Raw genomic sequence first — 57,671 nt, forward strand, 5'->3', positions numbered from 1 at the left:
ATGCATATCTACTTGTTGGATGATGATTTCTCATCATCGGGTTCGGGTAATGGCGGCAGCTCGCCGCCAAGTTTATTCAATTTTTCGAGATCGTATATCATTCCTTCGCGGGAAAGGCATGCCAGTTCAAACGTGCGGGCAGGCTTGAGACATCCCTTAGGGCAGACCTCCATGCACAGCCCGCAAAACATGCATCGTGATATGTCTATGGTAAACTTCGCAGGCTTGCGATCCTTTGGGTCTGTCTTGTCGACCTCGACGGTTATGATCTGCTCCGGGCACATCCTGGCGCATGCGCCGCATGCGATGCAGTCCGATCGCCCTGTCTCGGGTCTCACCGGCAGAGTCGGCATCCCACGATAAGCCTCTGGAAGCTGAGGTTTCTGCTCAGGATAAAGCTCGGTCACACACGGGCGCAAAACGCTCCAGTTTACTGCAGTGACCTTCAGTCCTTTTATGATACTCACAAACGAGTTTTTTATGTCATTGAGTATGGTAGACATTATTTATGCATCCAGAAAACCACATACGCGCCGGTCAACAGCAGATTAACGAGCCCGGTCGGTATAAGAGCTTTCCATGAAAGGTTCATAAGCTGATCGACACGCACACGAGGCAGGGTCGAGCGAACCCACATAATGAAAACGACCAGCACCCAGCACTTCGCCATAAACCAGAACAGCGATACTGCCGAGAATGCTATTCCCGTAAGCTGACCGCCGAGTATATGAAGTGGAGGCTGATAACCACCCAGGAAGAGCGTCGTTATTATTGCAGCCAGAGTAAAGGACTCGGCGAACTCAGCCAGGAAAAACAGTGCGAACTTCATCCCCGAGTATTCAGTGTTGAAACCGGCGACAAGCTCCGATTCGGCTTCCATAATATCAAATGGCGTGACGTTGATCTCAGCGAACCCTGCTATGACCAGCATCAGAAATGCCAACTGCAGCATCGGGAAACCAGTGAACAGGTTCCAGTGCCAGAACCCGCCTGCCTGGTTTTCGACTATGATGTTAAGGTCAAGTGAACCGTTAACCAGCACAGGCACGACCAGCGCGAGAATAATCGGGACTTCGTATGATATCAACTGTGATGCGCCACGAAATGCGCCCAGCAGAGACCACTTGTTGTTGGATGCCCATCCGCCCACTATAATCCCAATTACGCTGATCGAGGAGATTGCGCTGATATACATCACGCCGACATTGAGACTCTGCGCAGTAAGCCCAGCGCCGAATGGAATGACTACATATACCAGATATGAGGGGATGAACACCAGCGCAGGAGCAATGGTGAAGAGCCACTTGTCTGCGCCTTTTGGAATGATATCTTCCTTTTGAAAGAGTTTCAGAGCATCGGCGACCGTCTGCGCCACGCCCCAGGGACCGGTTCGGTTTGGTCCAAGACGCGATTGAATGCGGGCGATGACCCATCTGAGCTTGAGAACCAGATACAGCACCGCCACGAGCATAAACACAAGCACAACAATAGCAATTGCTATCAGCTTGCCCAGTTCCAGTGCCAGGTCAATGAGGATTTGGTTCATATTGCCCCTACAAGATTAAAGCGCTCCCCATAGAGCGCTTTTCATACGCATATCAACGGGTTAATTATATGAGTGTGGAGACCCAGTGTCAAGGTTCATAGCGAATTCGGTTCATTGCCAGGTAACCTTGCTGCTGCTATAATTGGAATCACGATGCCGACATATGGAATTGAAGAGGAAGTATTTATAACCGAACCCGAGCGTCCCACGTTCGATTCGTTTTACTATCTGGCCAGGCTCCTTGCCAAGGACCCGGGGTTTTACTACACCCATTCAGCCCACAACTTTGCCAGAGGCAAGGACTTAAAGCAGGGATGGGTCAGCGGAGTCGAGATCAGCACTGGCGTCCATAAGGATGTCGAGTCACTCGCTGATGACTTGGCCGAGCGCAGAGCCGAACTGGCATCGGTCACATCCGGTCTTATTGTCCCGATGGGTCACCTTATCAATTACGATGCCTCCACCAACACCTGTGCAATCCACATCCACATCGGCAATGTCGAAGACAAGCGTCGGCTCTATGGCAATCTGATCCACTTTCTACCGGTTCTTCCTCTGTTTACTGCAAATTCTCCAATGGTCAAAGGCAGATATTTCGGCCAGTCGTATAGAATGTTCAAGTCGTTCGCCATCGGACCGATCAAGAGTGATTGGGCGGTGCGGTTTCAAGATGTGATCCTGTCAAAGCGGCTGGGGACTATCGAGCTGAGGGTGTGTGATACATGCTGGGATATGAATCGCATTCGGCTGCTGCTGAGGGCTGTGAGGGCGATAGCAGAGTTGAACGAAACGCTTGATCCCAACGTAGAACAATATAACCGGCTGCGCAGCGAAATCTGCCGCATAGGGATTATAGACGAGACGTCAGGTCTTATCGATGAACTCAAGTCAATTGTCGACTTTCCGGTCGAAGCGCTGATGCACACAGCCTCTGATGATGTGCGCGATCTATATGAAAAAGAGGGGCTGCTGGCAGCATACAGTGCAATGGACGATGGTTACAGAAATGGCGTCTTTGAGCCCAGGCCGGTCGAGAAGCGACAGCAGGCCGACATAATAAAGGGAACGTTTGGTTTTCTGGCGTATTTCGTGCCCAGGCTGCCGTATTACGCCTGGAAAGGTTTTAAAGAGCAGGCATGATTTTTGTTTATATACTTATTGCAATCGCAATATTGTGGATAGCGGCGCTCACTTTTCTGCGCCGGGTGTGGTTTTATCGAGACCCCGTTCGCATGCCCGAAAGCCGCGACGGCGTGATCGTATCTCCAGCCGATGGCCGTGTGGTCTATATCAAGCGAGTCAATGAGAACTCTATATATGCCGAGAAACTGGGTGAGAAGATACCTCTGCCCGAGATCACCGGCTGCGATTATGAGCAAAAAAATGGTTGGGCAATAGGCATATACATGTCCCCGCTCGACGTACACTTCAACTATACTCCTCTGCCCGGCACGGTCGAGAATATACATCGGGTCAGCGCCAAAGTCAATTTGCCCATGCTCGATCTTTGGGAGTATATCAGGGTTGTCTGGCTGAGGAAGATGGTGGACATGTTCGCCCGCCGCTATCATCTTGAAAATGAGCGGAACACTATTTTCGTCGACTGCAACGGCCTCAAGATGGCCGTTGTGCTGATTGCCGATAAGTTCGTGGCAAAGATAAGGTGCTTTGTGGAGCCGGGCGAGAGGTTGGAATATTCCCAAAAACTGGGGTTCATAGAGCGCGGCAGTCAGGTCGATCTGGTAATCTTTTCGGATGATGTCGAGTTCAACGTCGCTGTGGGTGAACAGGTCTATGGCGGCAAGACTGTCATTGCCAGGCTTGTTCATGCCCTTGAGGGTAATAGAGATATAATGGCCGCCGGTTGATTCAAGGGCTGGGGGAATGGTTAGAAAATGAAACGAATGGGATGTTTATTCTTTATATTAGTGCTGCTGATAATCGGCTACGATCAGTGGCGTATCGAGCAGCTCAGAAGCGAAGTTCGCGCCATATCAGCCAGGGTACATATTCAGGATAAGGCAAAGAATGCAGCAAAGCCCGATCTTGTGACGGCTCTTGCCGAAGCTCAGCGTTATGCCACGAATGCAAAAGAACTTATAGCCAAAAAGAAACCTCAGCAGGCTCAAGTGGAACTTGACAAGGCTTTGAAACGTCTTAATTCGGCTAATGATGTTACTAAGGATATTGTCGGAGATGCTGCTGTGTTTCTGGGTAATGCCCGAGACAGGACTGTTCGCACCTTCCAGAAAGCCTGGAACGATATCTCCGAAGAAGCAAAGATCGAGAAGAATAGCAAGCAGGAAGTAAGCGGCGAAAAAACGGGTAACAGGTAACAGCATGAAAGTAGCGGCTGTGGTGCCGGCATATAATGAAAAAGACCGGATATCGGTCGTGCTGGAGGCAATAAAGAGTGCTCAGTCTGTAGACGAGATACTCGTGGTCAGTGACGGCTCGACAGACGGCACATATGAACTGGTCTCATCCGACCCATGTGTGCGTGTGATGCACTTGGATGCGAACCGAGGCAAGGGCGGGGCTATGCGCGCGGGTGCTCTCGGCACTGATGCGGACGTCATACTTTTTCTTGACGCCGATCTGGTCGGTATGGATGGTGAGAAAGTTGATGCCATAATACAGCCTGTCGCCGATGGCCAAACCGATATGGCTATTGGAATATTCAGCGGTGGCAGAGGTGCGACCGACCTTGCACAATTTCTCACTCCATATATCTCAGGCCAGCGTGCAATGCGCCGCGATGTATTTCTGGATATACCCGGCCTCGATGGTGTGCGTTCAGGGGTGGAGACTGCTATCACCAAGTATTTTCATTCACGCAACTTAAAAGTCAGCCGTGTAAGCCTTACCGGCTGCACCCATCATATGAAAGAAGAGAAACTGGGCTTTATAAGAGGTTTCTCCGCACGGATGAAAATGTACTACGACATCGCCAAAATTTTGCTCGACGGCCACGAATTCAGAAAGTAAGCGCACAGCCGTCAGTCACTTCAAACACGCACTCTACGCAGTTTCAAAGAAACCAGAGCCGCCAAAGCTGCTGCCAATGATACGAAAGCAGATGGTTCCGGTGTTGTTGGATTGGACGATGTGACAGGTCCGGAGAACTTGGAAAGTCTTCCCTCTGAGTCCATAACAAATATACTTCCGTCGCTGCCGATTGTCGGAGAAGTGTATATAGTTGCGCCAATGCTTCTGCTCCAATTCAGCGAACCGTCAGTGGGGTCAATGGACACAATATCTCCGCTGTATGTGCCGAAAATTATTGTGCCGTCCGCATCCAGAGTTGGCGAGGAATATATGGCAGCGTTGGTGCGGTAATACCACTTTAGCGTGCCGTCAGGGTTTATAGCGTGCAAGCAGGTGTCCTGTGCACCGACATATATAGTGCCATCAGCTCCGACGGCGGGCGCTGTTGTAATAGTCCTGCCCTGCGTAGGATATGTCCACTTTGTCGAGCCATCCGAATTCAATGCCACCAGTGATCCGCTGGCTGTTCCTACATATATAGTACCATCGGGGCCGACCGCACAGTTATTGCTTGGATTAATCACAGCCGATTTCCAGATGAATATGCCGTTTGAGCTGACGGCATAAATTCTGCCGTCTTGTGACGGCGCATATATCACACTTCCGTCAGCCGACATAGTTAAGGCGCGTGTAATATCCCCGCCCGTGTAGTAGCTCCACTTGATCGCTCCACTAGAATCGACCGCATATATGCGGTTGTTGTCCGAGCCAACATAAAGCGTCCCGTCTTCTCCTATCAACATGGAACCGTTTACTGCTCCTGCAATTTTGCACGGTGATGCCCAGTTCGATGTTCCGTCAGAGTTGAACGCATATATGGAACCGCTGAGTGTTGCAAAGTATATGATTCCATTGCTTGCGACAGCCGCGCTGCCGATGATTGACGAGGAGTATCTGGACGAGCGCCATGCAAGCGATCCGTTGCCCTCCACGGCATAGAAATACCTGTCATATGCGCCAAAATAAGCCGTGCCGTTTGATGCAATAATGGGTGATGCGCTGCATGTGGTCCCAGTCGAGTATTGCCAGTCGAGCCCAGGAGAGTATGTCGCTGTATAGCCGATCTGTCCTGTGCGCAGTGTGTTTCCTCTATATTGTGAGGCTGGCTGCAGGCAATTGCCGCGGACAGCAAAAGCTGATACTGCGGCAATCAAGATTGAGGCTGTGCATAAACAGCCTTTGAGACGAGCATTAAGTATTGGCATATTGATCCCTACCCTTGAATCGTGATGCAATTACAACCACTGCAAAAAACGTGCCACATCGTCATAATTAAGTTATACATTTTCGTTGATTTGCATATAGTAGAGCTATATTATTTATACTCAGCAATACAATATGGTCGAGCTGGTGAATCATAATAGCAGAGGCTGTGACAATATGATGTAGTTTTATGTATGGCAGGTTTGAAACTATGCGGTTGCTGGGTATTTTGCCTGGGCTGGTAAATGCGGCGGGCTGATGGGCCTTTCTGCAAATGCTCAGTAAGCGATGATACGGTTTCCGGTCCGTCCGCAGAGGCCGCGGCGGACAATTATGGAAGCCGGTCAGCGGCGTAAGCCGTGCGCAACCTGTCAAGTAAAAATGAAAGGCTGAGAAGTATGCCTTCTCAGCCGTGGCCTCCAAGAACGGTCATGGGTAGGGATCGCTTTGTCGGCCATGCGCATTGTATATAGGTTTGATCTGCGTGTCAAGCCTCCGATGTGGTCGCAAGGCTGTCAACAGCCCGATGAGGAGGTGGTGTTGTTAGTCGAAGATGGTCAAACAGACGGTCCCTCGTAATGGGTGGGACAACCGCTTTCTGGTCGTAGCGCTGGATGGCGGCGACGAACTGACGTGTTGGTGCCGCTCGCGTTCAGATATCGTCTTAATTGCACTTTAGCGGCGCGAATCAATTTCTGTTTACCTCAAAGGAGGCTATACGATGCGAAGGATTATTTTTCTTGTTCTGGCACTGACATTAGTTTGCTCTGTGCCTTTGTTTGCTGCTCGAGTCACAAGCACGGCGCTGACTCACTACTTCGAGGTGGAGCAGGTATGCCCTGTTCTTGAAGCTGGTGAAACAGATGATGTTTGCCGTGCTTATCTGGGTTATCTGACAATAGCGGATCCATATGCAGGAGACCCGGTCATCAATGCAGCACCCGGCATACTCAGCATTGTTCCAGGTGGAACTGACTGGCCGAACTATATTGCCGCTGCGCAGCAGTCACCGGCAATACCCTATACTATCAAGAATACTACGTTCACCAAGCAGACACCTGAGATCGTGCAGTGCGCCGATGTGTTTCCTGCGCACAAAGTGACTCAGCAGGGCACAGCCAACATCAGGCTGTGGTGGCCGCTCATGTATGAGTGCCCTTCCACTGTTTTCACGCTGAGCATTCTCTATGGAACGCCGGTGGCATGGGATGATGATGGAACCGGTCCGAACCCGGCTGCATGGGTGCATGCCGAGCAGTGGGAATGGCATGTCGATGCCGATCTCGACAGCTTGAGGAGTTTGCTTTACTTGTTCCATGAGCTGCCGTTCGGCAAGGACGAAGTGCCTCTGATTTCTGATGAACTTCTCTTTGAGGCGCTGCTTGTCAAGATCGACGCAGCCCAGGAAGCATACGATGCGGGCGATCTTGCTGAGGCGGCTGCACAGCTTGCCGAGTTCGAGTTGGAAGTTATGGATGCCTGTATTATTGATTCGCCGCTCCTGCCGAACCCGACCGGTCTCGGCACGGGTATCGCCAACAGCGACGAGAACCCTGCTTGCTGCAAGCTCCTGTGTGATGTGGAGTACATTTTGCAGACCACAGGCATAGGCAATCCCAGCAAGGACTAAGGTATCAGATAGCGGTCTGGAGCCGCTTCGGCGGCTCCAAAACAATCAATAATGCAAAACTAATCCACTGAATTGCGGAATTCAGAGCTTATCACCAAGGGGCTCGGAGGAAATCGACAGCGGCTGTTATTGACAGGTCAACGACAGACAGGAGGAACGATTTGAGAACGAATATCTATCTTTTCTGTATATGCGCAATTCTTTCCGTAGGCGCAGCTACCGGTGCAAATGCACCGGCACCTGCAACTGTTCACTATGAGGTCAAGCTTCAATCTTCTGCTTTCGGCAATTGCGGAGTAAGGAAAATGTGGATCAAGGGAAATTACATGCGCTGGGAGGGCAAGAGTCAACGGCTTCCTGTATGCATTATGAAAAATGCCGAGGGAACGTTTCTCATCCATCCCTGGAACAAAATTGCTGCCAAGTACTCCAAGGAATCGTCTCGCAGCAATCCCAAGGCGATTTTTCCCGGTCCCGCAGGTTCAATCAAGGTATTTCTGAAAGCGGTAAAAGCGGAGAAATGCGGCAGAGAGGTCGTGAATGAGAAGGAGTGCACGATTTACTCATACATGGACTCTGTCTCAAGGCGTCAGTGCAGAATCTGGATTGACGACAAATCTACAAAGCCCGTCAAACTCCTCGTTAGGGGCAAGCGGGCTAAGATGGACACGCTCACCGCCATGTATACCAAATATGAAGTCGGCAAAGCCATTGCTGATTCTCAGTTCGAACTTCCGAAGGGGTATGCGATAAGACAGATGCCTGATGAGATGAAAGCTGCATCTGGACTTGCAGCAGCTGAACGCAGAGCAAAAGCTAGAATCGAAAAACAGAAAAAGGAGTCGAGCTAGTCTCGATTCATCTGCATCCCTCCAGGTTTTGTGCCTGGAGGGATAACCTATAATGCCGACGTCGTTTTAATTGGCGTCGGCTAAAGATTGCAAAAAACGAGCTCTATGTAATTCGTGGTAAGTTGCTTGCATAAGGTTATAGGTCTACACCACTGTTACCGCAAGCACTCGTGCAATGTAAATTGCTTAGCTGATGATGAAAGGGGCAATTGACGATGAAAATCCCGGTTTTATTAGTAACGGCATTCTTGCTTGCGTCCGTGTCTCCCGCCATGAAGGCTTCGAAACCACAAAAAGCTGTCGCTGTCAAGAAGACTGCACAAAAGACATCAAAACACTCATCGTTGGTTCTGCTATACACGTCCTGTGCGCGGGGGCAGATCAGGTCCTGCAACTGCACCAAATTCCAGTTCGGAGGTTATGGACGTGAGCTGACGCTGCTCAAGTCTATTCGAAAGAATAATCGCAATGTCATATTGATCGAGGGCGGTGACACAACAGCCGGAGATGATTTCCAGGCCAAGCTCAAGGCATCGGTCACATCCGGCGCACTCAAACTCCTTGGCTATAATGCAATGGTCCCTGGCGAGATGGAACTCGGCAGATCGGGTATAAATTACCTCGACTATTTTGATACCAAGTCAGTGCCTATGCTCTGTGCCAACGTGCCCGATTTGTGCAGCAGTCAGGGCGGCTACATTCCATATAAAATATTCAAGACTGAGGACAATCTCAAAGTTGGAGTTATCGGCGTGCTCGATGACGCCATCACTGGGGAGCTGAGAAGACGCGGCATCAATCAACTAGTGACCGACCCTGTCGCCTCACTCAAAAAACTCGTGCCCAAAATGCGGTTGACGTCGGACTTAATTGTTGCAGTCTATCATGGCTCGTCCGACACTGCGGCCAGACTGGCCAGCGTAAAAGGGGTGGATTTGGTGCTGTGTACTCATTTTGGAGGCCGCGATTTTCTTTTTCCCGACAAGAAGACCAATGAAGTCAACGCACCAGTGGATAAGGTAGGCAGCACTGTCATAATCAAGTGCCAGACAAGCACGAACTGGAGCCTTGGCCGAATCGATATCGGGCTTGCAGGCAAAAAGATCGATAGCGCAACTCATAAGCTGTTTTACCTTGACCGGCGATATGATGAGGATCCGGCTATGGTTAAGATATACGATGATTATAATGAGGATGTGGCTCAGGCAGTGCTTTCACGGGCAAAGAAGATGAAAAGTGATATGGAAGTGATGCTGGTCAATCGTGGTCTGAAAGTAAAAGATATGCGCGAGCGTCTGTATAAGTCACCATTTGCCGGTGATAAAAAGTGTAAAGAATGTCACTCGGATATTCACGATACGTGGTCGAAATCTCTGCATGCCCATGCTATGGCAACTCTCGAGGCCACTAATCAAGGCTTTGATCCTGAGTGTGTAAGCTGCCATGTCACTGGGGCAAATATGCGAAATGGTTTTTCCAACAAGAACGACACGCCGGAGTTGGTGAATGTTCAGTGCGAGGCCTGCCATGGTCCCGGTGTCGAGCACTCGAAGAACCCTGTAGCGGGCTATGGTTCAGTCGGCGAGGAAAGGTGTCGGTCATGTCATACGGACGAACGCACTCCCGATTTCGACTATGAAAAGTCTTGGGCTACTATCAAACACCAACTATAAAAATACTTCCAGGTATCCCCGAAGTGCATACTGGTTCAGGATTTCCGAATCCTGAACCAGAAGTATTACTGTGACAGACTATTTGCTCTTAAAGTATGTATTGCTAAAGAGAGAGGAGCATACAAAGAGCATTCTGGGCAGGTGAAAGAAACTCTTCCACTTGCCGCCTTTGAGCATGTGTGTCGGCTCGCCGTATCTGTTCAAATAGCCGAACCATTCACCGTATTCAGGGTCGGGGAATCTTTCCCATGCCCAGTCATGAATGCGCTTGAACCATTCAGCCGACTCTTCACTTCCGGTCAGTTTGTATGCCATTGCAGTTGCGATCAGCGCCTCGTTATGTACCCACCACAGTTTCATATCCCACTGCAGCTCCAGATGAGGTTTTCCGAGAACGTCCATAAAGTAAAAGATGCCGCCGTGATCGGGGTCCCAGCCCTTTTTAAGCTCTGCGAGAATGATATCTGCTGCGCGCTGCACCAGATCATTTTCACCGGCTCTTGCAGCGATATTCATAATAAACCACATGGCTTCTATCGCATGACCGGGGTTGAGATGACGACCGCGCATTGAATCGAGGTCAAATGATCTGTCATCTCTGACATTCTCGAACATGACCTGAAACTCAGGGTTCCAGAAAAGGTCCATTACCATTCGCACTGTGTTGATGGATTCGGAGCAGGCGTCAATGCCACCGATGCACTCATCAAGCACAGCCATTAGGTTAGCCTTCATCATATAAAAGCCGAGCGCTTTCATCGGCTCGATGCCTTCCATCTCCTTTGTCCACTCGCCTTTGGGTTTTGTCTCACACAACAGATAATTATCAAATGCTCTCAGGGCCTCTTTGCGAGCGTCTTCATCACCGGTTGCGCGATAATATGCAGCCGAACCCATTACAGCAAAACAATCGGAGAAAACCGAATATGCCGCCATGGCGGGTCTGCCGTCGCGGGCAAGAGAAAAGTAGTATCGCCCTTTCTCATCACGTCCATGTTTTGTAAGAAAGTCGTACCCGAGTTTGGCCAGATCGAGCCACTCCTTCCTCGGTTCCAACTTGTTGTACAGCTCGCAAAACATCCACACTTTGCGCCACTGCATCCACATGAACTTCTCAGAGTCATAGACGCTGCCGTCCCTACCGAGACAGTCGAAATAGCCGCCATACTCACGGTCCGGGCAGTTCTTCTCCCAGAAGGGAATGCAATCGCTCACAAGAGCACTGCGGTAGATATCTGCGTAAGAATCTAAAACTGTATTCATCACATATCCTTTTATGGCAGCAGTGAAAGCCCAAGTATATCCATCGCGAACGTGAATGAAATTGGGGCATTTGTCCAGCCGCTGTATATGCTGTTGGCTCCACCTTCGTATTTATCGCCTCCGCCCCAGGCGTGCTTTTTCATATCATACATTCCTCGCCAGCAGCCATTAAGGTGTGGGACAGGGGTGTCATCCTGTATTTTTGCAAGCAGGCGGACTGATCGCTCATAAGCCTCGCGATAGGTTTTATCGCCGGTCAGCTTCCATATTGCGTGCAGGCCGATGGTGCACCAGTTTTGAGTATAGATAGTGTCCACGAGACTCTTGCCGATGGGAGCCTCATCGTATTCGCTTGGAATCGCCCCTTCAGGGGACATAACGGACACAATATAATCCGCGCTCGCTCCGGCTTCTTTCAGGAAACATTCATCACCCAAAGTGGCGGCACAGCATGTGCTGCCGATCAAATAATAGCCGTGCTCACTGCTCGAAAATTCATCTTTCTTGTCCTGAACTTTGTCAATATACTCCAGCGCAGTCGAGCGCAAAGCGGCGTTTTCGGATATTTGCCAGCTGTGAGCAAATGCCATAAGTGCCAGCCCCATAAAATGGGGGGATAGTTTTGAGCCGCTTAACTGCGGCTTGTTGCCGTCAAAGAATGACTGAATACACTCTTGCAGCGACTCGATCGTTTCTACTCCCCTTTCAATAAGAGCATATTTCTCATTGAGCCAGGAATACCTCGTGCCGATCATTATCGATAGCGTTCCATTCCAGGCGTTGTCATCTACATAGTATAACGGCCACCACTGACCCGCTGCCCAGCGCCACATTCCTCGCGGCACGGTCTCATCAGTTTTATTTCGCTGGCCGCTCCTTGCATGAAGATAGTGGATGATGTTGCTTCCAACTGCAGACATCCGCTCGTCCTCGAAGACCTCTGATGCAAGCAGAAACATTAGCGCCGCCTCAAAATTGCAGTCTGGACGGCGGTGTTCAAAGACCAGATATCCATCGCAGGACGTATAGTTCGGAAAATCACGCATCATTTTTTCGAGTGCGGAGTTGTTTTGGGTCAGGGCTATTCTTTCGCCTACTCCCCAACTTCCGTCTGCAGGGTCCATTATTCCGGACTTGTCGAACCATTCCAGATTACGTTTCAATGAGGTTGTTTCGATGTGTTTTATTTCATCCATTGTTTCTAGAGCTCAAAAGTATAATATTTTTAGCAGGGTATCTATAGTATAGCGCTTTGCCTTCGTTATTGAAATGCTGTCGTATAAATTACATCATTTCTGCTGGTGAGAGAAGCGGCTGGAGGTTAACGATGCACAGATGGCAGAGCTTGAATTGACGCAGGATAAGGATGTGTTAGCGTGAATTTGTGGATTTCAAAAAGGATTCTTTAATGAGAGCGGTCTTGAAGAGAGCGCAGAAACTCTTCTTCTTTAGCGGCCAGGTCAGCCTCGCTCAGGCGCTTGACGGGTTGGTCTTCAGTCTCATCCGGGTCTGGTGCCCGAGCGGGACCCTGATGACCGGCGGCATTATCTTTTTCCGAACCTGCTTTTTCAGATGTCTGGCCGGCTTTCTTTTTAGGTCCTTTTGTAGGTTCCAGGTCTTTTTTTGAGACGAGTATTTTATAGCTTATAGTGAGTTTTTTCTGGTCTTCAGAAAGCCTGTTTCGAGCTTCACCCGATAGGCCGTTGAGCCATCTTTTTCTCTCGAACTCCTGAGTGTCAAGATGCCTCTTGCGTGCATCCTCTGTCAGGCTGTCAATATCTATGTCAACGCATACCGTGTCGTCATCATATACTCTGTCCACACTTCCAACAAGTCCAGCGAAATACGCGAAGTACAGGCTGCTCTTTACATCGTCATTTGTGACCTCTCTTGTTTTGACCTGCACCGTATCTCCGACTTTCAACTCCGCCATATGTAATCCTCCCGATTGGCATTTCACTATAACATCATATCACTTCCGAGCCTGAATTTCACCTTTTTGGAATTACAATAGTCACCGTAGTCCCCTTGCATTCTTCGCTGACAATGCTCAGTATCCCACCATGCGCTTCAACCAGTCTGCTCGCAATGCTCAGTCCCAGACCAGAGTGGCAGTCACCGGGTGTCCTGGCCGCATCCGCTCGATAAAACGGTTCGAGCACGCTGCCGATATCCTCACGCCTAATGCCCTTTCCCGTATCCTTGATGACGATTTTGATCTGCTCGCCGTCCTCCAGAGTCATATCCACACGCGACCCCTCACCGGCATAACTGATCGCGTTGTCTATAATATTGTCGAGCACCTGCGTAATTCTATCGGGGTCGATCTCTGCGATAATTGGATTCCCCTCAGTCAGTGGCTGAATAATAACTCCGGCTTGGACAGCTTCCGGATTATGTGAGTGGATAACAGATGCAGCGAGTTCTCTTATTTCCACTTCACGAACGTTGAGTGGGAACTCATCAAGATCAATTTTGGCCAATTCCATCAGATCCCTTACCAAACGAAGAAGGCGTTCCGACGTGTCCTCCAGAGCAGATATAGCTCTTTCCTTACGTTCGGGATCATCTGCGACTCCGTCTGAAAGAGCACCTGCCATAGTGCGCATAGTGGTTACCGGACTACGAAATTCGTGCGCTATATCGGCAAGAAACTGTCTTCTGCGTTCGGCATCTTTTTCAAGACGATTGATCTGATCAGAAACCTGCCTGGCCATATCGTTCATTGATTCGGCAACCTCAGAAAACTCACTTTTGCCACTGACCGATATTCGGTAATTGAAATCACCGGATTGAAATGCTTCGGCGCCTTTCGTCAATTGTGAGAGCGGCCGGGTAAACCTGCGCCCAAGCCAGGCTCCTGCAAGGACTGCCAGTCCGAGAGCTACTCCAAGTCTAATAAAAGACCACTTCAGATCAAATGGTATGAATGAGTCTCTTGGAGGTTTTCTGATGGGCTCTCGTTCAGTTGGTGGTTTGAAATTGTCCATAATTTTCGGATTTGGTGGAAGATGGCGTTCATGCCTGGGAGGAAAAGGGGTGCGTCCACTCAAGAATTCCATCCATCCAAATTTAGGTTCCGGCATAGGCCTTGGATAGAGTTCAGGATGCTTTACCATCTCCTGCTGAAATGAGCGGATGTTGAGATAGTTGGAATAGTTAGTGATTCCTGCGCTGATGACCCAGCTCAATACAATGGTCAACAATATTGCCATAGTCAGGCTGACGCGGACATTAACTCTAGGGACGATACGCATATCCGACTCCCCTCACTGTCGCAATAGGAAAATCTACGCATCCTGCGCCTATGAGTTTTTCGCGCAGTCTGTATACCAAATTATCGACCAGACGCAGTTCGCCGTAAAAGTCATTTCCCCATATTACTTCCACCAGATGCTCGCGTGAGAGCACGATCTGCGGGCTGCCCATAAGTGAGGCAAGCAAATTGAATTCCATTGCAGTAAGCTCGACTGCAACCTCATCCACGCTGACGCGGTGCTCGGCAACGCAAAGCTCCAGGTTGTTCCAACGGTATGAAGCATCCGGTGGCTTACTGCGGCCTTTTCTGCGCAGCAGTGCCTCAACTCTTGCAAGTAATTCGGATGTGTGGAAAGGCTTGGTTACGTAGTCGTCGGCACCGTTCTTAAGTGCTCGGACCTTGTCTATCTCGCCGTCTTTGGCTGAGAGCATCATTATCATAGCATCCGAAGAGCGGCGTATAATCTCGCATACTTTGACCCCATCCATCTTCGGCATCATGATGTCCAGAATTACAAGGTCGGGACCTCTATCGTTAAATAGTTCAACAGCCGCTTGGCCGTCCGTTGCCGATATAACTTCATATCCCTCGGCTTCCAGATACCAGCGAAGGCCTTCCATCAGATCGGCATCATCATCAACGATCTCAATAAGCATGATTTCCTCGTCATTTTCTGACTATAACCACTTCGATTCTAGCATGCGCAGGGTCATTCGGCAAACGGCATGATCAAGCGATTTTTAGAGTGATGCAACTTAAATCTAACTGTGATGCAGTTGTGATGAATTTGCGGAACTGGCGGCAGGCGCATATGCGTCATAGCAACTGAAAGCGACCGTCGAAATGACGGGCTTTCTGCAGTCATTAAAGCAGTCAGATTGATTCTGAACTTTTCATCAGGAATCGTGGCATGAACACTCTCGTGACTGCTTTGCAGCGTTGTTGTGTTCGCCACGAAGGGAACGAAAATGCTCCGCATTTTCGAAGGAGGAGTCCGAAATGAAGACCAAAGTTTTGATTGGATTAGTGCTGGCGATGATTTTGTGTATGACACCGGTTTGGTGTCAACAGGGCGGTCCCAGACAGGGCGGGGTGGGAATGTCCAGCGTAGTGATGACAGTGATGCCGCCGCAGGCCAACATGATCGATCGGCTGGCAGAGCAGCTCGATCTCACCGAAGATCAGGTGAGCAGCCTGAAGACGGTCTTGACTGAGGGCAATACGACCGTTCAGTCGCTTCAAAAGACGTCCAGTTCGGCGGCGCAGGCTCTTCGCAAAGCCTTATTTGCGTCAACATATGATGCCGATGCAGTGGCTGATGCCGCAGCAAAGGCGGAGAAGGCGGAAGCGGCTGTTGTGACCGCAAGCATAAATGTGTGGGTACAGATAAGAGAGGTTTTGACTGCCGATCAGATCACTGCTCTCCAGTCGGCTACCACATTTTCCGGCGGTCCTGGTGGTCCCGGTGGACAGGGCAGACCTGGTGGACCTCCACCCGATGGGTCGTCCACATCCGGCGGCCAATTCTGATGTGCAGCGTCCTGGCAAGCATAAAATAGGCGCTGCCATTAAGCCCCCGCCACTCTCTCCCGCGGGGGCTTTTTGCATAATTATCTCCGATTTTAAAAAGCAAATTTATCACAAAGCCGGGTTTATAATATGTCGTATGTTCCGAACTGCTTCCATCCGGTATTCAGATTGTTGATATCATCTGCATACAGATAAACCCCGCAAGTTGTGCCGCGCAGCGCATTTTTGATTGCTATTCGCCACTGCACTGTAATATTATATTTTGTTTTCAGCACTCTTGTATCTCCCAAGTAAACGATTACCTGTCTGTTCTGCAGGGTCGAGCTTGAACCGGGTAGATATCCACCCAACCATGCAGTATCGGTATCGTTTCTGAGGTAGATCCTTCCAGTTTTCTGATCATAACGCAGATATATCCCATTGGCTCCACTCATACTGGTATTGATGAGCATTATGCAGTTGCGCAAATACTGATAGCCTCGACCATGGCCGTATTCACTGGATATCGTATATTTCGTCAAATAGCTGAGGAATGTGCCGCTCGTCGGCGACAGACCGACCAGAGACGGCCCCCAAGGAGCGATATTGTAGACAGCCGTAGCGATATCGCTGTCCAGACACCCGGCTCCTGCAGCCATTGCCTTAAGTATGGTTGTGACATTGACTTGTATAGGATCAGTGTACACCGGGCTTGAACTTGTTGGATCAGAACCGTCAGTAGTATAGTAAATTGTTGCGCCTGGAACTGAGCAGTTAATTGATACACATATCGAAGTATATGTCCCTGCAGGCGGATCAAATGTCGGAGTCGGCATCTGCCAGGTGAATGATGTATCGGCTTCTGCGCTGTCGTCATATGCATCGGAGTAAGCTATTGCCTTCACCTGCACCCCGAATATAGAAAACGGACCAGTATATTCAGTGCCGTTAGTCCGAGTTGGCGTGCTGTCGTCGGTGGTGTAGCGTATGGTCACTCCGGGTGTGGCGTCTGTGATAGTGACTGTCACATAGTCGTTAAACGAGCCGGTATTGGGAGTTATCACCGGTGTTTCGGCCACATACACTTCATCCGCTCCGATGTCGACTGCAGCGCCATTAATCCTGTCCTGACCATCCATGTCAGGCCAATCAGGCGGCACATCAGCATCTGTTCCGGCATTGATAAGCGTCGACGTTGCAAGCAGGTGATAATCTTCGCCAAGATAGTCCCTGAACAAGGGATCGACATTCAGGTCCGATGGGTGCGACACCAATACACTATAATCATAGTCTGTGTTGCCGTATACATCGTTTGTGTGAAGAACTGGAGCAGCATTGGTACTGTAAATCCCCGATGAGCAGAAAGCAATTATGTTGTTTGCAATCGTTGGTGAGGAACTATCGCTGTATATTCCTCCACCATCTATGCCTTCACCTGTTTCATTGTCAACGATGGTATTGTTCACAATGAGTGTAGTGCAGCCATCTTCCATTAATATGCCGGCACCTTCAGCACCGGAAGTATTCATCGCGATCACATTGTTGCTTATGGTAGAAGGACAGGCTGCGATATATATAGCTCCTGCCCAGTATGCGCTATTGTATGCGATATAGTTGTTTGTAACTGTTGCGGCTCCTCCGCTGGCCGAGCAGATTCCGCCTCCAACGTAAGCGCTGTTGCCGACAATGCTGTTATAGGCAATAAGCGGGGCAGCATTCGGTCCGATATAAATTCCTCCGCCCCATTCGCCATTGTTGCCTGCAATGTAGTTGTGTGTAATTGTCGGCGAACCCCAGCAGAGGATTCCGGCACCGTGATAGTTGCCATAAACATCGTATTCGCCTATTCCGTTAGTGACCACAAAGCCGTCGAGTACGGCGCTCTCAGTCAATCCGTAAGTAGCCAATACAGTCTCTCGCTGCATATTACCGTCGAGTATGGAGAAGTATTGGTTATAATCTCTCTGGTCTCTGGAGGTCTCGTTTCCACAGAAACCGCCATACAGGGCAACTTCCTGCTTCAGCGCAAGAGGTTGGACCACATATGTCCCTTCAGCTACCCATACTTCATCACCGATACGTGCCGACGCAATTCCCGTAATAACTGAACGGTAGGCAGTCCTCCAGGTTTTCCCATCCTGTCTTCCTCTCGAATCCCATTTGACATAAACCACGGCGGCCATTGTCTGAAGTGAAAGCATCAAAAACAGCATTACGATCAAAAATGTGGTGCGCAGTTTTCCAAGATACATCGCGTTCTTTCCTCCTTATACGGTGATCGGCGATCTCCACGTCGAAAACGCTATTACCCCAATGCGCAAAATACGAAATGTTATTGCCTGATTGCCGTATAAATGTGGCGGTGTGGCATAGTGTGCGACGTTTGCAAGTCTGCTTAAAGAAGTAGTTGAGGAGGATTAAGAATTATTTGTTCGTCTTGGCTTTTGCCCCAGCAATCCCAGGTTTAGTCATCTCGACTGTTGAAAGGATCTTATCGAGCTGCTCTTTGGTGAATATACCCTTTTCCAGCGCGACCTGCCGGATAGTTTTGCCCATCTTTTCAGCTTCAAGTGCAAGTTCGGATGCAGCCTCATAACCTATGTGCGGGCTTAATGCAGTGAGAATTGCGAAACTGCCTTCAACCAGAGCGCAGCAGCGCTCGGAGTCAACCTCTATCCCACTGACACACTTATCAGCCAGCAACAGCGATGACCTTTGGAGCAATTGGAGCGATTGGAAGAGATTGTGCGAAAGCATCGGCAGGAATGCGTTGAGTTCAAGTTGCCCGCTCATAGCCGCGATTGCGATCGCATGGTCATTCGCCATTATCTGGAACGCAGCCTGGCTCACAGCCTCAGTTGCGACCGGGTTCACCTTACCCGGCATTATAGAGCTTCCAGCCTGCAAGGCCGGCAGTTTTATTTCGCCAATTCCGGCTTTGGGACCGGAACTGAGTATTCGCAGGTCTGAAGCTATCTTTGCGAGGTTTACCGCAGCCGCCTTGATGAGCCCGGATACCTCCACAAACACGTCAGTATTTTGAGTTACATCTATCATATTTTCAGCGCGCGCAAGCGGGACACCCGTGATCTCGCGGAGTATATCGACCACGATGTATACATATTTTTGATCGGCATTGAGTCCAGTGCCCACAGCGGTCCCGCCGAGATTGACCTGTCTCAGACGCTCCTCGACTTTATACAGTCTCCACCAGTCACGCTGAACAGCCTGTGCCCAGGCTGCGAATTCCTGCCCAAGAGTGATCGGCACAGCGTCCTGCATCTCTGTCCGGCCAGTTTTGAGCACTGATGCGAACGCATTCTCTTTCTCTTGAAGAGCACGCTGCAATTGAGATGCTGCTTTGCTTACCGGGATCAGCAGGCGTATGGCGGCGAGCTTGACGGCTGTCGGGAAGACATCATTTGTAGATTGAGCCAGGTTCACATGATCGAGCGGATGAACGATGCTGTAATCGCCCTTTATGCCGCCGAGGATTTCAATCGCACGGTTGGCGATTACCTCGTTGGCATTCATATTGGCCGATGTCCCCGCACCCCCCTGGAAAACATCAGTAATAAACTGATCGTGAAGATGACCTGATGCTATTTCGTCACATGCCCCGGTTATTGCCTCGGCTATGCGCTTGTTTATGTGGCCGGTGCGCATGTTAGCCAGAGCGCAGGCTTTCTTTACCTCGGCCAGCGCGCGAATAAGCTCCGGGTGAAGTTCGATGCCCGAGAGGTCGAAATTTTTGTGGGCACGAAGCGTATGGATCCCATAATACGCATCCGCCGGCACTTCCATCATGCCCAGCAGGTCATGCTCGATTCTTGTTTTCATATCGACATTATATCACGATGTAAAGCGGCAGGCTTATATTGCAGGTAAGCTATACCAACTACTCGGCAAATTATCTGCCGCGGCTGCAGGCTCCTTGATATTCTTAACAAGGACGACTGTTGTTCCGCGCGGACTGGTTTTTAGGAGTATGTGATCTGAGGTTTCAAGCATAATCGAATAGCCAAGGCCCAGGGACGGTTTGGTTGAGAACCCCCTAAGAAGTGTTGCACGGGGGATGATTAGGGATTCGATCCCAGGTCCTTTGTCGGCCACCGCCACCCATGCCGAATCGTCCTTGACTCCCGCATAAACTCGGCCATTGTTGCCATGCTTTATGGCATTAGTGATGGCTTCTCCAACGGCAATAACGAATGCAGCCAATCTCTCTTCTTCCATATCCTGCCGTGCAAGGAATTCCTTAACCATGTGTCTTGCTCTGCTTGCGTCAGAAGTATCGGATACATCGGTAGTGGTTATTGCGTTCAATAGATATGGTCTTATGTGAGTTGAATCGCAGATATCCAGCTTTCCTTGCGTAACACTCAGAATGGTTTCGCGATAAAAATGCCGTTTTTGGGTTTCGAATCCTCTTTCGAGCTGCCTGCGATTATATTCCTCTTCCCTGCGCTGCCTTTCGACTTGATGACGTTGCAAAAGTTTCCACATTCCATCCATCAAAAGAGTCAGTTGACGAATATCCGATTCATCATAGGCTTCATCTTTGTTGCCGACTCCTGCGACTGCGACTATTTTTTCACCATCGAAGACAGGCACGTTCATATGGCTTTTAACTGTAATATGACCTTCAGGCAGTCCTTTTTTGTATGGATTGGGAGCCGAGTAGTCGTTCGTGATGATGGCTTTCCGCTGCCTTATTGCCTCACCCCATAGCCCGGTGTGCTCTACCGGGTATACGGTAGGCTTATCCGGGATATTGCACTGCTCGCGTGCTGATTGCGACCAGGCAAACATATTCAGCACTGTCTCGTCTTCGTTTGCAAAAGCCAGATAGCCGATTTTGCTTTTTGTCAGGTTGATTGCTTCCTGGAGTGCGAAATCACATATTTCCTGCAGGGTTGCATCTGTCATTTGGCTGAGTTCGAGCAGGGTCTGAAGTCGAGCCTCGTTCAGGCGCAGCGTTTCTTCATCTCGCCTGCGTTGTGTGATATCCAGTTCCGTGCCAATTATTGCTGGTTTCCCTTGATAGAGTGTGTAAGAACCGTGGACTTCTATGTCTATTAGTGTGCCGTCTTTACGCATTCCTTTAACCATATAGCGCACGCTTTTTATCTCGCCGGATATTCTTCTTGTGATATAATCACTGACCACATCGCGATCCTCAGGGGCTACAAGGTCCTGCGCGTTCATCCCGATGAGTTCGTGTTGCGTAAAACCATGGATCTCGGCAAAACGAGGGTTTGCATATACAAATTTGCTGTCCTGAATAAGATATACACCAACCAAAGATTCCTCGATCAAAGTCCTGTATTTGGTTTCAGCTTCTTGAAGGGCTTCTCTGTTATGGACTTGTCCGGTTACGTCTGTAATAGTCAGCATTACTTCTTTTATGTTTCCTGTTTTCGGGTCTCTGATCGGAACGGCATCTTCCATAAGCCAACGCCGTGGACCATGTTTGCTGGAGTATATTCCGAATATCACATTATGCTGAGGAATTCCTGTTTGCAATACCAATGCTGAGGGAAATTCGTCAGACGGCAGAGGTGAACCGTCTGCTTTTACAGTCCGCCATATGATGTCATCAGATCTGCGTCCGATCATCTCCTCGCAGGTGAGACCAAAAATTTCACATGCGGCATTGTTGACGTAAGTAATCCTGCCGCTGGGGTCTTTTACCATTATTCCCGCGGAGATTGCCTGATACCGTGCGATCAGATTATCATACGATTGGTCGCTTGAACTATTAGGCTTACAATACTCATCTGCCTGATCGTTCATCATGCCCTCCACCAGCCATACTGACATTCTCTGGTAGTATACCGCTATGAAGGGAAGATTTATCCATGGCTATATTATGGCTCGGTTTGATCGCCAATCATCTCGGGAGAGATGCCACAGATTGCTGCTGCACTCCAATAGTAGCCGACTTACTCATCAGATAACCGCGCAAGATGTCTCTCGTGCTCAAGTCAGTCTTGGTGATTTGTGCGCCTGAAAGCGCTGGGGATACAAAGGCATAATAGTCTTCGCTTGCGACGGTATAGATTGATGCAGCGTCCAATTTCTTATCGCCGACATAGAGCTGACCATCGCGCATCTCAGTCCCGACTACAGCAGCATTCGGCTGCAACATGAGTTTACTTATCTGAGCACCCTTTGCCTTTACAACCACGACTTTGTTATTCCAAGGGACCATTTTTCGTAAATCCAGTTCAGTGACTGGTCCAGCATTCAGGCCGCTTTCGACACCGTCGTATGGCCGGAAACCTATGTCCGACTTTGTTGCATCTCGCAGCCTTTCGGCAATCCATGCCGGTGCATTTGATAAAGTGATATCCTTATCAAGTGTATCGAGTTCGACCATATACGGCTTTGTGTAGTTGTCGATTATGGTCTCAACGTCTTGAGCAGGCAGAATTGATGAGTCTATATCGATTATTTGATCTTTATAACTCATTACCAGGTAGCGCCCATTGTTTGCCTTGTGCAGATATAGGTCCAGCTTCCCAAGGGCTTTTCCCCATTCTCCATCCTGGCAGACTATTGTCCCACCTATCCAGCAGGCTGCCGGGCCTGTGTCATCATTTCTTACCAGAGTAGGTTTATCCAGCCATGTGTGCGAATCGCCTCCAATTATGACGTCTATTCCGGGCACAGAGCTTGCCAGCGCAAGATCAGAATTATAACCGATATGGGTCAACGCTATAATGAAGTCGCATTTGTCGGATAACTCGGCAACCATTTTTTTTGCTGTGACTATTGGGTCGTTAAGCTGTAGATCCACAGCCTGCGCATAGCTGGCGACCCTTGGAGCAGTGAGACCAAACACACCTATTCTTATCCCTTCCACTTCAAAGATATGATAAGGCGTCACCAGCGTGGTGCCTGTCGATTTCTCAATCACGTTTGCTGATATTATGTTAAACCTGGCCTGCTTGATTCGATCACGCAGTATTTCAAGCCCGAGAGGACTGGGGTTGTTGAGATAGCTGTCTCCCTTAAACTCATTGTTGCCGAGGGTCATTATGTCATACGGCACAGCGTTCATAACATCAAAATCAGGCTTGCCTTCAAGGTCCTGCAATGGACCGCGAGTAAACACATCTCCCGCATCCATTACAATAACCGGATTTGTGGTTTTGCATTTAATTTCTCTGATCAGCGTTGCTCTTCGTGCAGCTCCGCCAACGTTGGTTTCAGCTTTTCCGAGGCAGTTGTAGTCAAACGGGAAGAGGTGGCCGTGTATATCGTTTGTGTATAGCACAGTCAGTGCAAGGTAATTGGGCTGGTCTGCATGCAGTGCAGGCAGTTGGACAAAAAGTGAGACAACAACAAAAAGCAGAGTGAGAATTCGAGCGCGTTTTTGCAGATTGAGCATATGCCACCTCGGTTTGTAATCTGCGGAATTATATCACATTTAGTGTCGTTTTAGGGAGGATAGGGTAACCAAATTATGTCGGGCGAATCCGTCCCGTCAAGATTAATGTTGGGCGAGGGTAAAGGCAATGGAGTATTATCCTGACTTTCCCGAAGAGGAACAAGGCGGCCTGGTCAGACTGAGCCGTGTTACATATCAATTGGCAGACGGCCAGCCCGACGCAATGGGTTGGCGAGTATTGGATGCCGATGGCGTGGAGTTCGGCACTGTGTCGGATCTTCTTGCCGATGTCGGCACTGGCCAGATCATATTTGCCGCGGTGACCAGCCATGCATCGGGTAAGACTGCTCTGATCCCTGTCGAGGGAATGTATTTGGACCTGACGGCAGGGGCTGTGGTCGTGCCGGTAAGCCAGTCTGCGGTGAGCGAATGCCCGGAGTTTACGGACGAAGTTGTGGATGTGATGCCTTTTGTGGAGTATTGGCTGCGCAGAATAGCTGCATAATTTGCGACACAAACAGGTCGGCAGCGAACCAGAAAGTGCCGGAACAGGGGCGAGTTCCGGCACTTTTATTATTCATTTTCAACTCTCAGGCGTTCCGCTTCACGATATTCCTCAACCGCTTTTTCCATCCGTCCCAGACGTTGTAGAATTTCTCCAAGTTCATCGTGCGCGTCAGCATCATTCGGATTCATGCGAAGTCCTTCGCGATAGGCTTGGTCGGCAAGCTCCAGCTTCTCGAGTCTGGAATAGCAGTATCCCAGATTGAAGTAGACAGTATCTTCCTCCGGGTTAATTTTCAGTGCTTTTTTATAAAGCGCAATTGCTTCTTCATACTTCTCTTGATCGCGAACTACATTTGCGAGGTTGTAATAAGGCCACCAGTTCTCAGGCTTGATACGTGCCGCCTCGCGATATTCGGCTGCTGCCTCATCGAGCTTGCGCAGTTTTTCATATGCCCAGGCAAGTCTATAATGAGCGCCATAATCATTGGGGTTAAGGCGAATAGCTTCTTTGAATACCTGTGCGCATTCTTCATGACGGTCAGTGTCTTCGAGCACCAAACCAAGCTGATAATACATATCCGGGTCTTGAGGTTCAAGGCGAATTGCCTCGCGTGATTCGGCTTCTGCTTCGCCAAGTCTGTTCAATTCTTGCAGTGTTTGTGCTAAGAAGTAGTGTGAATCGGCGCATTCTGCATTGAGGCTGATAGAATGAAGATATGCTTCTATTGCCTCTTCTTTTTTTTCGCAATGTTCGAGTGAAAAACCGAGGCTGTTCCAAAGCATATACTCATCTTCTTCAGGCTTGAGGCGAATTGCCTCACGATAAGCCGAAACAGCCTCTTTATGCCGACCGAGTTCATCGAGCGCGTCGCCCAACCTCCAGTGAGTATCAGAGTTCTCAGGCGCAAGAGAGAGAGCTTTGTTATAGGCTTCAACAGCTTGTTCATATTGTCTAGACTCCATAAACGCATAACCCAGCCAGTCCCAATTATCTGCATCATCCGGGTCAAGTCGGACAGCTTCCTGAAATTCCTTCTCCGCATCATCCAGGCGTTCCAGTTTCGAGTAAATATGCCCAAGATTATAATGTGCATCCGCATATTCCTGATCAATACGCAGAGCTTTTTTAAGCGCGTCAATTGCCTCATCATATCTTTCAAGGTCATCAAGGGTATAACCAAGCTGGAGCCAATAATCCGGTTTTTCCGGATTGAGCTGAATTGCCTTTCGCGATTCAGATTCTGCTTCGTCAAGGCGTTTTATCTTTAGAAACAGATATGCAAGGTTAAAATGAACGCTCGCATAGTCCGGTTTGATCTTCAAAGCTTCATGATATGCCTGAATTGCTTCATCGTATTTCTCAGCATCTTCTAGGGCGATTCCAAGATCATTCCATAACGTTTCACCATTATTGGCACCAAGACGAATGGCTTCTTTATAGGCAGCAACAGCTTCTTCGTGCCGACACTGCCATTCTAAAACGTATCCGAGACCCTGGTGCAGACGCGCATTGCCGGGGTCAATAGACAGTGCCTTTCGATATATAGCTTCAGCTTCCTCATCTCTGTCTGCCAGGTACAGTGCATAACCGAGGCTGTCCAATATCTGGACGTCATCGGGTCTTAATGCTACAGCGGCTTGAAGCTCGCCTATCACATTGTCAAGGTTGCCGTTTTCATTAAGTTGTCTGTCCAACTCATCGTGGCTGATATTCTTCATCGTCTTGTTTTCCTGCTTAGTAGTCTATTCAATATAGACTGCCGTGCAGCAAATACTCAGCGTATGGCCCCAAATTTTCTCAATCTCAAGGCATTGCTGACCACAGACAGCGAACTCGCAGCCATAGCGACAGACGCTATCATCGGGTTGAGCATAACGCCGAGGGCTGGGTAGAGCACACCAGCCGCTATAGGTATGCCGAGAGTGTTATAAATAAACGCGAAGAACAGGTTCTGCTTGATATTCGACATCGTAGCTCGTGAGAGTTCTATCGCTGTTGCAACACCGTTCAGATCACCGCTGATAAGCGTAATATCGGAGGACTCTATCGCGATATCAGTCCCGCTGCCAATTGCAATACCGAGGTCGGCCTGAGCCAGAGCGGGCGAGTCGTTTATCCCATCTCCGACCATCGCGACAGTTCCTCCCCGCTGCTGAATAGTCTTTACTGCCGCTGCTTTATCGCCAGGCAAGACTTCAGCCATCACATCATCTATGCCGACCTCCGATGCGACAGCATTCGCTGTCTGCCGGTTATCTCCGGTAATCATCACTACCTTCAGCCCCAGCCGCTTCAATCGCACGATAGCCGATTTTGATTCAGGCTTCACTGTATCGGCCACTGCAATCAGGCCAGAGCACACTCCGTCTATGGCAACATATATAACCGTTTTGCCAAGTGAACTAAGTTCATCAGCCGATTTATCCAGCATTGAAGTGTCAATATGGTTCTCATTCATCAGCTTTCCAGTGCCAATCAGTATATTCTTTGAGTCTATAATCGCGCTGATACCTCCTCCTGGGAAGGCCTCGAATCGGGTGGGAGAAGATGTCTGCAAATTCTCTGATTGAGCACATTTGACGATCGCTCCGGCAGTAGGGTGCTCACTGCCCTTCTCGGCTGATGCGGCAATCGCCAGCAGTTGATCCCGATTAAAGTCTCCAAATGCAGCGACATCTGTAAGTGACGGCTCTCCGCGTGTGATTGTGCCGGTTTTGTCAAGAACGACGGTTGTGAGCTTTCTCGCCGTTTCGAGAGCCTGGGCACTGCGAATGAGTATTCCATTCTCTGCACCCTTGCCTGTCCCGACAGCCACAGCCGTAGGCGTAGCCAGCCCAAGTGCGCATGGGCATGCGATGATCAACACGGACACAAACGATATCAATGCAAATGTAATCGATGGCGCGGGTCCGAATATAAACCAGACAACAAACGCCGCAATCGCAATGCAGATGACAACAGGAACAAATATCCCCGCCACAATATCGGCGAGTTTTTGTATTGGAGCCTTGGTCGCCTGAGCCTGCCGCACCATTTTGACTATCTGCGCCAGCATTGTCTCTTTACCGATCTTTGTCGCCTCGAATGTGAAGCTGCCGGTCTTGTTGATTGTAGCGCCGATAACTTCGTCGCCTCTCTGTTTATCGACAGGCACGCTTTCGCCTGTAATCATAGACTCATCAATTGTAGACGAGCCGTCGGTTATCACACCATCCACTGGTATCTTCTCGCCGGGGCGCACGATTATCTTTTCGCCCACACGCACATCTTCAATGGGTATGTCGATCTCGTCACCGTCACGTATGACCCGCGCAGTCTTTGCCTGCAGACTCATGAGTTTTCGGATTGCATCTGATGTATGGCTTCGTGCACGTGCTTCAAGGAATTTGCCTGTGAGGATCAGGGTTATGATGACCGCCACAGTCTCGTAATACACATGTGGTTGGACACCATATTTGACAAAAAGACCCGGTGCAAATGCTGCAAATGTGCTGTATATGTATGCCGCGAAAGTGCCGACTGCTATAAGCACGTTCATATCGCTTGCACGGTTGACTATCGCGCCGACAGCGCTCTTGTATATCCTCCCTCCTGCGTAAAATAGCACAATGGATGTAAGGACGAACTGGACATATACCAAAATCGCCGGGGGCATGACAATCTTCATGCCGAAGAATACAGGCAGCACCATAGATATTATAAGGACAGGTGTGGCAAGCGCAGTCGACACGATAAGCCTGGCGCGCGCATCTTTGACCTCAGTCTCCATATCCGGCGTGTGCTGCTCTGTCATTCCCTGTTCTTCGGCAACAGGTGTGGCAGTATACCCGAGTTTATCGACTCTAGAGGAAATATCATCTGTTGTGAGCACACGCGGGTCATATGTGACTGTCGCCTTCGCTGATTCAAAATTGGTGCTCACTTCAGAGACACCTTCAGTGCGCGAGAGCACCTTCTGAATTGAGAGCATACAGCTCGGGCAGTGTATGCCTGTGATGGCGAAGTCAGACTCGACACTCTCCTGCATCTCTTCATCAGGCTGCACTGGTCCTTTCTTGCTTCCGAAGAAGAACCAGAGCACAAATATTATGAGCGCCGCTCCTGCGGTAAGCGCGGCATAATCGGCTGCAGACATAGTTAGTCACCTCTGCCGTTATCATACCCACAAATGATGCGTCGGGCAAGGGATTCCATCCGAAAAATTGATGGAATATAGAGACCGCATCAAATGTACTTATGGAGCGGTCTCTCATTTTCTATTGGATGTGCCGACCCCACACTATATCGTCGGGTTCGTCTTTGTTTGGGTTTTCTTTGGATAGACCACCATCATCTTTGAGGTTTCGACCTATGCTGTAGAGCATAAATGTATTGCCCATGCGCTTATATACGAAATTCTTCCCGCTGAATGGGTCCGTTGCGAATGTCTTGTGAAGCTGTGTCAGGCTTTCGGGGTATGACCCGAATTCGCTTCGGTAGGTTTCGAGAGCAAGCGCAGTTTTTGCTATTCCAATTCGCGCGTCTGCTGTGTCTCTGACCGCTACAACACCGGTACACATAGGAAAGAAGATTCGGGTTAACAAAGCATAACGTGGAAGCCTATTGATAATATCGAGACTATGATACTTGCCGACACCTATTCTATACGGCTGTTCGATAAGTTCCATTTGTTTTTTCCACATATCGAGGCACACTATCTGGTCCTTGTATGATAGCGGTCGCCATAGATAAACAACGATTGCAATCCCCGCTTTTTTCAGTCCGCTTTTTCTATACATATTCTCATTAAGGTAAATCATATCCCAGAATCTTGCTGTGTCATATCTCATCATGTCAAACGTTGTGTTTGTTATTGCGCTCTCACCATTCAGTGCATTGGTGAAAGACGGATCAAGCTCGATTCGGCTCAATTCGCGTGTAATCCGCAAAGCCTGCTCGACTGTGAATGTGTGGGTCTTTGTTATTTCGGCAAGCCCGTCTGTTGCTATTTGCAAGCAAGCATATGAAACGAGTGCGCCTATCGTTATCGGCTCATCTTTAGTGGCTTGAGAGACTCGCAGTGCAAGAATGATATCTCTGGTTGCTGCATTCATATCGCCCTTTATCGCATCGACCTGCGCTTTCGCAACGCACATTCTCGTGAAATTTCGGATGTTCCCAAGCTGTGGGAATAATGCGCCCGCGCCCTGTTCCCATTTTATGGTAGTGAATCTACATTCAGGTTTTGAAGCAGCTTCTATTAGAATAGAAAGGAGACCTGCCCTGCGACTCAGCGCATCTTCCACTGCGGGCAGCATTTTCTGACGTTCAACTGAGCCAGGCATAGACTTTGTAAAATCATCGAACAAACCACAGTCATGGCTCCAATCGTCATGGGACCTGTAATAGTCGCCATTGTTACCCACCAACCTCATTGCTTTTTCGTATAAAAGGCCGCCGTTCTTGCTTGTCGGCAGATTTTTGGGCGCAAGTTCGGCTGAATAAACAGGTATTCCTGATGCTCTCAACTCATCCAGGCGCCTGGCAAGCTGCCGTCCCCAAACAATCATCAGGATCGTATGGACAATCATGACAGCGATTATTAGTACACCCACCACTTTGCAGGTCTTGATAAAAGCACTGCCAAGCCGCCTGGTAAGCCGTTTATTAGTCACTAAGTCGGCAATTCTTTTACCTAACGCGCGGAATGTCGGAAACTGATCTTTCATAAGTCTGCCTCGCTTTTTTGTTCACCCTCATTTACATAGACGCTGGAATGCGCAATGTTTTTGTGTAGAGGTGTTGGGGCAAATGCCGTTGAATGCTCTATTATGAGCAGTATGATTCTTATCCCGTCAGGCCCGTTTGTCATGGGTCTGAGCAAGCACGAGGTCAAGAGAATATGCAGGCGATTTGATATACAGCCGGCGACTCTTGCGGATACAATGCCTCAGAGGATGATTGAACTGCCCGACTTTTATATGGACAAATACCCTGTTACAAATGCCGAATTCTATGCTTATGTAATAGAGGCGAACGCCGGGTGGATATATAACATAGACAACCCTGTGCCAAAGGACTCTGAGAGCCTTCCGGCAGTGAATGTGACATATGATATGGCCGAGAGCTATGCCGCATGGGCAGGAAAACGTCTGCCGACTGAGCAGGAATGGGAAAAAGCCGCGCGAGGCAAGCCCGCAATGCTCTTTCCCTGGGGAGGAGTGTGGGAATCTGACCGTTTATCATGCAGTGTCTTCAGTCAAGGCAGCTTAAGTTCTGTAGGTCTACACCCGATGGGTTCCAGCCCATACGGGGTAATGGATATGGCTGGCAACGTCTGGGAGTGGACATCTACGAGCATGGATAAGGCAATGGTGATAAAAGGTGGATCATTCAGGCAGAGCAGACCGTATCAATTCATGTGTTCATTCAAAGAGTTTGAAGCCGGAAACAGTGCACGGGATGATATAGGGTTCAGGTGTGTAATGGACATGCCCTTCTCACCCGACACCTAACACCCACCACCTGCTATGGTGCTATAATGTGATCGAGGAGTTGATCGACATGAAATGCCCGAAATGTGATGCCCAATTGCCCGAGGGAGCGAAGTTCTGCCCGAATTGCGGAGCAGGCAAATCCGTAGAAACACCGGCACCGGAGGCGAAGCGTAAGCGCTCACCGCTGGTCTACGTAATAGCTGGATTGGCAGCAATCGCTCTTATAGCGCTCGTGTTCGCTGTGCTGGCAAGCAGAGGAAACGTGACGAATGCCCCGTCAGGATCAGCCTCGCCTGGCAATGTCACCAACGCCCCTGCCGGTGCGCCCAACGGCGGCAATGTGTTAAATGCTCCTCCCGGCGCTCCTCCGACCGGACAGCAGACCCCAGGTGCAATTGCAAAGCCCAAACCGCCGCAGGAGGTTGTCGATTACCTTGCGTATGTCAAAAAGGTAGAGGATCATCGGCAGATGCTGCTGAAGGACACAACTACAGCGCTCAGCATGGCTGCTGCGGGAGGCGCGGCTTCCGGGCTTCTAAACTTGATCGATATGGCTGGCGACCCTGATGGTGAAAAGGCTCGTGATCCTCTTGCCGACACGAAAAAGGAGCTGAATCGCCAGTATAAAAACTGGATCAGTACCCTTCAATACCTCGACAAAAGAGCCGCTCCGCCTGAGTGCAGGGAGTTTTCGGGCACATATCGCGACGTGATCTTCAAAGAGACAAGAGCCATAGGCGAGATAGCGGTCAATTTCAATGCTGTAAATGTTATGAACCCTCAGGACATGTCCAAGCTGTTGGCATCTCTCGAAAAGATGAAGGGTGATCCAACCATTCAGGGCAATATCGATAAAGCAGCCGACACAGCGGATACTTCTCTCGACAAACTTGTCGCCAACTACGATATGCAAAAACCGTTCTCTGTGCCCCGCGAGTCCAAAACCAGCGGAAGCATCATGGGATTTTAGATTGAGTATTTTAGATTTAGTATTTGGTTGTGGGGTGAGGGCATGACTTTTGATGAGATAGTCCAAAAGCTGGGTCTTGAAGCGCACCCCATGGAAGGCGGATATTTTCGTGAAACATATCGCAGCAGCCTGATCATACCTTCTCATGCCTTGCCCGATGAATATGGTCATGATAAATCTGTGTGCACAGCCATCTACTTCCTTATCGGTCCGAACCATTACTCGGCAATGCACCGGGTGAAAACCGACGAAATCTTCCACTTCTACTCGGGCGACCCCGTGGAGATGCTCCAACTCCATACTGACGGCACACACTCGATCATCACTATAGGCAGCGACATTATGACTGGTGAGTCTCCGCAGGTGGTAGTCCCAGCAGGAACATGGCAGGGCAGCCGACTAAAACCCGGCGGCAAGTATGCACTTATGGGCACAACAGTCGCCCCAGCCTTCGACTATGATGACTATGAGCATGGCAGCCGCGAAGCTCTTATTGCAGAGTACCCTGAGTGCGAGGAGATGATTAAGAAGCTGACAAAAGAATAAAAAAAGCCGGCTCCCAAAAGGAAGCCGGCTCTCTTACTCTCTGTTATCTGCTCTCAGCTAAACAATCGCCTTCACAGCAGCCACAATATCCGCCACAGTCGGCACACATGCGTCTTCAAGAGGCGCGCTCATCGGGATCGGGCAGTCTTTGCCGCTGAGCATGATCGGCTGAGCGTCAAGATAGTCGAACCCTGTGTAACCGTCGTCAAACTTGTATTCAATTGTCTGGCGAACGATTTCACCTGCAACACCACATCTCGGGTAGCCCTCTGAGACAGTAATCAGTTTGCCTGTCTTGCGAACGGACTTGGCTATACACTCAGCATCCAGCGGATTGAGTGTGCGCGGGTCGATGACCTCGACGTTTATTCCCTCTGCTGCAAGTTTCTCTGCTGCATCCAAAGCAAAGTGGAGCATTCGGCAGTAGGCGACGATTGTTGCGTCGGTCCCCTCGCGCTTGATGTCGGCAACACCCAGTGGGATGATGTAGTCATCATCCGGCACAGGTCCCATAACACTTGAATACATTACCTTGTGCTCGATAAACAGGACAGGATTATCATCACGTATGGCGGCCTTAAGCAGACCCTTGGCGTCATACGGTGTCGACGGCATCACAACATAGATACCTGGGATGTTCATGAACATCGCCTCAAGGTTTTCTGAGTGGTGAGCCGCAATCGATCTGCCCACACCGCCCTCTGTCCTTACGACAGCCGGGACCTTGGTTTTGCCGCCGAACATATAGCGGTTGTAACCCAGGTTATGGATAAGCTGATCGGAAGAGATTGTCAGGAAGTCGATATACATGATCTCGGCGATAGGGCGCAGACCGCGCATGGCAGCGCCGCCTGCCGCTCCGACTATGGCCGCTTCGCTGATAGCGGTATCGATCACTCGCTTAGGACCGAACTGATCATAAAGGCCGCGGGTCGCAGCATATGCGCCGCCATAGAGTCCGACGTCTTCGCCCATAATGATGACTCGCTCGTCACGCTCCATCTCTTCGCGCTGAGCATCCACCAATGCCTGACCGTAGTTCTTGATCGGCATTCCGAACTTGCCTTCAAGCGTCTTTACATCACTGGCTTTGATCTTGGGAAGAGTGGCATTAGCAGTCTTGCGCACCTCTGCTTCAATCTCTTTTATCTTCGGCAGGTAATTATTTTCTGCCTTAATCTCGGCAGCAAGCTCCTGCGGGTTCTTTGGCACATAAATATCGTTGTAAAGCTCGCTCACGTCTGGATACGGACTGTCGATACCGAACTTGGTAGCGTCTTCGATAGTCTTAACGGCTTTCTTCTCGGCTTCATCAAGTTCAGCTTCCGTGGCAATACCTGCGTCAAGCAGTTTCTTGCGCAATACTGTCAGTGGGTCGCGCTCTTTCCACTCGGCTTCTTCTTCGCGAGTTCGATATGCTCTCTGATCGCTGGAAGAGTGGCCATACCAGCGGTATGTTTTGCACTCGACCAAGGTCGGGCCATCGCCTTTTCGCGCTCTATCGACAGCTTCCTTTACGGCTTTTTTGACTGCAAGGACATCCATTCCATCGCAGATCGTGCTCGGCATACCGTATGCCGACGCTCTGTCTGCAATATCTCTAATCTTAGAGGCCTGACCAGCGCATGCCACTGTCCTGTCATGGAAAGGCACGCTCATACCATAGAGGTTATTCTCACATATGTATACGACCGGCAATCCGCAAAGCATCGCGGAACCCATATTAAGGGCTTCGTGGAACGAACCTGTGTTGGTTGCGCCGTCTCCAAAGTAGCAGAGAACGACTGCACCGGTTCCCTTCAGTTCTTCTGCAAGAGCGGCTCCGGTGGCGATTGGGATATTTCCGCCGACTATACCGGTCGACCCTAGGTTACCCTTCTCGACATCGGCGATGTGCATTGACCCACCGCGACCTTTACAATATCCGGTGGATTTGCCCATAAGCTCGGCCATCATCTTGTTCCAATGTTCCTGGCGGGCTTTTTCGTCTTTGGCGTGTTTGTTACCTATCGCGCCGCAGTGACCGTGTCCTCTGTGTGTACTGGCGATAACGTCTCGATCTTCGATAACGGCGACCGAACCGACCGCTACAGCTTCCTGCCCTGCATACAGGTGGGACGCTCCTTTGATCGTTCCTTCTCTAAGGAGGCGATATAGGGTGTCCTCGAAATTGCGGATCTCATACATCTGTCGCAGATAATCAAGCAGTACATCTTTGGACTCAGACGGCAAGTTTGAGGCTTTCTTTGGTGAGGATGTTTTTGGCATTTCGCAGTAGCTCCTTCAAAAAAGTAACGCGGCTTATGCCCGCGTCACATAAAGTACGTATGGGTTCATACTCGAGTGTTTTTACACCAACTAGTATTCTACAGCTCATGTCCAGAATAAGTCAATGTACATCAATGTACCATCCAAAGGCAACTCGACATCTTGATAACTAAAATGCATTGTGGTAAAATACAAATGTGGAGAGGTGGCTGAGTGGTCGAAAGCGATCGCCTGCTAAGTGATTGCGGGGGGAAACCTCCGCCCCGGGTTCGAATCCCGGCCTCTCCGCCATTTTTTGTGCGTGAAATTGAGGAAATTTAAGGAACTGCAAACCAACTAACCCTCGATCACCTTGATCAAACAGCTTTCTACAGCCTGAAAAGAACTAATTGTCATTCACTCACCATCTGCAATGAAAGCAAGACCTAGAGAAAAATTCATTATACTAGACTATTATATTATATGAGTGTTGATAATTCTTGTGTTTGGTGATATAGTGCAAGCAGTCGAGCAATATAATATTGCTAAAAAGGTTGTGATTGAAATGTGTAGATCATTATGTATGTTGTTTGCGTGTGTTGCTATTTGTGTCTCATGCTCTATTTCATGTCACGCCGGAGCTATATCTACAGGAGATGGTGGGTGGGAGTGGCAGAACCCAATAACCGGCTCGTCTAATTTCATGTCAGTCTTTTTTTTAGATAAGGACACTGGCTGGGTAGGTGGAAGTGGCACACTCCTTAGCACAAACACGGCGGGCAGATACTGGTTGCCCACACAGCCCGAATTTACAACGCCGAGTACCGACAAGTCTCTACATTCCGTTTGTTTTACTAGCCCGACTGTTGGTTGGGGGGTAACCGGGGAACGGTCATCAACCTTTTTTACTTTGCTTGTTAACACACAAGATGGGGGCAAAACATGGTCATATGTGTGGCTTGGACAAACAATGTGTGTCTCCAAGGTGATATTCATAGATGAAAATCATGGTTGGGTTGCTGGATACTATAACGGGGAAGGGGCTATCTCTAGAACAACCGATGGGGGCAAAACATGGACGCCTGCAAACGTTGAAAACTGTCAACCAGTTGCGGATATGTGCTTCGTAGATTCTCAAACCGGATGGGCTGTAGGTGCATACGACAGTAATCACAACGACTTCATCATAAAAACTACAGACGGTGGCCAAACATGGACCCGCTTGAGTCCCAATACTTATGATAGCCTAGTTTCTGTCCATTTTATCGATCACAGCACAGGATGGACAGTTGGTCATAATTCGTATACAGGATACGACATCATTCTTAGAACTACCGACGGCGGGCTTACCTGGTCAAGCCAGAACATTTGGGATTATCAAAGCAGATTTTTGACATCTGCATATTTTGTTGGAAATACTGGTTGGATAATTGGCAGTGAACGCGGATGCACATATAAAACCATGGATGGAGGCTTGACGTGGACACGCCAAAGCTTAGCAACCTATATGATCCCAAACTCTATCTTTGCTATTGACAGTAATACAGCATGGATTACATCTAGTCAGTTTATTTTCTACACTGAAGATGGTGGGGCGAACTGGAAATCAATAGGTAATCAAAATAGCGTGGACATATATGATGCGAGTCTAGTCGACAAGTCAACTCTTGTTGCGGTAGGTACTGCATACGCTGACGAAGACCACAACGCGATAATCAAGACAACAGACGGTGGCATTAATTGGACACCTCAAGCAAGCTTATATACAGTCAGACTCAAGGGTGTATCTTTTATTGATCCTAATTGGGGATGGGCTTTGGGATATGACGGCAACACTTACAAAACCGTAATATACAGGACAACCAACGGAGGTACAACCTGGACTTCCACGACTTTTGCAGATTTATCTAATGCAGGGCCGCTTTGCTTCCTGGATAAAGTGAATGGTTGCATGGGTACTGCAAACGGTCTATTGTGTTGGACTTCAACAGGAGGCAACTCTTGGACCACAATTACTTCGTCAGGCTCCACGAGCATTGCTAAAATGCAGTTCACAAGTTCTGCGGAAGGCTATGCAATCGGCAGTGTCTGGACCGCAAATTCAACGGAAGGAAGAAAGGATACCGGCACCATATGGCATACAACAGACATGGGTCATACATGGCAGATGAATAAAATTGCTGGACTGAATGCACTAACCTCTATTTTCTTTCTCAACCCTTCCACCGGATGGCTCGCAGACTATCAAGGTACTGTGCTAAAGACTACAGATGGCGGTGTGACCTGGGCGAGCCAGCCAGTGAGCATAGGGGAATCTTCCAGATCAATCTCCTTTTCTGATGCGAATGCTGGATGGGCAGTATGTGGATCAGAGGGAGTTACTGCCTTAACTGCCGTCTATAAAACGACGGACGGTGGTGTAAATTGGAGCCTAAAGGATGTTGGCACAAAGAGAGCGTTAACCTGCGTAAAATTCGCAGATACCGATACGGGCTGGATATTCGGACAAAGCGGCACAATTCTCCATACTTCAACGGCGGGGATGCCTGGTTGCATATGGGCAAAACTGCGCCCCGACGGAACACCTGCGAACTTTGGACATGTATACATAATCGCAAAAATGCCGGACTATATCTACGTAGAGCATCCAGACCACTGTGCTGGTATTCGTGTTAATACCACGGACTCGAGCCTTTGCGTTGGTGACCTTGTTTACATTCATGGCATACTTACTACAACAAATGGCAAGAAAGCTATCGACGCTGATTCAGTTGAAGTGTTATATCACGGCTACTCCCAGAAACCAACATCCGCGATATCTGATGTAAAAAAACAGCAGAGCACAACGCAAGTGCATTGCAGCAACGTCGTGGTAACAGCGATATTTGCTAATTGCATATATGTCGAGCAAGAAAATCGCCTGTCAGGCATTCGTGTAAACACAAGCGACTTATCTTTTAATGTTGGAGATCTGGTCGCAGTTGATGGTGCTCTCAACACAGTAGATGGCGAACGTATAATTGAGGCTGAGTCAATTGATCTTATATGCCCTGCCGGAACGTAATTAGTAAATATGGCCTTGAACTTGTATTAGAGATATGTGTTTGAATATACTGTATCCAGACCGAGATATGCAATTTACTTGGCGTAAATTGCTAAGTGTAATCTTAAGCACAGTTGATTGAATATGGGGCCAATAATAGTTACGAATCAAGATGGTCAGCAGTTCGCATATAATGCCATTCAGGCAAAAAAACAGAAGCTTAAAGACGGATGTCAAAGCTTAATGGGTGGATTGCGAAGGTATATGATGGCCTTACGCTAATTACGGCGCGATTATATATGTTTTGCAAACCGAGAGTATGGAACACTTGCCGGAAGTGCAAACATTCCATACTAATAATTACAATTATCGCTACGCGGATTTTGCCAGTCACAGTGACTGGATATGTTCCATAGCCGACTGTAGCCAGCGTAACCATTCCCTGGTACATTGCGGCCGGGATGCTCTTGAAACTATCCGGCCGCACATCGTATTCAATTTCATACATCTTGGTTCTCTTATCGATATCGGGATGGGCCATACTCAACCTGATTCTAGCTATTACTTTTGTTTTTTGAGGAATTGCAACCATTAGCCCTCTACCGGACTCTAGCTCGCCGAACGCTCTATTGACTTTGCTATTTTTGCCCACGAATCACGTAAAGTAGCTGTTCGATTAAAGATGAGTTTTTGAGCAGTCGAGTCGATATCGACGCAGAAGTAACCTTGTCTCTCGAACTGGTAACGAGTGCCAGGTTTAGCTCCGACTACACTCGGTTCTATATAGCAAGTGGCAACTTCGAGCGAATTTGGGTTTAGGTTGGAAAACCAGTCCTGACCCTCTTCGACATCATCCGGGTCTGGTTTGCTGAAAAGGTGATCGTAGAGTCGGACCTCTGCCGATATGGCCTTGCTTGCCGCAACCCAATGCAACGTTGCTTTTACCTTGCGACCATCCGGCGCATCTCCACCGCGTGTCGCAGGATCGTATGTGCAATGCAACTCCACTATCTCGCCGTTTGCATCTTTTATCACATCATTACATTTGATAAAGTAGGCGTTGCGCAGCCGGACCTCGCGGCCGGGAGCCAGGCGGAAATATTTAGGCGGAGGCACTTCTCGGAAGTCCTCGCGTTCGATATAAAGCTCCTTTGCAAACGGAACTTTGCGCGTTCCGGTGCTGGGGTCTTCTGGGTTATTGATGATGTCCAACTCTTCGGTCTGTCCCTCAGGGTAATTTGTGATGACAACCTTCAGCGGGTCCATAACAGCCATTACTCGCTGCGAGCGCTTGTTGAGGTCATCGCGCACACAGTCTTCCAGCACTGCAACATCGACCACGCTGTCTGTTTTTGCCACACCTATTCTGCGGCAGAACTCATGAATAGCTTCAGGCGTGTAGCCTCTTCTGCGTAGGCCGGCCAGTGTTGGGAGCCTGGGATCATCATAGCCGCTGACATAACCGCCGCTCACAAGCTCGATGAATCGTCGCTTACTCATAACGGTATGGGTCAAGTTGAGCCGTGCGAATTCGATCTGGCGTGGATGATAGATGCCTAGCTGATCCAGGAACCAATCATACAATGGTCGATGTATCTCATATTCCAGCGAGCAGAGCGAGTGAGTTACTCCCTCGATAGAGTCTTCCAAGCCGTGAGCCCAGTCATACATTGGATAGATACACCACTTGTCACCCTGGCGATGATGCTCTGCATGGCGTATGCGATACATTATCGGGTCACGCAGGTTTAGATTGGGCGAAGACATATCTATTTTGGCACGCAGAGTCCTTGTCCCATCTGGAAACTCGCCTGCGCGCATCCTCTGAAACAGGTCCAGATTTTCTTCCACACTGCGGTTACGGTAAGGGCTTTCCTTACCCGGTTCGGTAGGTGCACCGCGCATGTCGATGACTTCCTCAGGTGACAGGTCACAAACATATGCCTTCCCCTTTTTTATGAGATCGATAGCCCACTCATACATCTGCTCGAAATAATCTGATCCGAAGAACAACCGATCATCCCAGTCGGCTCCGAGCCAGCGGACGTCTTCTATTATTGCATCGACAAACTCCTGCTCTTCTTTGGTGGGGTTAGTGTCGTCAAAGCGCAGGTTAAACTTACCGCCGAACTCCTGGGCGACGCCATAATCTATCCATATAGCCTTGGCATGGCCGATATGCAGATAGGCGTTGGGTTCGGGAGGAAACCGCGTATGGACATGGTCGAATCGACCTTCGCGCAGATCTTCTTTGATGGCTTCACGAATGAAGTCTGTGGATTCACCGCGGTCTTCACCAGCAGGGTCGGCATTTTGTTTGTTTGTCTCATTCATAATTCATGCATCTCTTTTCGCAAGGTTTGACGATTAATTTTGACACATTGAGCACGCAAGGTCAAGGCAGGTTTCAAGTGGGCGAATAAGCGGAACAATAACTCCGTCAATGGCGTAATATCAATTTATACCGTCGAACGACCAGAATATAAAATATGATATACTCAATATGGAACAGTCTGTCGGGAGGCCGGCAATTTGAACGATAACAAACCAATAATTGAAGCGCAGGCTCTAAAAGACAAGTTGAACCGCGCTCTACGGCGGCTTGCGGGTCTAAAGGAGAAAAGCAAGCTGTTGGAAATGCAGTATGAGGACGCAAAGTCACGCGAGAAGAACTCCAATGAGCTTGTTATGGAACTGCTCGAGCGCCAGCGTGAACTCAATGTAATGCTCAATCGTGCGAACATCATGCTCAACCGGACTCAGGAGGCCATGGCCTTAACGTCAATGGAGTTCAATGAGATCGCCAAAGCGCTGCCTGAACCTAAGAAGGCAGAGTGGTCCGAGCGAGTGGCCAAGGTAAATGAACTCTTCAAGAAGACCGGCATTCAAGATGCTGAAGTTCTTGGTTTAGACTCAGCAGACCCCACAAAGTTCGGCGCGGATGAGATAAAGAAAGAGTCCCAGCAGGCCTTTGGCCGCAAAGAATCGTTCTGGACCAGAGAAGTGCACACAGAGCCTCCGCAAGTCGAAGCAGAAGTTGTCGATGAGCATGAACCGAATGTGACTGCAGCAAAGTCTGATACGGACAGTGCAGTTCCCGATGAAGACTCATTGAATAAGGTTGCGGAGGATTATGCTGAGCCCGACGAATCACCCAAGAAGAGTTGGTGGCAAAAGGCCTTCGCCAAATCCGGCACAGATGATTGACCTATGACCTCTGGAGGCGCCGAAATGGCACGCAAACCTGCAGTGGCAGGCATGTTCTATGAAGCTGATGAGCAGGACCTGATCCGAAGTATTGAAAAGTGTTTTGTAAGCAGGTTTGGGCCGGGCAAAATTCCTGAAGTGACGGACAAAAGGATCGGCCGTCTGCTTGGGCTTGTCTGTCCGCATGCGGGATATATTTATTCCGGCCAGGCAGCCGCACATGCTTATTTTGAGCTTGCGAAAGATGGTCTGCCGGATATAGCTATTATTTTGGGACCAAACCACCATGGTTTGGGCGCTGTGGCTGCTGTTGGGACTCAGGCCGAATGGATAACACCTCTTGGATCAATGCAAGTAGACCTCGAAGTCGCCGGCCAGATCACACGTCTTGCAGAGTTTGCAACATCCGATGACTCAGCACACGTACGTGAGCACTCTGTTGAGGTGCAGCTTCCTTTTTTGCAATATATAAGCCGTGGTCACAAGAATATCCGCATTGTCCCGATCACTCTTGCCTACCTAAACAAACCCGATGCTCTGCTTTTGACACAGGACCTGGGGAATGCAATAGCTCAATCGATTAAAGGAAAGAGCGCAGTTATTATTGCAAGTTCCGACTTAACACACTATGAGTCACGTGACAGCGCACGAGCAAAAGATACTCTGGCAATAGACCATGTCCTGAATTTGGACCCCGAAGGACTTATTGAGACCGTATATGACAGGTCCATCACGATGTGCGGCGTCCTGCCGACAGCCGTGATGCTGCATGCGTGCAAGGTGCTTGGAGCGACTGGGGCGCGAAAGCTGGCTTACTACAGCTCGGGTGACATTACAGGCGAGGTGGACCAAGTCGTGGGTTATGGAGCTTTGAGCGTAGAAGCGTAACTTGGAGTTAGCAGCCAAACGTTGATGGTATTCACTCATGAAGAGTGAATTGCTGCAATGCGATTTAATTGACACCTACTACTCCTTTTGATAGACTGACAATATCATACGGGCGAGTGGCGGAATGGCAGACGCAGCGGACTTAAAATCCTCCGGGGCAACCCATGTGGGTTCGACTCCCACCTCGCCCACCACGCTTAAAACAGCCTTCTTGGATAGTATAGGGAGGCTCTTTCTGTGCCTTGACATTATTCGGGGTTGAATAATGTCAAACAACACCCTCGCTTTTGGGCATAATTGTATTTGGTAAGGAGGATGGCGGTCCCAAGAGGGATCGTTGTTACCCACCAATTTACAGCGACACTAAACAAGAAACGCGGGCATGGGTATAGAGCGGCGTAGGTGGTTTATTCGGTAATTCCTCCGCACACCTCATCTGACTAGATAACTCATAAGATCGTAAATACACTTACCAAGTCCCGTCAAGAAAGAGAATCCAAGTTTGCATTACAAGCACCCTCCTTGTTGAGAATCAATGTTTATCTACACCCGCAAATTTCGGCGCTTGAAACAAGATGTTCTAGATAGTTTTGAACCATTACAGGTATTCGCTAATGGACAAACTGATGCTGCTTATTAAGCAGCATCAGTGACACAGCAAAAGTCCTATACTATCAATATGGACTCGCATTGAAGAATATCCGCCCAGCGCGTGGCGGGATGATTATGTAGGTGTTTGTTTGTCCGGGTCCGTAAGGAGTGCCAGTAACTTCCTCATACACAACTGTGCTGGGATTGTATTGTACAGACGAAGTAGCATCACCATTTGCGACCACTATTCCATTGCTGTAGGTCCGAGTTCGAAGCAGTGGCTTGCTAGAATCAGGGACCGACCAAAAGTGCCCCGATACTGGTGGTGTAGTCTCAGTTGCATCACCTAGCATATTTGTTACAGAGAGATCAATTGATGCCGGAAGGTAATTTGTCTGCAATGCGATTTGCAATGTAGTGTTGGCACTCTGAGCAAGCAAGTAAGAGCATAAGACATAATGACCCCAACAATTCAGGTCATTTACAAGATCTGAGAGATCCCGGATAGGATCATCAATTCTATCATAACCATCGGCAAGCATGTGCATGTGCTTGGTAGGTAATTGGGGCCGATCATTGTTCCAGCGTGCTACAGTTTCCATATCTACTAGGCACTTATCCCAGTAACTATTCATATATTGATTTCTCTGACTCCAATACTGGAAAAAGCCGGCTTCGTGGTAGTAATGGTCAGGTGTATTGCTCCCACTTGTGTTATTGTTCTCATAGACTGAAGAAGGATAATCACCGTGTGGCTCCCAGAGTGGATTAAAGTATATCAATCCCTGCTCCTTATACTTATCGACTGGAATGGGTGCATCGCTTTCATAGCCCTCTTCAAGGTTCACCCTGCCCATATTCTGAACAGCCGTATAACCTGCTTGGCGCAGTGTAGGTATCACGTTGTGAAGAAATGCCTGGTAGTATGAAGGTGGCAACCCGGGATATCCGCCGTCCGCCTGCCGCGTGATCATAGTGTCAATGAAAACACCGTCGAACTTGAATCGCTCCAGATGGTCGCGCACGTTCGTTGCCCATTCAGACGCATATCCGTCTGCGTCCCCGTTGGCAACATAGTAGGCACCAAAATCGTCTGTGGCATACCCACTGCCCTCTGGAAATAACCAAGTCGTATAATTATTGTCGAGAACGTACTGAAATCCAATTGGACAGTTGGAGTACCATGCATCGATTCCGCCGACTCTATGGTCATATACCCCTCCACCTGCCTCGTAACAATAGCATTGGACGCCAGGGTTGCATGCTTTAATTTGGAGAGCCTGAGTATACTGCGATTCACCAAGCATAATAGCGTCGTAATTAGACGCGAGTTCGTAATTGTTGTAGCTTGATTGATAGAACATCAAGTGGCGATTGATGTTCCTATTTTTTGGCGCTGGAATAAGGCACTTCTCGTAGCCCTGCCCGTTGGACCTATTGAATACATATACATAAGCATCGTCCACATAGATGCCTGGTACAGAGGTTCCGATATCCCCTTGAGTCCGAATTTCAACATATATGTTGACCCAGGTGGCCCCGGACGGGACTTGCGGGTAAACAGGGCTGCCCTGGTTCGTGTCATATAATTCCACTGCGCTGAAATTGATATCCGGACTCACAACCTTTTGCATGCTTCCACCGGTGCTGTAGTCGACACCGATACTGTAGGTGACACAAACACCTGAGAAGTTTGCCATTTTTAGCATGGCGCCAAATGCAAAATAGTCGCCTGTGTGCAAAGCATGAGGTTTGTCGTTGTTAATGGGAACCGTGAGTCGAATTCGTCCCCAGTTAGTTCCTGACTGAAGATTCTTGAGAGCAAAGTACTGGCAGTTAGTTCCATTGACCCCTACGCCGTCCGCAATATTGTATATCGCAGTGTCCACACCTGAGTCGGGGCAGACGTCGTAGCTAGTGTGCCTGGTCCAGCATGGCGCGACCGCGTCATAACTATCGTTCTTTGCCTTGGTGCCATATGAATGGTCCGACCATTGCCACGTGGTATCAGCGCTGAATTCGAAGTCTCCCCAGCCACGAATAAGGTCCATATTAACCCATCCGTTGCCTGCGATGGCGTATGCGTCATTTGACGTAATGCCGTCACTGACACCAACATCGCTCCAAACGCCAGCTCCATTCTTTGCCTTAACATAAAAGTAGTACGTCCAGCCATCCCGAAGCGATAGGTTGGACAGCGATAGAGATGTGTTGGTTCCTGTAGAAGTCCACGCGATCAAGTAGCCACAGCCAGGATCCAAAGCACTCGTCCCAACAGCATACTTATACTCTGTTATTCCAGACTGGGAATCATTGGAAGCCCACTCTGCGGCCAATGATGTCAAAGAACTCTGGCAAGCCCCGCCATCCGTCACGACAGGCGTGCTGGGCGCTGTGGCGTCGACAATAATTCCATCGCTGACTCCGGCTGTTCCCGTCAAACCCTGACCGTTTTCAGCCTTGACAGATATATAATACGCGCTACCTGTAGATAGAGACAGATCGGTCGCGGTAATCTCGATCGTGCTCCCGGAAACCTCTGTCCAATCTCGGGTGTCAGTGCCACCTGAAGTCGTGCCTATCGCATACCAATAACTGGCTATGCCGGACTCGGCGTCGGTTGCTGCTGTCCAGGTGAAATGTAGTTCGCTGTCAGATGTAGTATAATCCCCATCATCCGTCACAACCGGTGTACTAGGATTTGTAGTGTCGGCATACTCGTCGGCACCGATATCGACTTTGTCACCACCGAATACTGTGTCCACCAGTCTCATCTCGCCATCAATATCAACCCAACCTGAATCGACCTCATCATCTTCGCCTGCATCTATGCAGGGTGAAGTCGACTGAAGATGAAAATTGCCACTTGATGAGTTTACAAACAATGGATTCACATTGATGTCTGTGGAATGAGTTGGGTAACCAATGTAGTTGCCATAGCCATGACCGTAAACACAGTTGTGAGAAAGCACTGATGTCCCAACCATGTCATATATTCCACTGCCGAGATTGTTAGCTATGATGTTGTTGGACAAATATGGAGACCCTGAACACTCAATTGTTCTGTATTCATCCACACCATTAGAGAATATTGTGTTGTTCGTTAAGCTGGGATCACCTTGACTGGAAGCGCAATATATGACAGTCGTGCCATATTCTTCTCTATAGTCGCCGTAGTTATTATAGACCAGATTATTGGCGAAGAGAACAGGCCCAACACACGTGATGATCCTGCTGTCATTGCAGTTGTCGCACCCAGTTACCACATTGTGAGAAAACGTTACGTCACCGGTCAGGTCAATGTCCGATAGACCCGTAAACTGAAAGCCGTCAATCGTGATATCATAACTGGATGCTGTTGCACTGACAGATCCACTAGATATAACTGTAAGGTTCGTAACCCAGTCCCTGTCATCAATACTGGTTTCAGTGCCATCAAAACCACCGTATATACGCACACCATCTGGAATCGAAGTGGAGATCGAATAGCTTGTTCCTGCTGCCACCCATATCTCATAGCCGCTTGAAGCAGCATCAAGTGCCGCATTAACTGTCTCTTTGGCTGTACCCCAGCTTAAACCGTCGTCCTCGTCGTCACCGTCAGTCTTGACATGAATAATTGCGAACTCATAGGCACCAATATCAACTGTGTCATTACTGGATACATATGGGTCATCGACTTTCCTATCACCACCATCCATATCGACCCAACCTGTATCGACCTCATCGTCCTCACCTGCGTCTATACACGGAGAGTTTGAACAGAGATGATAGTCCAAATTAACAGCATCAACAAAGAAAGGATCGGAAGAGATGTTGCCGTTGATTCCTGTCTGGTCGGACAACCCAATGTAATTGGTGCCACTAGGATTGTAAACATCATTGTTTGTGCACGTTAGGGTAGAACTGTCACCACAAATACCATAAGAGTTGTATACAATTATATTGTTCGAAAGCTCTACACTTACAACATTCCAACAATAGAACGCCGCAGACCAGTAAGGACAGGTGTTGTATGCGATCGTATTATTAACTATCTTGGGAGAGCACGTCTCACAGAAAATCCCTCCGCCCCAATCGTCAGAAGAGTTGTTGACAATTGCATTACACGCTACAGTCGCTGTGCAGCCAGTATATGCACAGCGCACACCGGCCCCTTTTCCACCAATGTTGCCTGATATCCAGTTGTAAGCTAATAAGCCACCAGAGGATTCTAGCACTACACCGCCATCGTTGTTGCCAGTGATAGAGTTCCATATTACTGTTGGACCATATGAAAGCGTATATATACCACTACCGCCAATACTGTCTTTGACAGTGTTGTTGGTAACTAGAATGGAAGCAAAAACGAATATTCCTCCACCGAATGTAGCATCATTTCCGATAAAGGTATTGTTTGAGACCACAGTTGACGAAGCCGATTGAAAAATGCTCAGCCCACCACCTCTGTGACCAACGTTATCGAGAAATGTGTTGTTTATGATTGTCATGGAAGAATTATATCTACATATCATCCCTCCTGCTTCATTTTCAGTCTCATTGTATCCGTTCTGAACTGTGAATCCGTCGAACCGGCTGGTATAACCACTGGGCACGACGATGACTGTCCCGCTATTATTGCCGTCAAGCACAGTGTTATAATCATCATCGTCAGGGTCTTCACGGGGGAAAGTGGGTCTCTGATTAACACTCGTCTCACTTCCGGCAAAACCGCCGTAAAGCTCGACACCATTCTTAAGTGTGATAGCCTCCTGATAGAACCCGTTCTTGACCCATACCTGATCACCACTCGATGCAGCCGTAATAGCTGCTTGCACAGTAGCTTTGGCCAATGCCCAGCTTGTGCCAGCATTATTGTCGTTTCCGCTGGAAGCTGAAACATAATAAGTCGTTGCCCAAACGGGCTGTGCCAAAAACACCAAAACACATATTGCCATTACTACCAAAACGCGAGACTTGCCTTCCATGAATTGCCTCCCTAGTAGTTAACCATGACAGTAATGCATATACTGGCGCGTTATTCTCAGCTGCATAACCACCTCCATTTGTGCGCAGCAAGCATCATTATACATAGTCTTATTGAAAACTAGCTCATGAATAAGAGATTGTCAACGATATAACGATTAATTGTTTAACTGTTGGGGGACATAATGTGCGCAAGACGTGATTGACATTTTGACAATTACGGGGAGTCAGTTTATACAAAGACACCTCAGTAATTCACCCAGATGCACTTCACCCTTTTCTGCTTCTCTCCCATCCCTCCTCGCCCACCAGGGCAATTCCAGTTTTTTGCAATAGACAATCAGCTAAGCAACTTACATGTCTCGGTCTTGATTCCGTATATTATCTAGCCCGAGTTATGCGCTTTTCGCATAATCAGGGTCTCCGAGAGCATTATTCACGATCTTCGTGAATAATGTGGGCTAGTAGAGTGAGTGCATCCACCTCCAGTAATGCAGAAATTCCACTAAATAAAGACTACGTTTCACGTCTGGTTTTTCATTGTTTGACCACGTAGGCGCCGATTGCGTATAATACTTTGGGTTTTAAGCGGCGCTAATGCTGCATTAAAGACACCGGAAAGGCACACTATACAGTGCGTAAAACACGATCCACCGCGTCGCGCAGGCGGACAACCAAACGATCCACCACCAGAAAAACGGCCAGGAGAAGAAGCAACCCCATAGTAGTATTCGAGGTATTCGGGTTTGCTTTGATAGCGCTCGGCATCGCCATGCTCATAGCCCTGTGCACACCAAATTCCAGTGGGATCTTCGGGCGATATATAACCGCCACTTTGCGTGTCACAGTCGGCATCGGCGCATATCTCATACCGTTTCTGCTTGCGCTTTTGGGAGCAATGCTCATAGCGGGTCCGCTTGATCTCATACCAAGAAATATAAGCATCGGCAGCATCATGGGATTCTTGGTGATCGTAGTTTGGTCATCACTTAATGCAGCCATAGCAAGGGACACTCAAGCGCTGGGCGGCGGATACCTGGGCGATGTTTTGGCCTTTGTGCTGCGTAAGTTCACGGGAGACTTAATCAGCTATATAGTGCTGGTCTTTGGTGCTTTGGCGGCGGCGATGTTCATTGTAGATATTCCACTCGCCAACCTGCTCGAAAAGCTGCAGAATGCATATTTGGACTATAAAGAAGCCGCAGCCGAGCGAGCAGCCGCCAAAAAGCCTGTAAAGGTAAACGGCAAGGATGCCGAGATTGTTACCGAGAGCCGGAAGAGAACACTTGCCGGTATTTTCGGCAAGGGCAGTGATGCTGCAGCTCCAGATGCAGCGGTTTCTGAACCTGAGCATGTTCCGGTCAAGATCAATGGCTCACTGTTCAATCAGGAACGTTCTACCAAAAATGGCAGTTCACACAAGCCCGCGCCTGCGCAAGTGCCTGATCAGGTCGAATATGGTGAGTTTCAACTGCCTCCGACCACTCTATTGGTAGAGCCGCCACCTCCTCCACCAAGGGTCGAAAGTGAGCTTAAAGCGAACATAGAGATTATTGAGCGTACACTCGAGGAGTTCAAGGTGCAGGCAAATGTTGTCGAGATCGCATGCGGGCCGACTGTCGCCCGATACGAAATTCGCCTTGCGCCTGGTATAAAAGTAAACAAGATTGTTGGTCTTGCTGATAACCTGGCTATGCAGCTTGCGGCAATCGACGTGCGTGTCGAGGCTCCTATTCCGGGCAAAGCCGCCATAGGCGTCGAGGTCCCGAACAAGAATAGGGGCATGGTCGTGCTCCGAGACATTGTCGAGAGCAAGGTATTCCGAGATGCTCCGGGCAAACTTACTTTTGCTCTGGGTAAAGATGTCGCAGGTCATGCGAGGGTAGCCGACCTGACCAGGATGCCGCATATGCTCATCGGCGGTGCGACCAATGCCGGCAAGAGTGTTGGCTTGAGCACAATGATTGCGAGCCTGCTCTTCAGAGCCACGCCTGACGAGCTGAAGTTTGTCCTTATAGACCCGAAGCGGGTTGAACTGAGTCTCTTTGACGGCATTCCTCACCTTGCCTGCCCGGTCGTAAAGGATGTGAAACAGGCAGCCGGAATATTCAGGGCAGTGGTGCAGGAGATGGAGCGGCGTTATGAGCTTTTCTCCCGAAACGGATCTCGCAATATCGAGTCATACAACGAGAAGATGAGTGCGGAAGAGCGCTTGCCGTTCATGATCGTAGTAGTCGATGAACTTGCCGATCTGATGATGCAGGCCGCGGCGGAGGTAGAGGGTTCGATCACACGAATCGCACAGCTCGCCCGCGCTACTGGTATCCACCTGGTGATCGCGACACAGCGCCCCTCGGTTGACGTCATTACGGGCATCATCAAGGCAAATATTTCGTCAAGGGTTGCATTTGCAGTATCGAGTCATCATGACAGCCGCACGATCCTGGATCAAAAGGGCGCAGAGAGACTGATCGGGCGCGGCGACATGCTGTTTTTGCCGATAGATGCATCCAAGCCGACCAGAATCCAGGGCTGTTTTGTCTCGGACAAGGAGATCAATACTCTCTGCAAGTTCCTCAAGGATCAGCGCAAACCGAATTACACGCTGCAGCCTGCCATGGGGCCGTCGGGCACAGGTGGCAGCGGAGGCGGTGAGGATGACTCGTTCAGCGATGAGTTCTTTGAGCCGTCCGTGAGGTTCATAGTCAACACGGGCTATTGCTCGACATCCATGCTCCAGCGCAAGTTCAAGATTGGTTATACGCGTGCGGCAAGGATAGTCGATGTGATGGAGCAGCAGGGTATAGTCGGCCCTCTCGATGGAGCCAAACCGCGCCAGGTGCTTATCACCAAGGCTGATCTCGAATCTATTCTTGGTGGACCGATAGGCATGCGCAGTGATGACATATCTGAAGGCGACGAGTATGACGAGGATGTGCCTTCTGCAGAGATAATTGAGCCGGACGAGGAAGAAGACTGAGGAAGTAATTGGCAAAAGTAAGCTTAGTAAGCCTTGGCTGCCCGAAGAATCTGGTAGATTCCGAAGGTGCGCTTGGAGAGATAGCCCAGGCAGGGCATGAGATAATAATAGATCAGGGTCGCGCGGATGTAATATTGGTCAACACCTGCGGCTTTATCGAAAGTGCTCGCGAGGAGTCTGTTGAGGCTATCCTCGAAGCGCTGGAGTATAAAGACTCAGGCACATGCAAAGCGGTAATAGTAATAGGATGTCTTTCGCAGAGATATGCTTCGGAGCTTGCCGCCCAGATGCCTGAAGTCGATGCGTTTCTTGGGGTCGGCCATGCGGGAAAGATTGCCCAGGCAATAGAGAGTGTGCTTGCCGGTAAGAAACTAGTCGATGAGTCCAAGCCGCCGAGCCAGTGGTGTGAGCACACACCGAGGGTGCAGTCGACTCCGCTGTGGACGGCCTATCTCAAGGTCTCGGACGGCTGCGACAACCGCTGCGCTTACTGCGCGATCCCGGATATCCGGGGTAGTTTTCGCAGCAGGCCGAAGCAGTATATAATAGAAGAAGCGAACAGACTTGCCGATAGCGGTGTAAAGGAAGTTGTGCTCGTCGGTCAGGATTTAACGCAGTATGGCGCCGATATTGGCAAACCAAATTCTTTGCCCGGCTTGCTTGAGAAGCTGAATGACGTGGACGGTCTGCACTGGGTGCGCCTGTTATATTGCTATCCGAGTAAGGTGACGCCTGAGCTGATCGAGACGATTGCATCGTGCGAGAAGGTAGTCAAATATATGGACATGCCTCTCCAGCACGGTGATGATGGAATTCTAAGGGCGATGAACCGCAGGGGCAGCGTCGGGCAGTATTTGCAGGTGATTGATAAATTACGGGAAAGGATTCCCGAGATGGCTCTGCGCAGCACGTTCATAGCCGGTTTTCCCGGCGAGACAGACGAGGCCTTCGAGAGCCTGGTGGAGTTCGTCAAGAGGATTAGGTTCGACAGGGTGGGGGTCTTCGCATATTCGCGTGAAGAGGGCACTCCCGCCTATTCGATGAAGCCGAGGGTCAGCCGAAAAACGGCAGCAGCCCGGGTCAAGCAGTTGATGGAACTGCAGCAGGACATATCGTTTGAGAAGAACCATGCGTTAATCGGCAAGAAGCTGGAAGTTTTGGTCGAGGGGGTGACGGATGAGGGTGCCTTCGGGCGCAGCTACCGTGATGCGCCTGAGATCGACGGCTTGGTGTATATTCGCGGCGGTTCAGCACAGCCGGGCGAGTTTGTAGACGTTGAGATAACCGAAGCAAGTGAATACGACCTTGTAGGGTCGATGAAGTTGTGACATACATAATACGGAGGAAATGATAGTGAACGAATCAGCAACCACGCTGAATAAAGCGGATATTGCGCGTGAGAACGCCAGGCGTTTTCTTGCGGACAAGGCATACGCCAGTCTGCTCGGCAAGAGCCAGGCGTCCAAGCTCAGGCAGGTTATGAAAGGGGTCGAGGTCGAAGGCGTGACCATGCGCCTTATGCGTGACGTAATGGCTCAAAGCAGCCGGTTCGAGACGGTCGACCGGCGCTGGGCTGCTGCCTCGCGTTACGGCGACGTGCATAGACCCTTCGAGCGGGTACTGATGGAGATAGTGCAGTCCGCCGGAGTGCCTGTCTCCCTGAAGGTCTTGGCCCAGGAGCTTGCTCAGGTCTACAGCCGACCTGCTGAGTATTATGAACAGGCTCTTCCAAGAATACTTGCGGACAAGGATAAGTTTTTCGCGGCAGGTGACGGCAAATACGGCTTGGCGTCATGGCTGTTGAATGTGACGTCTGACGAAGAGGACGATGTAGTTTTTGACAGTTTCCTCTCCGTGGATCAAGTAGAGCACTATACCGGGCTTTGCCCTGCGGCGAAATGGGATATCGATAAGGTCGCAGACACTGCCGCTGCGCTTGCCAAGGACTGCAAGGAGCCGATTCCATTCAAGATAATGGCGCTTTTTGCATGGCGTGAGCTTGGTGAGGATTTTGACCCGGTAGACTTCTATTGCGCGGTGCTGGCGGATGATCGGGTGCTGGTCTTTTCGGATCAGAAAATATACCCAGCATCGGCTGAGAAGGGCTTTATAAAGACTCTGGTCGAGATAGCCGGTGAGCTGGCCGAACTACCTATGGAGGCCGAAGAGGAAGAAGCCGAGGGTCCGATTACGGTCACCGATACTGACAAAGAAGAAATCATCTCGATGATTATCAATAAGGGAAGCGCTTCAGCCGAGGAACTGCTTGACGCTGTCCTTGAAATTGGTTCGGAAGAAGCCGGATTTGCTGGAGCCTTGGAGAGTCTCAAAGAAGCTCTGAAAGATGAAGAGCGTGTTATGTGGCTTGGCGGCACGCGCTGGGGCAAAGTCGAGGTCTTTCCTGATGAGGTCAAAGAAATCCCGGCCTCACTAGTCGTGCCTGCTTCGGTACCGTTTGAGACTCCCGAAGGCGATGTCTATGACCAGATGCTGGAAGAGGATGGCTTTGACGGCAACCTGAAATCGGCTATCTACGATCCTCTGGTGGAGGACGTCACTGATGAGGACCCAGCTCGCACTATGTATCAACCCAACGGCGACAGTCAGCGGTGCGTGCTCAAATATCATCACAAGATTGCAGGGGCATTCCCGCTCTGCCAGATCAACCCGGACTTCTTCGGCACTGAACCCGAGATCATTCCAATCGTGCTGATCGACGAGGCTAAGCGTAAGACCTGCTATATAAACAACACGACCCGCCTGATCTATGGTCTCAAGGATTTCTATAAAGAGATCACTGAGGTCTCCGGTGCTGTGTTTACTATCGAGAAGACATCCAAGCCGGGCGAATACCGGCTCATACGCCAGGATGAGACGGACGCAATGCTGGGCATAGACACCAACCGCTCACTGGAACTGCTCGATCTGAAGGCCAGGTTCGAGAGCACCGACATGCCCATCTATGATGTGATCGTCGAGATACTCGGCAAGCAGGGAATGGACTTTGCTCGCCTGGTCAACGAGGTCAACATAGTGAAACGATGCTCCAGGCTACTGGTGGCGTCGATTCTGAGTTCGTATCATGCATTTCATACCAGAGGTAAGTCTGACCAGTGGCTCTACGACGAGAAAAAGTCCAGTCAAGGCTTCAACAAGACAAAGAAGAAATACATCAAAAAGGACTAAATGGTCGAGTTGACTTGAGAATAACCGGGTCGGGACGGGCAGTTCCGACCCGATTTTGCATGTGTCGAAGCAGACTTAGCATGCCGGGAAGGCGAGACTCCTGCCGAGCCAAAATTTCCAGATGACTGATTCTTCCCACATACTTTGCCATCTTGACCGTCCTTGCCGTATATGCTAAACTTCACCTTGGTCTATAGCCTCAGGAGGTATGAAGTGTCAGTGCAGCAAGAAGCGCGCGTTACATTGGAAGATAAGATTCACCGGACGATGACTTGGTGGCGGGTGCCGCTTATGACCATAGCGTTCGCTGGTATTCTCGGATTTATTTACAACATGCAGGCGTTCTGGTATGGCGCGGCAGTAGCAATTTTTGGCGAACTCATTCAGATGTGGGCGACCTCGCACCTGCACAAAGATACCAAGTTTACTATATCCGGTCCCTATTCGCATGTCAGAAACCCCATGTATTTCGGCAGGTTTTTTGTAGGGTTGGGGATATTTATTATGACCTGGAATCCTTACATGGTTATTGGGTTCATAGTATTGTATGGCATATACGGCAATCTCAGGGTCAGACGCGAAGAGCGCAGACTTCAGGAGATATTTGCGCCACACTATCAGCACTATTGCAGTGAAGTCCACAGATGGATTCCAAGGTTCAAGCCCTATTCAAAATCCGAATCCAGGCGTGCAAAGTGGTCGCAGGTATGCGCAAACCATGAGCAGATAGTAGCTCTGGGGATAATCGTAGTTTTAGCTTTGATATATTTGCGCATAGACAAGTTAGCATATATTCATTGGCATATCTGATCGCAATATTCAATCAGGTTTGGTTGATCTTGTAGTTAGGTATATGTGATGTATGTCCCTATCTGGAAACGATGACATCTTCACCACATTGATAAGCGACCTCGACGAGTGTGAACTGTCGGTCGTATGCCTGTGCGGTGAGTTGGATGCTTCCTCGGTGCCGGGTTTCATATCTGATGTGCAGTCGCTTATCAACCGGCGGCGAAATGTAATAATGGATGTTCACCTGCTGGAATATACGGACTCCACGGGCATCGCCGCGATACTCTCCACCAAAACCGCTCTTGATGCACTCGGGCGCAGGTTGCTGCTTGTGGGCTGTCATGGTCTGCTAACGAAGGTTCTCCACATCACACGCATCGAGACCGAGCTTTGCTGCTATGAGTCAATGGAGGACGCCGTCAATTCGATAAAACGAAGCCCGCCTCATCTGAAGCGGGCCACCAAGAGAAGGTGAAAAGATGAACTAGGTTTGTGCCGTCATGTATTATAGGCAGATTTAGCCGCCGTCATTATATCCCTCAAAAAATATTTTCTCTCCGGGTCGATTTTACTCGTAAAATGCCAAAACAACCCAAAGTCGCTCTGCTTGCGCCCAAAATTGTCCCTGCTATAATGAGATCATACACTGCTGTAATCCGCCAGTAATGCCGCTGAGCAGTTTTTAACAGGACTATTGAAATGCGTTACATCAAGCCCACAAGCACATCTATTTTCTTAGCGCTCAGTCTGTTTATCTCCGGCTCATTTGCAGGAGCGCAGTTGCCGAGCGCACACTCAATCGATGGACTCGTTCGTCTCAAACAGCTTACGAACTATTGTGGTCCGGCCTGCCTGACAGCTGTGCTGCGCTATTATGGGGTCGATACCACTCAGGAAACAGTCGGCAAGGAGACATATGATCCGGCGACAAGAGCAACCAACGGGGCCGACATGCTTCTGTATGCGCGTTCACGAGGGTTTTCCGCATACTCCTGGAACACGAGCATAGATGATGTCAAGACCAAGATAGCTGCAGGTGCTCCAGTAATAGTGCTTCAGCAAAACAGCCGGACTGATACCTCTGGTCATTACCGTGTGTTGACGGGTTATGATGACGCCCGCTCAAAATTCAAAGTGATCGATCCATACTATGACAACATCACTGAGCTGAGTTATTCGGAATGCGAGACTCTCTGGAAGAGTAAGGGGCATTGGGCGCTGGTGATTGTGCCTGCCGATAAAGACAAGTTTGCGGACGAACTGGGAGCACAGAACCCGGTCGTGCATATGGACATGGCATACGCGCTCTATACGCGCAAAAACTACGATGAGGCTCTCAAGGAAGCGCAGGCGGCGCTAAAACTGCAGCCTCAGAACTCGTATACTCTGAATATTCTCGACAAGATAGAGCATGCAATGGGTGCAGGAACCAAAGGGTAAGACAGGGAACATAAAACCAGGCAGGCTCGTAATGGCTGTTGGAAGGTGAATGATGGTCAGATTGGCTTCGTCTGGAGTATTGCTTATATTAGTTGTCCTGGCTTCGTGCGGAGTATTTGCTGAGTCTTTTGACCCTGCGGCTTTGGACGAGGCTTTCAAAGGCGCTCAGCAAATCGATCTGGCAACCAGCCAAGTCCCATCAGTGGTCAAACTGCGCGATGTCGTTAAGATCCCGCCTCCCACACAGTCAGTGCTTGTCAAGACATTCAAGCGCGACTCAATTCCTCCTGTCCTCACGCAAGCTTTCGTCAATCCAAATGTGTCAGGGGTCACCATAGCAGGCAGGTATGTTGCAATCATCCAGACGAATCTAACCAAGGAATATAACGACGTGCTCAGCCACGAGCTTGTGCATGCATATATCAGCCTGGCCTGCCCAAAGCCGCTTCCGTTCTGGTTTCAGGAAGGCGCGGCAGTTCACTTTTCCACAGACAAGACGCGAAAATTCTATGGTCAGCCATCAAAGGATCAGACAGGCGTTATGATCGGAAAGACCGTGGAGCTTAACGAGACATATAAACAAAAGCTGCAGAGTTTCCATTTTATGATCGAGAAGGCGGGCGACAAGAAATTCAACAAGTGGTTTCGCGAGGCTGTAATGACAGGCACGGTGGATCCGCGGCCATTGATCGGCCTTGGCGATTCGCCGTCCGCACAACCAAGTCCTAACAAACATCTGCCGATATGGCTGATCGCTGCGATAGCTGGGATTGTCATCATTGTGATAGCCATCGGCATATACGCCGCCCGCCGCGATGATGGGTATATCGGGTAAAACGTATCCCCAACCTCTAACGCCCAACATACTATTCACTGTAGTCAGGTCAGACTTTCCAATTTTGGGTATATATCGCAAACGAAGTTCATAATGAGTATTCGTAGCGACAGAATTCAGTGAATGGGCAAAGATGAGACCCGCATACGGTGAAGGCCATGCTGCAATCCGCCAAAGCATTCAGGAGAATGCGACATTTAGTTCGTCACAAGTAACAATGAATGCCCTTTCGGCCGTGATTGCAAGCTATGGTCTGCTGCTGGATAACTCTGCCGTGGTAATCGGTGCCATGATAGTGGCGTTGCTCCTCGGACCGCTGATGGGAGTGGCATTGGCGCTTGTAGACGCCGATAATAAACTATTGGCTAAAGCACTTCTGGCTACAACGGGCGGAACTGCAATAGTCCTCATAGTTTCGGTAATCATAGGCAGTATTCATCAGGATATACCGTTGGGATGTGCTGCGATGTGCCGAACCGAGCCTAACATTATGGACCTTTTGATTGCGCTTGCCGGAGGGGCTGCTGGAGCCTACGCCACTTTATCTCCACGTATTAGTGCAAGTCTAGTGGGTGTTGCCGTTTCAACTTCTCTTGTGCCGCCCTTGAGTGCCAGTGGAATTCTGCTTGCCCGTGGTGACATTCAGCATGCCCAGGGTGCATTCCTTCTCTTTTTTGCAAATATGGTTGCCGTTCAGGTATCATCGTCTGTCGTGCTATGGCTGCATGGCTATCACAAGATCACAGGGCCAATGAGAAACAGTCCACGAGTATTTCTTTTTCTAAATGGACCAAGTCTGATTCTACTGATAGCGCTTATTATAATCCTGGTCGTGAACTTCCAAAAGTCACTAACCTCACGGCGGTTCGAGATAGACGTGCGAAATACGCTTGTCAAGCAACTTCAGTCGCATCGTGGGAGCTATCTTGCAGAACTCAGAATCGATCAGGAGAAGTGCCGGACCGTAGTGACAGCGGTTGTTCGTACGCCGTTTTCAATTGAACCGTCGCAGATTGCAAATATGCAGTCTAAACTTCCACCTGCATCACCGCCAGTTGAACTGCATATTCGTTCGATTATTACCAAGGAAGCAACCAGCAGTGGCTGGCTGCACGAGTCGCGGATGCCTATAGAGGTCAACAGGAAAGCACCGTGTGATTGATTTCAATATAACGCCAATCCGGTTAATCCCTATCCCATGCACTGTAGAGGCGTAAAAGCCGGGGAATCGTACAACACTATTAATGTTATAACGATTACAAGGGGGAACATGGGTGATGAAGTATGCATTTCCTGTTCTCACATTGATAATCATACCGGCTCTGGCCGGTGTGGTCATGGCAGAGGATTGCAATCTGGGCAATCTGGGTTACAACTCTTATGACGGTGCCCTTTCAGGCGGGGGGCAGACACAGCGATTTGGTTCGGGAGTGGGATATCCGGCAGAGATTGGAGCCGATTATTTCCACCGATACATTCCGTCCGATCAGTGGGGTATGTATGGCTACGGCACAGGCCACTTGGGCAAGGGCTACGGTCCATACATATATCCCGATCTCAAGAACGGTCCACCTCCCGGTATGTTTGACCCTCTTCCGAGTGAATACGACAATGCTCCT

General features: G+C 49.4%; 43 protein-coding genes and 2 tRNA genes (2 of these 45 cut by a window edge). 26 read left to right on the forward strand and 19 right to left on the reverse strand.

Annotated elements, in window-relative coordinates; all coding sequences use genetic code 11:
* The 3 genes in view from LLG46_06735 to nuoH are tightly spaced (at most 2 nt apart) and all read right to left on the reverse strand, a layout consistent with a single transcriptional unit that may run on beyond the window.
* Window positions 1–6 carry the start of an NADH-quinone oxidoreductase subunit J gene (locus LLG46_06735; protein MCE5322995.1) on the reverse strand. 531 nt of this gene lie to the left of the window's left edge, so 6 of the gene's 537 nt are visible here — the first part of the coding sequence; its start codon is at window positions 4–6; its stop codon lies beyond the left edge, outside the window.
* Window positions 7–8: 2 nt separating this feature from the next.
* Window positions 9–503, reverse strand: coding sequence for an NADH-quinone oxidoreductase subunit I (locus LLG46_06740; GenBank protein MCE5322996.1), 495 nt, complete (start codon window positions 501–503; stop codon window positions 9–11).
* Window positions 503–1,546, reverse strand: coding sequence for an NADH-quinone oxidoreductase subunit NuoH (nuoH, locus tag LLG46_06745; GenBank protein MCE5322997.1), 1,044 nt, complete (start codon window positions 1,544–1,546; stop codon window positions 503–505). The genes LLG46_06740 and nuoH overlap by 1 nt, the downstream gene beginning before the upstream one ends.
* A gap of 153 nt (window positions 1,547–1,699) precedes the next feature.
* Between nuoH and LLG46_06750 the strand changes: the two genes are divergently transcribed.
* Genes LLG46_06750 through LLG46_06765 form a run of 4 tightly spaced genes read left to right on the forward strand, consistent with a single transcriptional unit; the run spans window position 1,700 to window position 4,534 of the window.
* Entirely contained in the window at window positions 1,700–2,686 is a 987-nt protein-coding gene (locus tag LLG46_06750) for a hypothetical protein (protein MCE5322998.1), read from the forward strand.
* Window positions 2,683–3,414 carry a phosphatidylserine decarboxylase gene (locus LLG46_06755; protein MCE5322999.1) on the forward strand — a complete coding sequence of 244 codons (732 nt, stop codon included), beginning with the start codon at window positions 2,683–2,685 and terminating at the stop codon, window positions 3,412–3,414. The genes LLG46_06750 and LLG46_06755 overlap by 4 nt, the downstream gene beginning before the upstream one ends.
* A gap of 27 nt (window positions 3,415–3,441) precedes the next feature.
* A complete protein-coding gene (locus LLG46_06760) occupies window positions 3,442–3,882 on the forward strand; it encodes a hypothetical protein (GenBank protein MCE5323000.1) in 441 nt (146 codons plus the stop codon).
* Between the two features lie 4 nt (window positions 3,883–3,886).
* Window positions 3,887–4,534, forward strand: coding sequence for a glycosyltransferase family 2 protein (locus LLG46_06765; protein MCE5323001.1), 648 nt, complete (start codon window positions 3,887–3,889; stop codon window positions 4,532–4,534).
* Between the two features lie 20 nt (window positions 4,535–4,554).
* Here LLG46_06765 and LLG46_06770 read toward each other — a convergent pair whose 3' ends face one another.
* Window positions 4,555–5,799, reverse strand: coding sequence for a PQQ-binding-like beta-propeller repeat protein (locus LLG46_06770; GenBank protein MCE5323002.1), 1,245 nt, complete (start codon window positions 5,797–5,799; stop codon window positions 4,555–4,557).
* Between the two features lie 719 nt (window positions 5,800–6,518).
* On the opposite strand from LLG46_06770, the gene LLG46_06775 reads away from it, so the two are divergent.
* The 3 genes from LLG46_06775 (at window position 6,519) to LLG46_06785 (ending at window position 9,951) form a co-directional block, all read left to right on the forward strand.
* A complete protein-coding gene (locus LLG46_06775) occupies window positions 6,519–7,427 on the forward strand; it encodes a hypothetical protein (protein ID MCE5323003.1) in 909 nt (302 codons plus the stop codon).
* Window positions 7,428–7,588: 161 nt separating this feature from the next.
* A complete protein-coding gene (locus tag LLG46_06780; protein MCE5323004.1) occupies window positions 7,589–8,278 on the forward strand; it encodes a hypothetical protein in 690 nt (229 codons plus the stop codon).
* Window positions 8,279–8,493: 215 nt separating this feature from the next.
* Window positions 8,494–9,951, forward strand: a complete 1,458-nt coding sequence (locus tag LLG46_06785; GenBank protein ID MCE5323005.1) for a hypothetical protein — start codon at window positions 8,494–8,496, stop codon at window positions 9,949–9,951.
* 78 nt (window positions 9,952–10,029) lie between these two features.
* Here the strand turns inward: LLG46_06785 and LLG46_06790 are convergent, their stop codons facing one another.
* The 5 genes from LLG46_06790 to LLG46_06810 form a co-directional block, all read right to left on the reverse strand.
* Entirely contained in the window at window positions 10,030–11,214 is a 1,185-nt protein-coding gene (locus LLG46_06790) for an AGE family epimerase/isomerase (protein ID MCE5323006.1), read from the reverse strand.
* 11 nt (window positions 11,215–11,225) lie between these two features.
* Window positions 11,226–12,410: a hypothetical protein gene (locus LLG46_06795; GenBank protein ID MCE5323007.1), complete on the reverse strand. Its 1,185-nt coding sequence runs from the start codon at window positions 12,408–12,410 to the stop codon at window positions 11,226–11,228.
* Between the two features lie 209 nt (window positions 12,411–12,619).
* Window positions 12,620–13,147 carry a hypothetical protein gene (locus tag LLG46_06800; protein MCE5323008.1) on the reverse strand — a complete coding sequence of 176 codons (528 nt, stop codon included), beginning with the start codon at window positions 13,145–13,147 and terminating at the stop codon, window positions 12,620–12,622.
* Between the two features lie 58 nt (window positions 13,148–13,205).
* Window positions 13,206–14,471, reverse strand: a complete 1,266-nt coding sequence (locus tag LLG46_06805) for a HAMP domain-containing histidine kinase (protein MCE5323009.1) — start codon at window positions 14,469–14,471, stop codon at window positions 13,206–13,208.
* Window positions 14,455–15,129: a response regulator transcription factor gene (locus LLG46_06810; protein ID MCE5323010.1), complete on the reverse strand. Its 675-nt coding sequence runs from the start codon at window positions 15,127–15,129 to the stop codon at window positions 14,455–14,457. The genes LLG46_06805 and LLG46_06810 overlap by 17 nt, the downstream gene beginning before the upstream one ends.
* A 343-nt stretch (window positions 15,130–15,472) precedes the next feature.
* On the opposite strand from LLG46_06810, the gene LLG46_06815 reads away from it, so the two are divergent.
* Entirely contained in the window at window positions 15,473–16,003 is a 531-nt protein-coding gene (locus LLG46_06815; protein ID MCE5323011.1) for a periplasmic heavy metal sensor, read from the forward strand.
* 122 nt (window positions 16,004–16,125) lie between these two features.
* Here the strand turns inward: LLG46_06815 and LLG46_06820 are convergent, their stop codons facing one another.
* The 4 genes from LLG46_06820 to LLG46_06835 all read right to left on the reverse strand — a co-directional run bounded on the left by LLG46_06820 (window position 16,126) and on the right by LLG46_06835 (window position 23,378).
* The gene (locus LLG46_06820; GenBank protein ID MCE5323012.1) at window positions 16,126–18,234 is read right to left on the reverse strand and encodes a chitobiase/beta-hexosaminidase C-terminal domain-containing protein; all 2,109 of its coding nucleotides are present in this window, start codon (window positions 18,232–18,234) and stop codon (window positions 16,126–16,128) included.
* Between the two features lie 172 nt (window positions 18,235–18,406).
* Window positions 18,407–19,822, reverse strand: coding sequence for an aspartate ammonia-lyase (locus tag LLG46_06825; protein ID MCE5323013.1), 1,416 nt, complete (start codon window positions 19,820–19,822; stop codon window positions 18,407–18,409).
* Window positions 19,823–19,855: 33 nt separating this feature from the next.
* Window positions 19,856–21,781: a PAS domain S-box protein gene (locus tag LLG46_06830; protein MCE5323014.1), complete on the reverse strand. Its 1,926-nt coding sequence runs from the start codon at window positions 21,779–21,781 to the stop codon at window positions 19,856–19,858.
* Window positions 21,782–21,875: 94 nt separating this feature from the next.
* Entirely contained in the window at window positions 21,876–23,378 is a 1,503-nt protein-coding gene (locus tag LLG46_06835) for a bifunctional metallophosphatase/5'-nucleotidase (protein MCE5323015.1), read from the reverse strand.
* A gap of 127 nt (window positions 23,379–23,505) precedes the next feature.
* On the opposite strand from LLG46_06835, the gene LLG46_06840 reads away from it, so the two are divergent.
* Window positions 23,506–23,883: a PRC-barrel domain-containing protein gene (locus LLG46_06840; GenBank protein MCE5323016.1), complete on the forward strand. Its 378-nt coding sequence runs from the start codon at window positions 23,506–23,508 to the stop codon at window positions 23,881–23,883.
* A 68-nt stretch (window positions 23,884–23,951) separates the two neighbouring features.
* Here LLG46_06840 and LLG46_06845 read toward each other — a convergent pair whose 3' ends face one another.
* The 3 genes from LLG46_06845 to LLG46_06855 all read right to left on the reverse strand — a co-directional run bounded on the left by LLG46_06845 (window position 23,952) and on the right by LLG46_06855 (window position 29,594).
* Window positions 23,952–25,604 (reverse strand): tetratricopeptide repeat protein, encoded by a 1,653-nt coding sequence (locus tag LLG46_06845; protein MCE5323017.1) that lies wholly within the window; start codon window positions 25,602–25,604, stop codon window positions 23,952–23,954.
* Between the two features lie 56 nt (window positions 25,605–25,660).
* Complete coding sequence (locus tag LLG46_06850; protein ID MCE5323018.1) at window positions 25,661–28,021, reverse strand: heavy metal translocating P-type ATPase; 2,361 nt, start codon at window positions 28,019–28,021, stop codon at window positions 25,661–25,663.
* A gap of 121 nt (window positions 28,022–28,142) precedes the next feature.
* On the reverse strand, window positions 28,143–29,594 hold the full coding sequence (locus LLG46_06855; GenBank protein ID MCE5323019.1) for a hypothetical protein: 1,452 nt from the start codon (window positions 29,592–29,594) through the stop codon (window positions 28,143–28,145).
* A 102-nt stretch (window positions 29,595–29,696) separates the two neighbouring features.
* Here LLG46_06855 and LLG46_06860 point away from each other — a divergent pair, with 102 nt between their 5' ends.
* From LLG46_06860 to LLG46_06870, 3 genes are read left to right on the forward strand one after another with little or no spacing between them, the layout of a single operon-like run.
* Window positions 29,697–30,380: a formylglycine-generating enzyme family protein gene (locus tag LLG46_06860; protein ID MCE5323020.1), complete on the forward strand. Its 684-nt coding sequence runs from the start codon at window positions 29,697–29,699 to the stop codon at window positions 30,378–30,380.
* Between the two features lie 49 nt (window positions 30,381–30,429).
* Entirely contained in the window at window positions 30,430–31,332 is a 903-nt protein-coding gene (locus tag LLG46_06865) for a zinc ribbon domain-containing protein (GenBank protein ID MCE5323021.1), read from the forward strand.
* A 42-nt stretch (window positions 31,333–31,374) separates the two neighbouring features.
* Entirely contained in the window at window positions 31,375–31,878 is a 504-nt protein-coding gene (locus LLG46_06870) for a cupin domain-containing protein (protein ID MCE5323022.1), read from the forward strand.
* Between the two features lie 57 nt (window positions 31,879–31,935).
* Here LLG46_06870 and LLG46_06875 read toward each other — a convergent pair whose 3' ends face one another.
* Window positions 31,936–34,146, reverse strand: coding sequence for a dehydrogenase E1 component subunit alpha/beta (locus LLG46_06875; protein ID MCE5323023.1), 2,211 nt, complete (start codon window positions 34,144–34,146; stop codon window positions 31,936–31,938).
* A gap of 199 nt (window positions 34,147–34,345) precedes the next feature.
* Between LLG46_06875 and LLG46_06880 the strand changes: the two genes are divergently transcribed.
* Both LLG46_06880 and LLG46_06885 read left to right on the forward strand, forming a co-directional pair.
* Window positions 34,346–34,437: transfer RNA gene (locus LLG46_06880), tRNA-Ser, on the forward strand.
* A 178-nt stretch (window positions 34,438–34,615) separates the two neighbouring features.
* Entirely contained in the window at window positions 34,616–37,189 is a 2,574-nt protein-coding gene (locus tag LLG46_06885) for a YCF48-related protein (protein ID MCE5323024.1), read from the forward strand.
* A gap of 588 nt (window positions 37,190–37,777) precedes the next feature.
* Here the strand turns inward: LLG46_06885 and LLG46_06890 are convergent.
* Window positions 37,778–39,502 carry a glutamine--tRNA ligase/YqeY domain fusion protein gene (locus tag LLG46_06890; GenBank protein MCE5323025.1) on the reverse strand — a complete coding sequence of 575 codons (1,725 nt, stop codon included), beginning with the start codon at window positions 39,500–39,502 and terminating at the stop codon, window positions 37,778–37,780.
* A 198-nt stretch (window positions 39,503–39,700) separates the two neighbouring features.
* On the opposite strand from LLG46_06890, the gene LLG46_06895 reads away from it, so the two are divergent.
* The 3 genes from LLG46_06895 (at window position 39,701) to LLG46_06905 (ending at window position 41,457) form a co-directional block, all read left to right on the forward strand.
* Complete coding sequence (locus LLG46_06895; protein ID MCE5323026.1) at window positions 39,701–40,375, forward strand: hypothetical protein; 675 nt, start codon at window positions 39,701–39,703, stop codon at window positions 40,373–40,375.
* 24 nt (window positions 40,376–40,399) lie between these two features.
* Window positions 40,400–41,263, forward strand: coding sequence for an AmmeMemoRadiSam system protein B (amrB, locus tag LLG46_06900; protein MCE5323027.1), 864 nt, complete (start codon window positions 40,400–40,402; stop codon window positions 41,261–41,263).
* Between the two features lie 110 nt (window positions 41,264–41,373).
* Window positions 41,374–41,457 (forward strand) — tRNA-Leu (locus LLG46_06905).
* A gap of 480 nt (window positions 41,458–41,937) precedes the next feature.
* On the opposite strand, the gene LLG46_06910 is transcribed toward LLG46_06905, so the two are convergent.
* Entirely contained in the window at window positions 41,938–46,821 is a 4,884-nt protein-coding gene (locus LLG46_06910; protein ID MCE5323028.1) for a hypothetical protein, read from the reverse strand.
* Window positions 46,822–47,453: 632 nt separating this feature from the next.
* On the opposite strand from LLG46_06910, the gene LLG46_06915 reads away from it, so the two are divergent.
* The 9 genes from LLG46_06915 to LLG46_06955 all read left to right on the forward strand — a co-directional run.
* Entirely contained in the window at window positions 47,454–49,799 is a 2,346-nt protein-coding gene (locus LLG46_06915) for a DNA translocase FtsK (protein ID MCE5323029.1), read from the forward strand.
* A gap of 8 nt (window positions 49,800–49,807) precedes the next feature.
* Window positions 49,808–51,127, forward strand: a complete 1,320-nt coding sequence (gene rimO / locus LLG46_06920; protein ID MCE5323030.1) for a 30S ribosomal protein S12 methylthiotransferase RimO — start codon at window positions 49,808–49,810, stop codon at window positions 51,125–51,127.
* Window positions 51,128–51,152: 25 nt separating this feature from the next.
* Window positions 51,153–52,985 carry a hypothetical protein gene (locus tag LLG46_06925; GenBank protein MCE5323031.1) on the forward strand — a complete coding sequence of 611 codons (1,833 nt, stop codon included), beginning with the start codon at window positions 51,153–51,155 and terminating at the stop codon, window positions 52,983–52,985.
* A 213-nt stretch (window positions 52,986–53,198) separates the two neighbouring features.
* Complete coding sequence (locus LLG46_06930; protein ID MCE5323032.1) at window positions 53,199–53,795, forward strand: isoprenylcysteine carboxylmethyltransferase family protein; 597 nt, start codon at window positions 53,199–53,201, stop codon at window positions 53,793–53,795.
* A 52-nt stretch (window positions 53,796–53,847) separates the two neighbouring features.
* Complete coding sequence (locus LLG46_06935) at window positions 53,848–54,252, forward strand: STAS domain-containing protein (protein MCE5323033.1); 405 nt, start codon at window positions 53,848–53,850, stop codon at window positions 54,250–54,252.
* Window positions 54,253–54,476: 224 nt separating this feature from the next.
* A complete protein-coding gene (locus LLG46_06940) occupies window positions 54,477–55,217 on the forward strand; it encodes a C39 family peptidase (protein ID MCE5323034.1) in 741 nt (246 codons plus the stop codon).
* A 49-nt stretch (window positions 55,218–55,266) separates the two neighbouring features.
* A complete protein-coding gene (locus LLG46_06945) occupies window positions 55,267–56,052 on the forward strand; it encodes a hypothetical protein (protein MCE5323035.1) in 786 nt (261 codons plus the stop codon).
* A gap of 133 nt (window positions 56,053–56,185) precedes the next feature.
* Entirely contained in the window at window positions 56,186–57,214 is a 1,029-nt protein-coding gene (locus LLG46_06950; GenBank protein ID MCE5323036.1) for a TIGR00341 family protein, read from the forward strand.
* Between the two features lie 112 nt (window positions 57,215–57,326).
* A protein-coding gene (locus LLG46_06955) for a hypothetical protein (protein MCE5323037.1) crosses the window boundary here: on the forward strand, window positions 57,327–57,671 show its 5' portion. 237 nt of this gene lie beyond the right edge of the window; 345 of the gene's 582 nt are visible here — the first part of the coding sequence; the start codon lies at window positions 57,327–57,329; the stop codon falls past the right edge of the window.

The organism is bacterium (assembly GCA_021371935.1).
Lineage (GTDB): Bacteria > Armatimonadota > UBA5829 > UBA5829 > UBA5829 > UBA5829.

What these genes read in the sequence shown, in the direction of transcription:
- LLG46_06860 (MCE5323020.1), top strand. Translation starts at nt 29,697, where the DNA reads ATGAGCAGTATGATTCTTATCCCGTCAGGCCCGTTTGTCATGGGTCTG.
- nuoH (MCE5322997.1), bottom strand. Translation starts at nt 1,546, where the DNA reads ATGAACCAAATCCTCATTGACCTGGCACTGGAACTGGGCAAGCTGATA.
- LLG46_06850 (MCE5323018.1), bottom strand. Translation starts at nt 28,021, where the DNA reads ATGTCTGCAGCCGATTATGCCGCGCTTACCGCAGGAGCGGCGCTCATA.
- LLG46_06790 (MCE5323006.1), bottom strand. Translation starts at nt 11,214, where the DNA reads ATGAATACAGTTTTAGATTCTTACGCAGATATCTACCGCAGTGCTCTT.
- LLG46_06865 (MCE5323021.1), top strand. Translation starts at nt 30,430, where the DNA reads ATGAAATGCCCGAAATGTGATGCCCAATTGCCCGAGGGAGCGAAGTTC.
- LLG46_06875 (MCE5323023.1), bottom strand. Translation starts at nt 34,146, where the DNA reads ATGCCAAAAACATCCTCACCAAAGAAAGCCTCAAACTTGCCGTCTGAG.
- LLG46_06855 (MCE5323019.1), bottom strand. Translation starts at nt 29,594, where the DNA reads ATGAAAGATCAGTTTCCGACATTCCGCGCGTTAGGTAAAAGAATTGCC.
- LLG46_06840 (MCE5323016.1), top strand. Translation starts at nt 23,506, where the DNA reads ATGGAGTATTATCCTGACTTTCCCGAAGAGGAACAAGGCGGCCTGGTC.
- LLG46_06945 (MCE5323035.1), top strand. Translation starts at nt 55,267, where the DNA reads ATGATGGTCAGATTGGCTTCGTCTGGAGTATTGCTTATATTAGTTGTC.
- LLG46_06835 (MCE5323015.1), bottom strand. Translation starts at nt 23,378, where the DNA reads ATGCTCAATCTGCAAAAACGCGCTCGAATTCTCACTCTGCTTTTTGTT.
- LLG46_06775 (MCE5323003.1), top strand. Translation starts at nt 6,519, where the DNA reads ATGCGAAGGATTATTTTTCTTGTTCTGGCACTGACATTAGTTTGCTCT.
- LLG46_06800 (MCE5323008.1), bottom strand. Translation starts at nt 13,147, where the DNA reads ATGGCGGAGTTGAAAGTCGGAGATACGGTGCAGGTCAAAACAAGAGAG.
- LLG46_06910 (MCE5323028.1), bottom strand. Translation starts at nt 46,821, where the DNA reads ATGGAAGGCAAGTCTCGCGTTTTGGTAGTAATGGCAATATGTGTTTTG.
- LLG46_06795 (MCE5323007.1), bottom strand. Translation starts at nt 12,410, where the DNA reads ATGGATGAAATAAAACACATCGAAACAACCTCATTGAAACGTAATCTG.
- LLG46_06815 (MCE5323011.1), top strand. Translation starts at nt 15,473, where the DNA reads ATGAAGACCAAAGTTTTGATTGGATTAGTGCTGGCGATGATTTTGTGT.
- LLG46_06935 (MCE5323033.1), top strand. Translation starts at nt 53,848, where the DNA reads ATGTCCCTATCTGGAAACGATGACATCTTCACCACATTGATAAGCGAC.
- LLG46_06825 (MCE5323013.1), bottom strand. Translation starts at nt 19,822, where the DNA reads ATGAAAACAAGAATCGAGCATGACCTGCTGGGCATGATGGAAGTGCCG.
- amrB (MCE5323027.1), top strand. Translation starts at nt 40,400, where the DNA reads ATGGCACGCAAACCTGCAGTGGCAGGCATGTTCTATGAAGCTGATGAG.
- LLG46_06890 (MCE5323025.1), bottom strand. Translation starts at nt 39,502, where the DNA reads ATGAATGAGACAAACAAACAAAATGCCGACCCTGCTGGTGAAGACCGC.
- LLG46_06740 (MCE5322996.1), bottom strand. Translation starts at nt 503, where the DNA reads ATGTCTACCATACTCAATGACATAAAAAACTCGTTTGTGAGTATCATA.
- LLG46_06830 (MCE5323014.1), bottom strand. Translation starts at nt 21,781, where the DNA reads ATGATGAACGATCAGGCAGATGAGTATTGTAAGCCTAATAGTTCAAGC.
- LLG46_06770 (MCE5323002.1), bottom strand. Translation starts at nt 5,799, where the DNA reads ATGCCAATACTTAATGCTCGTCTCAAAGGCTGTTTATGCACAGCCTCA.
- LLG46_06760 (MCE5323000.1), top strand. Translation starts at nt 3,442, where the DNA reads ATGAAACGAATGGGATGTTTATTCTTTATATTAGTGCTGCTGATAATC.
- LLG46_06805 (MCE5323009.1), bottom strand. Translation starts at nt 14,471, where the DNA reads ATGCGTATCGTCCCTAGAGTTAATGTCCGCGTCAGCCTGACTATGGCA.
- LLG46_06940 (MCE5323034.1), top strand. Translation starts at nt 54,477, where the DNA reads ATGCGTTACATCAAGCCCACAAGCACATCTATTTTCTTAGCGCTCAGT.
- LLG46_06765 (MCE5323001.1), top strand. Translation starts at nt 3,887, where the DNA reads ATGAAAGTAGCGGCTGTGGTGCCGGCATATAATGAAAAAGACCGGATA.
- LLG46_06870 (MCE5323022.1), top strand. Translation starts at nt 31,375, where the DNA reads ATGACTTTTGATGAGATAGTCCAAAAGCTGGGTCTTGAAGCGCACCCC.
- LLG46_06845 (MCE5323017.1), bottom strand. Translation starts at nt 25,604, where the DNA reads ATGAAGAATATCAGCCACGATGAGTTGGACAGACAACTTAATGAAAAC.
- LLG46_06785 (MCE5323005.1), top strand. Translation starts at nt 8,494, where the DNA reads ATGAAAATCCCGGTTTTATTAGTAACGGCATTCTTGCTTGCGTCCGTG.
- LLG46_06810 (MCE5323010.1), bottom strand. Translation starts at nt 15,129, where the DNA reads ATGCTTATTGAGATCGTTGATGATGATGCCGATCTGATGGAAGGCCTT.
- LLG46_06750 (MCE5322998.1), top strand. Translation starts at nt 1,700, where the DNA reads ATGCCGACATATGGAATTGAAGAGGAAGTATTTATAACCGAACCCGAG.
- LLG46_06755 (MCE5322999.1), top strand. Translation starts at nt 2,683, where the DNA reads ATGATTTTTGTTTATATACTTATTGCAATCGCAATATTGTGGATAGCG.
- LLG46_06820 (MCE5323012.1), bottom strand. Translation starts at nt 18,234, where the DNA reads ATGTATCTTGGAAAACTGCGCACCACATTTTTGATCGTAATGCTGTTT.
- LLG46_06950 (MCE5323036.1), top strand. Translation starts at nt 56,186, where the DNA reads ATGAGACCCGCATACGGTGAAGGCCATGCTGCAATCCGCCAAAGCATT.